The organism is Mycetocola lacteus, from assembly GCF_003667575.1.
In the GTDB taxonomy this organism is placed as follows: Bacteria; Actinomycetota; Actinomycetes; order Actinomycetales; family Microbacteriaceae; genus Mycetocola; species Mycetocola lacteus.
Genome location: NZ_RCUY01000001.1, coordinates 114448 through 172118 on the forward strand (window position 1 = coordinate 114448; position 57671 = coordinate 172118).

The window sequence follows — 57671 nt, forward strand, 5'->3', positions numbered from 1 at the left end:
CCAGCTTCTTGAAGATGTTGTCGAGCTTGGGTCCACCATCACCGGTGAACGTGTAGTAGGCCTGCTGGTCACCCTCGCGGCTGGCCGGGTAGTCCAGCTCGATCGGGTCGGTGCCCTTGGGGGCGCCCACGATCGAGTAGCGCGGCGACTGCTCGCCGAAGTACACCCGCGGCTCGAACTTACCCAGCTCACCGGTGGAGGGAATTCCCGACTGCATGAAAACGGGCTGACCATCGGAGGAGCGCTTGTTACCGTAGGCGGCAACCAGGCCATAGCCGTGGGTGTAGACCAGCGAGGAGTTCACCCAGTTCGCGTCCAGGCCGGCCTGGTTGAGCTCACGCACGGCGACCACGGCGTCCTGGCTGCGTCCGTCGATCTCGTAGCGGTCAACGTCCAGGACCTTGGGGAAGCTGTAGTACTGCTTGAACTGCTCGAGCTGCTGGAACGACTTGGTCACCACGGCCGGGTCGATGATCCGGATGTTTGCGGTGGTCTCGGCGTCCTGACGCAGCGCGCCCGGCTCGGCGTCGGTGGTCGCGGCATAGGGAATCTCCTGGACATCGCTCAGCCCATAGGCCGCCCGCGTCAGGTCGATATTCTTCTGCAGATAGGGGGTTTCCAGGGCCTTCTCATTCGGCTGAACCTGGAAGCGCTGAACCAGCGCCGGGTAGGCCAGGCCCAGAACCAGCGCGGACACCAGCAGCAGCGCGGTACCCACCACGGGCAGGCGCCAGCGGCCCACAAACGCGGTCACAAAGAACAGGATGGCCACCAGTGCGGCGATACCGGCGAGGATCATCTTGCCGGGGATCGTGGCGTTGGCATCGGCGTAGTTCACACCGGTAAACCGGCTGGACACGGTGGTCAGGGTCGCGTACTGGTCAAGCCAGATCGACACCGCCTGCAGCAGCAGGTAGACGCCGGCGAGGACGGCGATCTGCACGCGGGCATGCTTGGAGATGCGCAGCTCGCGACCGCTCAGGTGAATCGAACCGTAGAGGTAGGACACCACGGCGGTGAGGATCAGGCTGAGCAGGATCACGGCGGAGGCGAAGGCCACCACGCCGCGGAAGAAGGGGAGGTCGAACATGTAGAACGACGCGTCCAGACCAAACTGCGGGTCGGTGGTTCCGGTCGGGGTCGAGTTGAACCACAGCAGAACCTCCTTCCAGCGTCCGGCCACCGAAAGACCCGCGAAGAGGCCCAGGACTACCGGAATGCCGTAGGTCGCCAGGCGACGCAGCGGCTCGATCAGTTCCTGGTAGCGATCCAGCTGGCTGGAGAGCTTGGCATAGACCGGTCGCAGGCGGTAGGCCAGCTGAATGCTGAGCCACACCGGCACCGCCATGCCGATAAAACCGATCAGGAACATGGCGCTGGTCCCGATCCACTGGGTGGCAAGCACCTCGGTGAATCCCAGCTGGTCATACCAGAGGAAGTCCGTGTAGAAGCCGGAGAACGCGAAGAATGCGACGACGAGCACGCCGACGATAATCACGGTCAGGGCAAGGGGAGACCTCTTTTTTCTGGGGGCTGAAGTTGATGCAGTATTTGATGCTGACGTCACAGTAGGCCTTCGTTGGTATTCGGGGTCGTCACCCCAGTCTACGCGGGAAACGCCGGGCGGGTCCCGCCCGGCGACGCAATTTCATGTCGCTGTCGACACTCTCCTAGGACGTGGGTGTCCCCACTTCGGGGGTGGCCGGTGTAACCGGTGCGGCACCGGTTGTTCCCAGAATGTTCAGGCTGGTGATCCAGAGGCGATCCAGTTGTGCGGGATCATTGGACTCCGTTGCACACGGCACCAGCTCCTCCAGCCGAGCAGCCAGTGCACGTCATGTATCACACGGGGGCGGTTTGAACTTCAGCGGTCAGCGTAAACGGATTCTGCGGAAGATTGAATAGCGGACATGGTTGCGTGCGCGACGGACAGGCGCCTACCCCGGGGCGATCCCTGAAGGTCAGTCCGCTTCGGTCACCCTCCGGCGACGCCAGCGACCGGGCGAGACTCCATAGATCCGCCGAAACGCGGTGGAGAACGCATACTCGTTGGCGTATCCCACTCCCGCGGCAATCGTGGCGAGTGACGCCTCACCACGGGTGAGCGCATCGGCCGCTCGTCGCATCCGTAGTACCGTCAGGTATCGTCCGGGCGGCTCCCCCACCATCGTCCGGAACCGCGCGGCAAAGGCGGCGCGGGACAGACCGACGATCCCGGCCAGCGCATCCACCGTGTGTGCGGCACCGGGGTCCCGGTGAATCGCCCGCAGGGCCGGGGCGAGCAGTGGATCGGCCAGGCCGCGGTACCACCCGGGGCATTGACTGTCAGGCCGGCCCCACCAGGTGCGTAACGAGTAGACGAGGATCAGATCAAGAATCCGATCCAGGATGGATTGGCGGCCGTCCTCCCCCGAATCGGCCTCGGTGGCCATCACCTCCACCAGCACACGATGGGCCGGCTCCAGCTCGCCCGAGCGCAGCACTACGACCCGGGGCAGCGTGGCCAGGAAGGCCTCGCTCAGCCCACCCTCCATCCGGTATGCCCCGCAGAGTATGCGTGCATCGTGGACCGCGGGCTCATCCGATCCCCGCATCCGCGCCTCGCCGATGGGCTCCACCGGGACCCCGGGCGCGCTCACCAGCGTGTAGGGCGTGCCGGCGGTGACCAGCACCACGTCGCCTGCGGCCAGATCCAGCGCCGGAATTCCCGGGACCTCGATCAGACCCGCGCCGCGCAACAGGACGTGCGCCGTCAGCGCGCGACCGCCCGAAAACCCCAGACCCCAGGGGGCGCGGCGATCCAGTATCGAAAACACCGCACCGCGAGCCCGAGCCTGACTCAGCTCCTCCGAGAGAACATCCACATCCTCATCGTAGACGCACACGAATCTTTTCGAGCCGAATAGGCATTGTTTGGAACCTTCAGCGTTTCTAGTCTGGGCCCATGACAGCATTTTTGATTCTCGGCGGCACCGGTAAGGTGGGCCGCCGACTCGCCACCCACCTCTCATCTGCAGGTGTCAGCGTCCGCGCGGTCGGCCGCCGGACCGCCATCCCGTTCGACTGGGACGATCCCACAACCTGGGGCGCCGCGCTTGAGGACATCACCGGCATCTTCATCGTGGGCCCCGGCTCGGCCCGGGACTGGTCCCCGGCCCTCGCCGCGTTCCTGAACCAGGCCCTCGATGCCGGGGTCACCCACGCCGTGCTGCTCTCGGCCCGAGGAGTGGAGTTTCTGCCCGACGGCAACGTGGCCCGTGCCGAGGCCGCCATCGCCCGGGCACCGATTCCGCAGACCATTCTGCGTCCCACACACTTCGCGCAGAACTTCACCGAGGCCATGTTTGTGCCCCGCGACGGCCGGGTGCGGGCACCGCTGGGCGAGGGGCTGGAGCCGTTTATCGACGTGCGCGACATTGTCGAAGTTGCGGCCACCGTCCTGATTGAGTCCGCATCCGCCGCGGGCACGGTCCATACCGGAGTCATCGAACTCTCCGGTCCACGGGCGCTCTCGATGACCCGGGCGCTGGAGATGATCGCCACGGCCACCGGTGTTCCCGCGCGCTTTGACAACGAGGATGAGGACACCCACCGCGAAACGATGCGCGCCGCGGGGGTCCCGGAGGAGTACATTCGCTGGCGGCTCGCGATGCTGCGCGGCATTCGTGATGGCAAGGATGCCTACCTCAGCACCGGGGTCCGTGCGGTGCTGGGACGCGAGGCTACATCCTTCGCCGAGTGGATCGAGCGGGAGATGCGCACGCGCTGATTTTGGTGTCAAAGCGCCAAAAAGCAGTGCCGACCGGGGTGACCCGGTCGGCACTGCTGCACCACCCTACTTGCAGGTGGGGAGGGCGTCGAGGTCGCCCTTATTCTTGATCGTGTCCAGGACCTTCAGCGAGTCGGTCAGTTTCTCGGTGGAGAACACCCGCAGCCCGTCGGGTACGTGACCCACGACCTCGTCACAGTTCGAGGCGGGGGCCAGGAAGTAGGTGGCACCGGCGTTCTTGGCACCGTAGAGCTTCTGCCGAATACCGCCGATCGGTCCCACGGTTCCGGCCGCATCGATGGTTCCGGTGCCGGCCACATGCGCGCCGCCGGTGAGGTCATCGCCGGAGAGCTTGTCGATGATCCCCAGGGCAAACATCATGCCGGCGCTGGGTCCGCCGATGTCGGCCAGGTTGATCTTGACCTCGAAGGGGAAATCGAACACCTCGCCCGTGCCCACGCCGATCACCGCGCGCTGGGAACCGTCGCTCGCGGTGGCCAGGGTCGGCGTCATATCGATCTTCAGCGGGGCACCATCGCGGGTGACCTCCATCGTCAGCGCCTTCTCGGTCCCGTTCTCCTTGACCAGCTTCTGCACACCCTCCAGGTCGTCCACCGGGGTTCCGTTGACCGAAACGACCTCATCGCCGACCTTGAGCTTGCCATCGGCCGGAGCGCCGCCCTGAATCATGGTGACCCGGAGGTGCGAGGGAACCGCATAGCCCTGGTGTTTCAGCGCCGCGGCGATCGCGTCCTGCTGGGAGCTGACCATGAGCTGCTGGTTCTGCTCATTGCGCTGATCGGTGGTCACACCGGCCGGGTAGATCTCATCAATCGGAACCACGGTGCGCTCCCGATCAAACCACGAAGAAATGACGCTGAGCCAGGTGGCCGGACGCTCACGGTCACCCAGAAGCTGAACCGTCAGCAGGTCAAGGTTGCCGGTGGTTTTATGGGTCTGCTCACCGTTGATCTCGATGATCGGAACCTCTTTGTCCTTGATCATCGTGGTGCCCAGGGTGTTTTCCACCGGGCCCGGCTGCTGCACCAGATAGGTACTCGGGGCGAAGGCCAGAATCAGCAAAAGGCCCATCGCGACCAGCAGAAACACCCAACCGGTGCGGCGACGACGCGCACGCGGGTCACTCTGCTGTGCGGCATGGGGCTGTTCAAATAGCGACACGGGGGCCTTTCCTCAACACAGAGCCGCACCACGGGAGCCGTGATGGGGCATAGACATCCAGACTAGAGCCTGGAAACCTCAAATTCACTGAGATCCACTCACTCCACACCGGCGACGCCGCACAGGGCGAAGCCCGCGCCGTGCTGGATAGTGAGTTCCTCCTCCTCGCCACGCAGCGTGCAGGAGACCTCGCCGTCGGGGTGATCGCTGACGACGCGGATCTCGGCATAGTCGCCGACCGCGATATCCAGCCGAATGGGTTTCAACGCGATCAGGGTGTCGGAGTACTCGGAGCCATCCGGACGCAGCACGGTGTAGCGGGCGGGCACGGGAGAGGAAGCCGCAAGCTCGACGCTGACGGTCCGCGCCCCCTCGGCGGGCGTCACATCCACGATCCGGGTTCCCGCGACGCCGCCGCTGTTCACCGCAACCCCTAATCCCAACAGCAGGCACAGCGGCACCACCATCAGCCAGCCCAGTGCCCCCACACATACGGCGACGATGGACAGGGTGCGACCGCGTCCGGCGCGCTGGATCGCCACCGCGCCGGCGCCGGCGGCCAGGCCGCGCCGGGCCAGGATGCACTGCCAGAGGCCAAAGATTCCGACCGGAAAAAACAGAATTGTCCCGGTGATCGCCAGCGCCAGGTTGGGACGCAGCGGCACCACCTCGGTCTCCTGAAGCAGCGCGGCGTCGGCGTCGGTAGCCTCGGGGGCCGCACGGTCCAGTGGTGCCGGGAAGCTGGGGAGGGCCTGGGCCGGATCCACCTCGTTCACCTCATGCGGGAACGACGCCGACGGGTCGCCAGCGTCATGATCCGGGGTGTGCGGGCTGATACTCGGGTCCATTCCTTCGGGGATGTTATTCCTCCATCCAACCATGAATTTGTCCGGGGCCCGGTTTTCGGCCCGTCACGCACACTGTTCGCGGCGGGCGGACGATAATTGCCCGAAAAACCGATGCCGCTTCGGGACGTACCTGTAGCGTAGAAAGGGCTACTTGGAGCATTCGGAAAGGTGGCACACGTGCCAGACGAAAACGCAGGCAACCCCGAGGACGAGTTCCGCGAAATGCTGAACCGGTTTATCTCCGGGCAGGGCGGTATCGACCCGTCCCAGCTCGCCGGTGCCGCCGGTCTGCCCGCCGATCCCGCCGCGCTCTCGGCCATGCTGAGCCAGCTGCAAAACGCGATGCGCGGATCCACAGATGGCGGCGTCAACTGGGGTGTGGCCGGAGATCAGGCACGCCAGATCGCCAACGCCCAGAGCGTGGACACCCCCGAGGAGCAGCGCCATGCCCTCGAACAGGCTCTCAACGTGGCCTCGCTGTGGCTCGCCGATGCGACCACGTTCTCCGAGCTGAGCGCCTCCCCGACCCTGGTCAGCCGTGCCGAATGGGCACGATTGAGCATGCCGGTCTGGACCGAGGTGGCCGAGCCGGTGGCCAGCAGCATCTCCGATGCGCTCGCCACGGTCCTGCAGGAGCAGGCACCCGAGGAGCTGCGGGGCATGATCGCCGGTGCCAGCCAGATGCTGCGCAGCGTGGGCGGCGCCCTGTTCGCGATGCAGCTGGGACAGGTCGTGGGTCAGCTCTCCAGCGAGGTGGTGTCCGGTGGCGACATCGGCATCCCGCTGATGGAGGATAACCACGCGGTCCTGGTCCCCCAGAACATCGCCGCCTTCGGCGAGGGCCTGGATATCCCCACCGATCAGGTTCAGCTCTACCTGGCCGTACGCGAACTCGCGCACGCGCGTCTGTTCCGCAACGCCCGCTGGCTGCGCCTGCACCTGATTTCCGCGATTACCGCGTTTGCCCGCGGTATCTCGATCGACATCGATGCGATGGAATCCCTGGCCGAGGACTTCGACCCGAGCAACCCCGAGCAGCTGCGCAGCGCGCTGAGCAACGGCTCGCTGATTCCGCCCAAGACCGAGTCCCAGCTCGCCTCGCTGGCATCGCTGGAAACCACCCTCGCGCTAATCGAGGGCTGGGTGGACGTTGTCACTGCCCAGGCCACCGTGCGTTTGCCGCGGGCTCAGGCGATCGCCGAAACCGTGCGTCGTCGTCGCGCAACCGGCGGCCCCGCCGAGTCGGCCTTCGCCGCGCTGGTGGGTCTGGAACTGCGTCCGCGCCGACTGCGCGAAGCCGCGGCGCTGTGGCAGGCAGTGACCGAGGCCGTGGGTACCGAGGCACGCGACGCACTCTGGGCACACCCGGATCTGGTGCCGACCGCCGCGGACATCGACGACCCCGAGGGCTTCATTGCCCGCCTCACCGCGCTGGCCCGCGGCGAGGTGCCCGAGCGCGATGAAATGGATGACGCCCTGGATGCGCTGCTGCGCGGCGAATTCGGAAGCACCGACGGCAGCTCGACCGATTCGACCGAGCCCGGCCCGGACACCCCCACGGCCTAATCACGGCGAACGCACACATGCGCGAGATCCCTCGGGATCTCGCGCATGTGTGCGTTCGGGGCGGCACCGGACAGACCCGTCAGGCGGCGGGAGCTGTGTCCCGAGTCCGCCCCATTCGCACAGCGCATGTCCGGGTGATCCGGAGCGCCGGGGCGCACACTCGATCCATGATGATCAAACTCAACCCCACTCTTCCGCTGCTATGGCGCACCCCAACCGAGTTTCAGATCGGTTTTGACCCACCTGCTGCCATCACCCTCACCGCCGTGACGCCCGCGGTTGAGCACCTGCTGGGGGCGCTCTGCGCCGGTGCCACCGTGTCCCTGCTGGAGGAGCTCGGGGCACGGGGCGGATTGACCACGGCGGAGGTTCATGCGCTGCTCAGGGTGCTCGATCCCGCGCTCGAAGACCATCCCGACACGGGTCCGGCCCGCCGCCGATCGCGCACTCCCCGATGGGCAATTCTGGGACAGTTCCGCGGACATCCACACCCGCTGGTGCGGGCGATCGCGCAGACCGCGGATTCGGTGCGGCTGGATCCTCCACGCACCACGCTCGCGGCCACCCGGTGCCCCGCGCTCGTGGTCCTGGTGGATAACTTTGTGATTCCGCCCCACCGCTACGCCCCCTGGCTCTCGGAGGAAATCCCCCACCTGGCCGTGGTGTGCTGGGATCGTCAGGTGCGAATCGGCCCGCTCGTGGAACCCGGCACCGGTCCGTGCATCGGGTGCGTCCAGCGCTCCGCGGCGGCCCGCGATCCCACCTGGGCATCCCTGGCGATTCAGGCACATCGGAGCCTGGCAGCAAGCGCTCAACCGCCGCTCTCGGCTCTGGCCGTGGGGCCGGTGCTGGCGGCGGTCCATGCGCGGCTGCGGGCGAATAGCCGAGAGCTCCGCACGGGGATCCTGGTGATGGATGGGTCCTCGATCCGCGGTCGGCGAGAACAGATCTTCCCGCACCCCGAGTGTGCCTGCGGTGCCGGCGACCCCGCGGGCTCGGGGCCTGCGGAATCGGGGCCTGCGGAATCGGGGCCTGCAGACTCAGGGCCCACGGGCTCAGGGCCCGCGCCCGGGACTAACGGGTTGAGTGCCCCATTTCCGTGAGGAAACGGGACGGCATTCGGCTCCCACCACCGCGCGGTGCGCCCTCCGCCCAGGAGAGCATCAGGCGCGAGCGGGCCCGGGTGATGCCCACATACATGAGTCGCCGCTCCTCATCCACCATCGTCTCGGTGGTGGCGTAGCTAATCGGCACCAGCCCCTCGCTGAGTCCCACCAGGAACACCGTCTCCCATTCCAGGCCCTTGGCCGAGTGCATCGTGGCCAGGGTGACGGCCTGCTGGGTGGGTTCGGCTCCGGCCGCCTGACGCTCCAGGAGCTCATCGGTAAACATGCGCAGGGTTGTTCCGGGTGCCGCGCGGTCCACCAGGTCCATCAGCGTGTTCAGGGCCTCCCAGCGTTCGCGCAGTGCGCCGGGCTGCTCGGGTGGATCCACCGTCCAGCCGTGGGCACGCAGCACGTCGCTCACCGATTTGAACAGCGGCTCACCCACGATCGATACCGATGCTCCGCGCAGCTCCATCAGGGCCTGACGAATCTCGGGCCGATCAAAGAAGCGGGTCCCGCCGTGCATGCGGAATGCCAGACCGGCCTCGTTCAGGGCCTGTTCAAACACCGAGGACTGCACGTTGACCCGGAACAGGATCGCGATGTCGGCGAGCTCGGTTCCCGACTCATGCAGCTCAAGGATCCGGGACACCACCCCGCGCGCCTCGGCAAGATCGTCGCGGAAGCGGGCGGTGATCGGTGCGGGGCTCGCGGCCGCGCGGCCCGGGCCGTCGGAGCCGGACGGGGACGCGGCATCCGCCGCCCGCAGTTCCAGGGCTCCCGCCCGTCCCCGCATCAGGGCGTTGGCATCCTTGATGATGGGGGCCGTGGAGCGATAGTTTCGCTCCAGACGCACGATGGTCGCGTCATGATAGTTACGTTCAAAGTCCAAGAGATAGGAGCTGCGTGCCCCGGCGAAGGTGTAGATCGTCTGGCTGGCATCACCCACCACACACAGATCGTTGCGCGGGCCGAGCCAGGCGTCCAGCAGCTGCTGCTGCAGCGGAGAAACGTCCTGGTACTCATCCACCACGAAGTGCCGGAACTGTTCTCGCACCTGCATCGCCACCGAGGCCTCGGAGTGGATCATGCCCACGCAGGTGAGCAGGACGTCCTCAAAGTCGAGCTGCTTACGCTCATCCTTGAGATCCTCGTACCCCTGCTGCAGGGTCGCCACCTGCTCGAGGGAGATCGAGCCGATACCGGGCCGGTCCGACTCCGCATACTGTTCGATGCTCAGCCCGCTGACCTTACGCCACTCGATCTCGGCGGCCAGGTCGCGCAGCGCGGCGGTATCCAAACGCAGTCGGCGAGCCTCGGCGAGCTGGCCCAGGAGCTTACCCTTACCGCTGATCAGGGTGGGGAAGGCCCCGCCCACGGTGTGCGGCCAGAAGTAGTTCAGCTGGCTCAGTGCCGCCGAGTGAAAGGTTCGCGCAGATACGCCGTGCGCACCGAGCACACGGAGCCGGGAGCGCAGTTCGGCCGCCGCCCGGGTGGTGAAGGTCAGCGCCAATACCCGGTTCGCCGCGAAGGTACCTGTCGCAACCCCATAGGCGATTCGGTGGGTGATCGCCCGGGTCTTTCCGGTGCCGGCACCCGCCAGCACACACACCGGACCGCCGAGGGACTCGGCAACCACACGCTGGTCGGGATCCAGCCCCGCCAGCAGCGCCTCGGGATCGGTGGAGACCGGTTGAAGGTTCATGCTCATGCCCAGGCGGGTCCCGACCGGTCGGCCTGCGCGGCGGCAATGTCTCCTCCGCCGTCGGCACTCAGCCAGTCATCCAGCAGGGCGCGGGCGATCGAGGTCGTTCCGGGCAGGGTCAGCGTGCCCGCCTCGGCGCGCAGAGACTCGCGGGAGAACCAGCGCAGATCCAGGATCTCCTCGCCGTCGGGGGTCACCGCAAGCGGATCCTGATCCGCCGCCACCCGGGCGGTGTAGCCCAGCATCAGCGAGCGCGGCAGCGGCCAGGGCTGGGATCCGCGATAGCGCGGGTCAACAACCCGGACCCCGGCCTCCTCGAAAATTTCCCGGACCACTGCCTGCTCCAGCGACTCCCCCGCCTCGACAAACCCAGCCAGCAGCGAGTACTGCCCCGCCCGCCACAGCGCATTGGAACCCAGCAGTACCCGGTCCTCGGCGTCGGTGACCAACACGATGATCGCCGGGTCGGTGCGCGGGAAATGCTCGGCCCCACAGTTCGGGCAGTGCCGCGACCATCCGGCCTGGCGCACCTCGGTCAGGTGGCCGCAACGGGAGCAGAAGGTACTCGATCGGTGCCAGTTCACCAGGGCCAAAGCCTCGGTGAGCAGGCCGGCATCGCGCGCCTCAAACACCGCCCCGAAGTCTCGCAGGCTCCCCCACTCGCCATTCGGATGTACCCGGGCGGCGGCCTCATCGGCCTCGCTTCCGGCTGCATCCGCGCCGTTCAGCACGTCCAGATCCAGGCTCACGATGCGGGCCCCGACGGGGGTACCCGCCTCATCTTGGAGCGCACGGCCCAGGTAGGTTGGCGGCAGGGTCGCAATATCGGCGGGGAGCTCACTCGCCCGAAACAGGCGCAACCGGGCGTGTTCCACCGCCGTGGTGCCCGCACGCATCAGCAGATACCGAGCGTCGGCATCGGCGAGCAAGTCGATCGCCAGGTCCGGATTCTCGCGGGTTGTGTAGTCGCGGTCGATCTCACTGCGGGAGAGTGGAAGGTCGGCGAGGATGCCGAAACGGTCCGAATTGTCGGCTGCGGCCTGAAGATGATTGGACATGGGCTCCCTCTGTGAACGGGCGTGGCGGCCCGCATCACGGGTCGTCGCGATCTAACCTAGAGAACATGGTCAGATCGCATTTAACTCTAGCCGCGTTGGCGACCGCTGCGGTGCCCGGACTCGAGGTGCGTGCAAGCGGGACCCTGGCACTTGATGGATCCGGAGATTTCGACTCGGCGCTCCTGCGTACCGGCACCGACGAGGACGTCGTGGTGCGCGTCCCCAGCAACGAGCGTGCGGCCGGCGAACAGGCCATCGAGCTCATCGCCCTCCAGGCCATGACCGCGGGCATTCGCAGTCGTCTGCCGTTCGAGGTACCCACCGTGATCGGCCAGGCACCGGCAAGCCCCGGCCGAATTGTGGTGTCCAAATTCCTGCCCGGATTTCATGTGCCCGCCGCATACATTCCTCCGGGAGACGGTGTCGCCACCTCGATCGGTGGGGCTATTGCCGCGATCCACACCCTGCCCGCCTCCTTCGTGACCGAGATCGGACTGCCAGCCCTGACCGCCGCACAGTGCCGAAACGAGGCCCTAAACGTGATCGAGCGCGCGGCCTCCACCCGGCGTCTGCCCGCGGCGATCCGCCAGCGCTGGAGCGACGCCGCCAACGATGACAGCCTGTGGCAGTTCCAGCCCGTGGTCATCAACGGCACGCTGAGCACCGAATCCTTCCTGATCACCGACCACGAGGTGGGACCGGTGGTCAGCGGACTGGTCGGGTGGAGCGGCCTGCGGGTGAGCGATCCCGCCCGCGATCTGCACTGGCTCAGCGCGGCCCCCGAGGCCGCCGATGACGTGTTTGCCTCCTATCGGATCTCCTGCACCCGCACCCCGGATCGGTTTATCCGACAGCGGGCGCTGCTGCACGCCGAGCTCGAACTGGCACGTTGGCTCCTGCACGGACTGGACACCCGCAATCAGGAGGTCATCGAGGACGCCGTGGGGCTGCTCGACGGACTCGTCGACAGTGTCCTGGGGAACCTCTCCGAGCCGATCAATCCCGAGGCCGACCCGGTGCTTGCCGTGGGGGACGTTGAGACCCTCCTCAAGAGCACCCCAAAAACCACGCCCTCCACCGCGCAGATCGGTATGGAAACCGACACCTACGACTTCGACGAGGAAACCGCGGTCTCCAATGAGACGGGGCCGATTGGTCTACCCGAGGACGTCCTGGGGGATGACACCGCCGAGCCCGCAACGAACGCTGAGGCTACCTCCGAGACGAGCGATCCCGACCAGGAGGAAACCCGAGAAATCCCCTCGGGCGGCTCGGACCGCTAGGTCGGCCACCTTCCCACATAACGCTGAAACGCCGCGATCCGATATCCTCGGATCGCGGCGTTTCTGTGTCGGATTCCTATGCGGCGAGAAGCTCTCCCTGGACGCCACTGGCACCCTGGACGAACCGGGACAGCGCATCCACACAGCTTCCCTCCCCGGCGGGGTTCCCCGCCAGCTCGGCGGAGCTGGGTGAGTTCCCACCCACCAGGCCCTCGATCAGGGCTCCCACAATCGCCCCGGCGATCAGGGCGGTGGGCTGCTCGGGGAGTTCCCCGCTGGCAACACCGTCCTGCAGAATCTCCTCAACCAGGGTTGCCGCGTCCCGACGGCAATACACGCGTTCGCGCACCACCTCGGGGCCCGCGGGCTCATGAATCAGAGCCGTGGCAAACGCCCGCTCGCCCAGCACAACCCGGGCAAATTCGCGCACCACGGTGTCTAGGCGTTCGGCGGCCGATCGCTGGCTGCGGAATGGATCATCGTGACCGATCGCCGCACGAATGCGATTCGCCATGACCGAATACGCATTCACCGTGACCGCGGCGATCAGGTTATTTTTGGCTGGAAATAGTGAGTACACGGTGGCGGGCCCAAATCCCGCGTTCCGTGCAACCGCGGCGATGCTGAGGCCGGCGAGGCCGGACTCAGCGATCATGTTGCCCGCGGCTAAAATAATTACTTCTCGACGCTGTTCGCTCATTGGTCCCCCTGACCAGGTTGCGGCCGGTGCCGGTTGGACCGGTCATCTGTGCCCAGAATAGGGGTCCCGTTCGGCCTGCGATAGGCCCCGTTTGGGGGCCATACGCAGGTTACATCGAATGGGTCGCCACGGCCCTCTCCCAGGCCTGAACCAGTTCGTGTGCGTCGGAGAGTTTTTCCGGGCGCAGGACCCGATCATCGGCCACATAGTAGAACACGGCGTCGATCAGGCGGGGGTCGGTTCCGGTCCAGCGAGCGTAGCCCTCACGATAGAGCGCCAACTGGTATTGACGCTCGCGCAGCTCTTCGTCCGAACGTGGTGCCTTCCCGGTTTTCCAGTCGACGATCTGAATGCGCCCCTCACGCTCATAGACGGCGTCGAGCTTACAGATGATCAGTTTGCCCGCCAGGCGATAGTTGATCTCGATTTCCACCGCGATCGGTGCCAGGTCCGCCCACTCCGAGCGCAGGAAGGTGGCCTGCAGCTCCTCCAGGCGTTCGCGTTCGGCCTCGGCAACGGGTGCCAGGGTGCCCCCGAGTTCCTCATCGTCGATCTCCCACATCTGGGCGTCGATGGTTTCCTGCGATCCCATCAGCCCCGCGCGGTTCTCCACCCAGTCGTGGAACAGGGTTCCCAGGCGGGTCTGACGGTAGGGCCGCTCGGGGACCGGTCGGGCAATGCGCGCGGCCACCTGAATCGGGTCCACCACAAAGTCCTTGAACCTGGATGCGGGGATGCGCGCGGGCAGATCCACCCGGGCCGGTCCACCGGTGAGGATGTGGTGACGTTCGGCCAGCAGCAGGTCCACGTTGCTGGCGTCCTCGCTCGGGTGTTCGGGATCGATCGGGCGCGGATCGGCGCTCCGGATCGCCGCGGCCGCCGCGGTCACGGCCCGACGTCGCTCCCCCAGCGGATCCCGCGGCCACACCAGGCTGCGGATCTGATCGGTGCGTGGGTTTTCCTCCTCAAGCGGCGAGGACGGCAGGCTCGGATCCTCGTATCGTGCGTCCCCATCCCAAGCCACGGGCACGGCCTGCGCAACCTCGTAGAGGTACACCCCGGGCTCGCGCGGCTTGACCGCGTTGGTCCAGAACGATCCCGAGAGCAGCAGCGTGTCCTTGGCCCGGGTGACCGCCACATAGGCCAGGCGACGCTGTTCGTGCGCGTGCTGGGTGTCGATCTGATCGCCAAAGCTCGCATAGGCCAGCTCAAACGCGGGCTGGCTCTCAAGCCCGCGCCAGGCGAGCTCGGGCAGCTCGGCGGCGTCACCGCGGAACGCGTAGGGCAGCTCGCCAAACGCGGTCCACCCGCGGCGGCTGCGCGGGGTTCCGGGGAGCTCCCCGGACACCATGCGCGGGACCGCGACGCTGTCCCACTCCAGGCCCTTGGCTCCGTGGATTGTGAGTACCTGAACGGTCCCTGGCTCGGGTTCCTCGCCGCGCGGGCTGAGGTTTTCGTGCTGCTCGGCCTGTTCGAGCCACTCCAGGAACGCCCCGATGGTGCCGGTCTCATCCACCTGCAAGAACGCGGTGATCTGCTCGGCGAACGCCTCAAGACTCGGCCCGGCCAGCACCTGGTGCTCATTCGCCGCGGCCTCGAGGTCGAGTCCCAGCTCGCGGGCAACCAGGCCCACGTACTCGTGCAGGCCGAGGCCCACCCGGCGACGCAGTCCGGTCAGCAGGGTTGCCGCCTCGCGCATGCGCTCCAGCGCGATTGGGGTGAAATCCGCCAGCGCCTTATGATCGGCGGGGGCGTTTTCCAGGAAGTCGAGGGCGTCCACGAGCGAGGGGTTGTCCTCGGCATCGGCGGATCCGAAGCGCTTATCGCGTACCTCTTTGGGGACCCGGGCGAGCCGGTGATCGCGCTCTCCGAGCCAGCGAGCCAGGTTGCCCAGCGCGCGCAGATCCCGGGGTCCGATGCGGAAGCGACCGCCGGCCAGCAGACGGATCAGCTCGGATCCGGCACTCGGGTCGTGCAGCACTCGCAGCGCACACACCAGGTCCACGATCACCGGCTGATCCAGCAGCCCGGCCAGTCCGAGCACGTGGTAGGGAACCCCGCGGGCTTCGAGGGCGCGCAGGAAGGGATCCACCTTTTTCAGCGAGCGGCACAGCAGCGCGGCCGAGCGCGCCTTCTCGCCGCGCTCCTTGTCTCCACGCGGACGATCCAGCTCGGCGGCGAACCACTCAGCCACCGCCTCCGCCTCATCCTCGACGGTCTGCTCGAAGGCGATTCGCACACCACCGGGACCGGCAAACGTTGCCGGGGCCAGGGTCTTGACCGGGACGCCCTCAGCCACCGGCAGGGCCGCGACCAGGGCGTTGGCCGCATCCAGAACCAGGCCCGGGTTTCGCCAGGAGGTGGACAGGGTAAAGCGCGCGGCGGTGTCGGCGGGACGGTATCCGGGGGTCCGGGCCACCGAGAAGTCACAGGAGAAGCGCGCGAGGTTGGCCGCCGAGGCCCCGCGCCAGCCGTAGATCGACTGGTTGGGATCGCCCACGGCCATGACCCCGTGCCCACCGAAGAGGCGCGACAGCAGCTCGGTCTGCACGACCGAGGTGTCCTGATACTCGTCCAGGATCACCACCCGATAGCGTGCCCGATACTCGACCGATACCCGCTCCAGGGTGCGCACGATCTCCAGGGCCAGCGCGACCTGATCGGAGAATTCGATGAACCCACGGGTGCGCTTGCGGGCCGCATACTCCTCGGCGAGCTCGATCAGCATCGGCAACTCGGCCAGATCGGCGGCCGCGGCCATCAGGTCCTTATTCGGGCTGCGCTTGCGCTTGCCGGTGGTCTCGTCGTTGATCGGCAACTCGGTGAGGGTCTGGAACTCCTCGGCCAGGGCGACGATCTTCTCGGTGTGCTCGCGCGCATCGTTGTCGCTGATCCCGCGGGAGACCCGCAGCACCCCCTGCACGAGCGCGGACAGCGGGCGGGCGGATTCGACCAGCCGCGGATCCTTACTCTCGATCAGCACCCGACGCGCGAGCGCCCACGCCGAGGCCTCACCGATCACCGTGGCGTCGGCCTCCCGACCGATCAGCGCCGCATACTCCCGGAACAGGCCGCTGGCAAACGCGTTATAGGTCGCGATGGTGGGGGCTTCGAGCACGTCGATCTCGACGCCCTGACCGCCCCGATCCGCGAGCGCCTGACGCAGCTGGGTGATGCGCTGATGAACCCGCTCGGCCAGCTCACCGGCGGCCTTGCGGGTGAAGGTGAGCCCGAGGATCTCGGACACCCGGACGTGGCCGTTGGCGAGCAGCCAGACGATCCGATTCGACATCGTCTCGGTTTTCCCACTGCCGGCGCCGGCCACCACCAGGGCGGGTTCCAGTGGAGCCTCGATCACCGCGATCTGCTCGGCGGTGGGGGCGGGCAGCCCCAGCAGCGCGGCGATGTCGAGCGCGCTCAGGGCGGGGGTCTGATTCGACTGGGTCATGATTACTCCGAGACGGCCGCGATGAGGTGGATACGGTAGGTCAGGCGGGTGAGGGGATCGTGCTCGCCCTCGCCGAAGACGCCGACGAAGGTCGCGGCGGCCATGCCGGTGCCCACGGTCTCCACGCGCTCCTCGAAGGCCGCAAGCTCCTCCTCGGTCTGGACCTCCTGCACGCGCTCGGCGTAGGCCTTGACCGTGGGGGTGCGCACGTAGAGCAGCATCGCGCCGCCCGAGCGCCCGGTGATCGGGTGGCGGCGAACCGCGGGCTCGGCGGGGGCCGCGACCGGGGCAACGGGTGCCTCGGTGCTCGCGTCGACTGGCGAGTCGGCCAGTGGAGCAACGTGAGCCGCGACCGGCGCGTCCGCAGCCGCACCGGTGGATGCCTCGGCAGCGGCCGCCTCATCCGGCACCTCGGTATACACGGCCCCGCGGGTCAGCGCGAGCTGATAGGCGGAGAGCTGGGCGTGGGTCAGCATCGACTTCTGGGTGGGAATGCTGCGTCCGGTCTTGAGGTCGATGATCACGATCACCGGTTCGGTGTCCTCGCCGGTGGCCGGACGCCGCTCGATCCGGTCGATCGAGCCACCGATGATGATCTGCCCCACCTCGAGCCGGAACCCGCCCTCGGTGCTCAGCACCACGTTGCCCGCGCGTAGGGCGTCGGAGAGATAGGCGGCCACACCCACCAGAGCCTCGTCCACGCCGGCGCGCTCCCGCTGAGCCAGCCAGGGCGCCTCAAATCTCAGCTCGCCCCAGCGCTCGGAGACGTGCTCCCACAGCCGTTCGGGGGCGATATCGGCGGCGGTGATCTGATCGGCGGGGATCATCCCCGCGCGCTCAAATGCCTCGTGGATGATCGTGCCGATGCCCGCCGCCACGGTGCTTGGCGGGCGCGCCACGTCCTCGATGAACCAGTTCAGCGGCGACTTCTCAAACGCCTCCATCCGCGAGGGCGAGACCCGTACGCGTGCGTCGGGATCCTTGAGGTCCACCAGCGGGTCGGTGGTGGAGGGCTCTGCCAGACCGTACCAGGAGTCCGGGGAGGCCCCGGCGATCCCCTCGTCCGACAGTCGGGCCAGCAGGCTTGCCGCCTCGGCCGCCTCCTCGGGACGCCCGGCCTCGTGAGCGCGCACCAGGCGGCGGCGCAGCGCACCCACCATGCCCCGCAGGGTCAGCGGATACTCGCCGGTCCCGGTGCGCACGGGGGCACCATCGAGGGTCGGGAATCGGAGGAAGGGCGAGGGCTGTTCGTCATCACCATCGGTGGTGGACACCACCAGCTGGGTGCGCGCCCGCGAACATGCGAGGACAAAGAGGCGCAGCTCGTCGGAGAGGAGTTCGGCCCGCGCATCCAGCAGGGTCGTGGGCAGGCCCGCGACCACCTGACTGAAGAGCTGCGGATACAGCAGAGCCCCGCGCAACTGGAGGTTAGGCCAGGCACCGGCCTGCACCCGGGCGGCGACCACAACGTCGAATTCGCGGCCCACCACCGCACTCGGGGTGCCGATCCAGACGGCCTCACCCCGCGCCCGCGGCGCCAGCGAGTCCTCCCCCAGGTCGGCCTCCAGGAGCGAGTCGATAAAGATACCGGCGTCGGCATCGGGGTCGCGTTCGGCCGCACGCTTGGCCGCGGTGAACAGGGCGACCGCCGCATCCAGGTTGGTGTTGGCCTCCTCGGCGAGCAGGCCGCCCTGGCCGAGCTGTGTGGTCCAGGTTTTTTCCAGGCCGCTGCGATCCCAGACGATCCAGGCCAGTTCCTCGGCGCTGTTGCCCGCGGCATAGCCCGCCCGCACCTGCGCCAGGGTTTCGGCAAAGCGCATCGCACGTCGGGCACCGGGGGTGTCGAGGGTCGCGAATCTTCCGGGGGCGGCGAGGGCTTCGATCAGCAGCTCATCCGATCCCCGGTGTCCCCCACCCAGGAGCTCCTCGTGGCGCAGCGCACGACGCAGACGGCGCAGGCCGATCCCGTCAAAGCCCCCCAGCGGACCCAGCAGTAGCTCGGTGTAGCGGGCGGCGGTCACCGGGATGCGTTCGAGCGCGACGGCGAGCGCCAGGATCAGCGCCCGTGCCGCATACCGGTCGCGCAGGGCCTCGCCAGCTGTCTCCGCCGAGGTGGGGACGTCGGCCATCGCCAGCGCCCGAGCCAGCACGGGAATGGACGCCGAGGAGCGCACCACGATTGCCATCTGCGACCAGGGCACCCCGTGATACACGTGGCGCTCGCGCAGCATCCGGGCGATCGCCTGCTGCTCGGCTGCCGGGGAGGTCGCGCGAATGCGCACCACCGGCAGCGTGGGCGGAACCTTCCAGGGTCCCCGTTGGGGCTCGTCGGCCGGGTGGACGGGGGCCTGTGCGGCGACCCCGGAGGCCTGGCCCACGGGGTTGTCGGCAGCCGAATCGGCGGGCGGCGTGGCGGACTGCTCGGTGGACGGCGTGGCGTCGTCGCCGCTGGTGTCCGCTGCGGGCGCGGGCTGAGCGGGCAGCACCGAGGCCGCGCGGCGATGCTCGACCCGTCCGGCGGCACCCACCCGATCGCTCAACTCGGTGATCACGGCGCGCAGCTCGGGGCCGTGCCGATGCACCTGCGTGAGGGTGAACGTCTCCACCGGGGCACCCAGAATCAGGTTGAGTCCGCTGAGCGCCGCCGGATCGGAGCCGCGGAAGGTTGCGCTGGCCACGTCGGGATCCCCAAACGCCAGGATCGTGGATCCCGCGGCGGCGGCCGCCGCCAGGAATCCCAGCGTGCCCGGTCCCTGCTCCTGGAAGTCGTCCACGATGATCAGGCGCGGGGCCGAAACGCGGCCCTCACGCAGCAGCGTGGTTGCCTCGGCGATCACCTCGGCGGCGTCCAATCGGGGCTGCGAATACTGGTCCATCACGTGCTCATAGCGGGCGATGAATGCGGCCGCGGCCACCCATTCGGGACGCTCGTGCTGGTGCCCCAGGCGGGCCAGCTCGGCGGGGCGGGTGCGGGTTTCCACGAGCCGCATCATCAGCTCTCGCAGCTCGGTGCGGAAGCCGCCGAGCGCACGCACATCGGGTCCCAGGCTCTCGGGCCAGGCGGCACCCTCATCCTCCACCTCTCCGGCCAGCAGGTCGGCGAGGATCGTATCCTGATCGGCACCGGTCAGCAGCCGCGGAACGGTCACCCCATCGGCCACCGCGGCGGCCGTCACAAAGCTAAAGGCCATCGAACCCAGGGTGCGCGCCAGCGGGCCCCGGGTGGGACGGTCGATCCGCAGCGCCAACGTGTCTCGCAGCGCGGTGGCCGAACGGCGGTCGGCGGCCAGCACCACCACGTCGTCGGTGGGATAGCCGCGGGTGATGATCCGGTCGGCCACCACCTCGGTCAGCGTGTGCGTCTTCCCCGAACCGGGCGCACCGTGCACCGCCGCGTGGGCACCGTCGCGGAGGTCCCGCACGGCACGCTGGCTGTTATCCAGGCTCGCGGACAACCGGTCTTGATCGAGGGGTTCGGATTCGCTCACGATCCCACGCTAGCGTGAGCCACCGATATCCCCCGGAAGACACCGCCGATGCGGGGATCACGGACCCTGCGCGACGCGTGTTCGCTCTGGGCACGCGCGGATAACGGGTTTCGGTGGGCGGCGGTGTCGTACGCTGGAATCAACCCAGGATCCGTTCCCCGGCAACCGAAAGGCACCAACGTGGATATCCGTATCGGCATCATCAACAGCCCCCGCGAACTCGGCTTCGAATCCAGCCAGAGCGCGGCCGACGTCGAGAAGATTGTCGGCGACGCAATCAGCTCCGGCACCCCGCACTTCACCCTCACCGACGACAAGGGCAAGCGCTACATCGTGGCCACCGGTTCGGTAGCCTACGTCGAGATCGGCAGCGAAGAGACCCGTCGCATCGGTTTTGTGGGCTAGGTAGCCTGCTTCCGCCGTACCGCGCAGCGCCCCACCATTTCGGTGGGGCGCTGCGCCGTTAACGCAGCTGTCGCCGCGGGCAGCTAGGCGGTCAGGCCCAGCGCATCCATGCGCTGGGTGTGCCGACCGATCAGCTCGGTGAACACCGGTTCGACCCGCTCGGGAGTGTTTCCCGGCGCGCGATCGGTGGTGTCGGTACCCACCGGTTCGAGGCGCAGCGCCGCGTGGCACACCAGCATGATGTCGCCCACCAGACGGCGTCCGCTGAGGGCGAGGCGGTGGGCGCGGCGGGGATCCTCGATGATCGCATCGCGCAGGATTCCGACCACCACGGAGGAGCCGTTATCGGCCCCGAGGACACGTTCCATCCGGGGAGCCAGATCGGCGGGCAGGCGCGCGGCCAGGCCGCGGAAGAAGTCGTCCAGGAAGCCCTGGGTGATGTAGAGGCCCAGCAGCCCCTCGTTGATCGAGTCGCCGCGGGCGATGCCCAGCAGACGATCAATCGCCGGAACGTAGGGGGCCATCAGCAGCTGCGGATCCTCGCCGCGACGGCGAATCTCCCCCACCAGTTCGTGGTGCTTACGCAGCGCCAGCCCGGCGGGCCCTGCGATCAACTCGGTGGTCAGCAGGCGACCGCTGTCGCGGCTGATCGCCGAGTACTGCTGGAACACCGCGAGCTGTAAGTAGGCCGACTGCCCGAGGAAGTCGGAGGTGTCGGAGGCAAGCTCGGCAAAGTCCACCCGGGTGGTGGGAACCGTGCTCTCGCGCAGTACCACTTGGGATTCGTTTGAGGAGGGGCCACGCCGCCGAAACCAGGAAATCACACGCTCAGTCTACGCGTCCCGGTAAGCTGGGAGTGTCTCATCGTTGGAATGGGACCCTACGCCCGCACGCAGAATCCGTTGGCGTAGACCACATCACTGCATGACAGGCATTAAATATCGTGACTTTTCTTGAACTCGGCGTCGCCCAGGACATGGTGGACGCCCTCGCCGGTAAGGGAATTACCGCGCCGTTCCCGATCCAGGAACAGACCATCCCGCTGGCCATTGCCGGCCAGGACATCATCGGCCAGGCTAAGACCGGTACCGGTAAGACCTTCGGTTTTGGTCTCCCGGTGCTGCAGCGCCTCGGCGACAACCCCGAGCCCGGCGTCAAGGCGCTGATCGTGGTTCCCACCCGTGAGCTGGCCGTTCAGGTGTATGAGGACCTGGTACTGGCCGCCAGCAACCGTCCCACCAAGATCGCCGCCATCTACGGCGGTAAGGCCTATGAGGGGCAGATCGAGGAGATCAAGGCCGGCGCCCAGGTGATCGTGGGCACCCCGGGCCGACTGATCGACCTCAACAACCAGCGCCTGCTCGACTTCTCCAAGATCCAGGAAATGGTGCTGGATGAGGCCGACAAGATGCTCGACCTGGGCTTCCTCGCCGACATCGAGCGCCTCTTCTCCAAGACCCCCGCCGAGCGCCACACCATGCTGTTCTCGGCCACCATGCCCGGTCCGATCGTCGCCCTGTCGCGCCGGTTCATGACCAAGCCCATCCACATTCGCGCGAGCGACCCGGATGAGGGCCTGACCCAGGCCAACATCAAGCACGTCATCTACCGCGCGCACTCGCTGGACAAGGACGAGGTTATCGCCCGCATCCTGCAGGCCGAGGGCCGCGGCAAGACCGTGATCTTCACCCGCACCAAGCGTGCCGCCGCCCGCCTGATGGACGAGCTCAACGACCGCGGCTTCAACGCGACCGCCGTGCACGGAGACCTCGGCCAGGAGCAGCGCGAGCGCGGCATGGCCGCATTCAAGGCGGGCAAGAAGGACGTGCTGATCGCGACCGACGTCGCCGCCCGCGGAATCGACGTGGACGATGTGACCCACGTGATCAACCACACCATCCCCGACGACGAGAAGACCTACCTGCACCGTGTGGGCCGCACCGGCCGCGCCGGGAAGACCGGTATCGCCGTGACCTTCGTCGACTGGGAAGACCTGCACAAGTGGGCCCTGATCAACAAGGCGCTGGAGTTCGGTCAGCCCGAGCCCACCGAGACCTACTCGTCCTCCCCGCACCTGTTCGAGGACATGAACATCCCCGCCGGCACCAAGGGCCGGCTGAAGCCCGCCGCCCCGGCTGCGCCGCGCGAGGGTGCCGCCCGCAATGGTGGTGCCCGCGGTGGCAACGGATCGCGTCCGGCCCGTGGCGAGGGCCAGGGTCGCGGCGAAGGTCAGGCTCGCACCGAGCGTCCCGCACGCTCGGGTGAGGGCGGCGCAGACTCCGCTCGTCCCTCGCGTAACCGTCGTCGCACCCGCGGTGGCGGCGCGGCCGCCGGTCCCGCCGCCGGCGTCACCCCGGTTGAGGGTGCCCCGGTTACCGCCTCGGCTCCGCAGGATGGAGAGGGTGCTCCGCGCCGCCGTCGTCGCTCGCGTGGTGGCCGCGGTCGCGGTGAGGGTGCAGCCCCCGCCGAGGCCGCTCCCGCCGCCGAATAGCCGCACAGACTAAAACGCCCGCCCCTTCCAACTCGGAAGGGGCGGGCGTTGTGTATATGGGCTAGTCGGCGATGATCGGGGCGAACCCGGTAGCCTCGGCCACAATCGCGTCCACCACCGCGCTCGGTGTGGTGTTCTCCCCGAGCCGATTGGGCTTTCCGGCACCGTGATAGTCGCTGGATCCGGTGAGCACCAGGTTGTAGCGGGCGGCCAGCGCCCGCAGCCACGACTTCCCCTCGGGGGTGTTCTCGCGGTGGTCGATCTCCATCCCGAAAAGTCCCGCCTCAACCATCTCGGCCACCACATCCTCGGGGATCAGGCGACCCCGGGTTCCGGTGGCCGGGTGGGCGATGACCGGCACGCCGCCGGCCTCGCGGATCATCTGAATGGCCACGATGGGATCCGGTGCATAGAGCGGAATGATGTAGCCGCTGCGCGGGTGCAGGATGGTTTCGAACGCGGCACTGCGGTCGGTGGAGTGGCCGCGAGCCACCAGCGCGTCGGCAATGTGCGGGCGCCCGATCGAGGCCCCCGGGGTGGTCTGGGCGAGCACGTCCTCCCAGGTGAGGTCATAGTCCGCCCGAATGTTTTCCACGATCTCGGCCGCGCGTGTCTTCCGGGCCACTCGGATCCGCTCGGTTTCGGCGAGCAGCGCGGGATTGGAGGGATCAAACAGGTAGGCGAGCATGTGCACGCTCATGCCGTTGTGTCGGGTGCTCAGTTCCATGCCGGGAATCAGGTTCACCCCCACTTCAGGGGCCGCGACCATCGCCTCGGGCCAGCCCGCGGTGGTGTCATGATCGGTCAGTGCAACCGTGCCCAATCCGGCCACGGCCGCCGCCCGCACCAGTTCTCCGGGGGTCTCGGTACCGTCGGAGATGCTGGAATGAGTGTGCAGATCGGCGGGACCACGGAGGGAGGATTGCAGGGGCATACTGACCAGTGTAGGCCGCATGCTCAGCATCCTCCCGGGAACTCCCAGATTTCGCCCGATATCCTGACCGGGTCATGTTCAAGTTCCTCGGCGCTCTCCTCACCCTTGCGGTTGCACTGGGCCTGCTCATCGTGACCTGGCCCCCGCTGTTTGGACTCCAGACCACCGTGATCGTCGCCCAGATCACCGCGATGCGTGGACTCCTCGTGGCCTGCTGTGTCGCCGCCCTGGTGCTGTTTTTGATCATCGGGATCATTCGCCCGCTGCGCGGCTTTGCCGGCAGCATGGCCGTGGTGATGTTCCTCGGTGCCGTGGCAAACACCGGCATCCTGGTATACCGCGGCTTTGATGACTCGGCACTTCCCGCCAAAACCGAAAGCGCCATCAGCGTGCTGAGCTGGAATACCAAGGGGAACGCGATGGGGTCGGCAGCGATTGCCAAGCTCGCCCTGGATTCCGGAGCGGACATCGTGGCTCTGCCCGAGACTCGAAATCAGACCGGTCTCGAGGTGGCCGCGGCGATGAAGGCCGCCGGCAAACCTATGAACGTGTTTACCGAATCCTTTGGCAAGATTGCGGCCGCAAGCTCAACCACGGTCCTGATCTCCCCCGCGCTGGGCTCGTATACGCAGGCGACCAGCAACGGGGTGGGGGCGTCGAACACCCTCGTGGTTCCCAGCGTGGTGCTCCGGCCCACCGACGGACGCGGCCCCACCATCATCGCCAGCCACGCGGTGTCCCCCTCGACTCCGCAGATGCACAACTGGCGCGAGGATCTGGCCTGGCTCGCCGCACAGTGCGATGCGGAGAACGTCATTATCGCCGGCGATTTCAACGCAACGTTGGATAGTATGGCGGGCCTCGGCCGCGACGGCGCCGCACTGGGCCGTTGCAACGATGCGGGCCAGGCAACCCACACCGCCGCCCTCGGCACCTGGCCGACCAACATTCCTGCGCTGCTGGGCTCCCCGATCGACCACGTCTTTGCGACCCCAATCTGGGACATCGCGGCAATGAAGGTGCACACCGAATTTGACCAGGCGGGCAGCGACCACCGCCCAATCACCGTGCGCCTGGAACCGGCCGCCGCGGACTAGTCCCGAACTTCGTTCCGGATATGCCTCGGATTCTCAGCTAAGTCTCGCTGGTTTTCCATATCCTCAACCGCGTCTGCGACGTAACCTTCAACAAGGTATCGCCTCGTGCCCCCGACGTTGACATACCGTCAAATTCGGACGAAAACGAGGTCTTCACAATGAACTATGGAACGACGCACAAACCCTGGACAGAACGGCTCGAATCACTCGATGCCTCCGCTCTGATTCCCACGTCAGCACTCGCCACACTCGCCACGCTGCTCATCGATTCGGGAGAGCGCGGCTGGCCCGCACCCGGCATATATCCCGGCGAGACGAGCGGGATCCGCGTTGAGTGGCAGTCCGCCCTCTGGGTGGTTGTTTTCGAGGTTGACTCTTCGGGCAGGTATTTTCTTGGATACATCCCGGTGGAGCCACCCGCCGCGCCCGCGAGTATATCCACTCGGGATGCCACTCGACTAAAAACCTTTATCAGCACACACGTTCATGACTAGCGTGCACTGCGAGTATCTTCTGCCCGGTGAAAACATCCCTAACGTCCCGGATGAGCTCTGGTTACGGGCATGTTTTGATACACCAAACTTGATTGATCCAGTGACCGGAGTAGTGAGTAGTCTGATGTTCGCATGGGGAACCCTAGACGGCGGAAAGCTCTCCGGTGCTCGACTCCTTCACCACTCACGGGTTGTGCATGTGCCCGAGGCAGGTTCTCGCTAGGATCAACCCCCGGCACCGCGGTGAGCGAGCGGAGGCGGACGGACACGCCCGGTGCTTTAAACCGGGGCACGAACAGTGCGAGAATGTAAAGCATGACTACCAGTAGCGAAGAGACCAAGGACGCCCGATCCACCACCCCCGGATCCGATCGCTTCCAGGACTACATCGGCTCCCAGTGGGCCGACCGCACGGATGAGCTCCCTGCCGCGCGCGTCCAGGCGGCGTTTGCAGAGAAGCGCCGCGCCGAGGTGAGCGCCGCGTTTACCGGTGCCCGCGTGGTGATCGAGGCCGGCGACCCCAAGCAGCGCTCCAACGACACCGACTACCCGTTCCGCGCCCACTCGGCCTTTGCCCACCTGACCGGCTGGGGTGCCGACTCCGAGCCCAGTGCCGTGCTGGTATTTGAGCCCGCGGGCGAGGGTCACGAGATCACCCTGTACTTCCGCGAGCGCGCCGGCCGCGACTCCGATGAGTTCTACGCCAACCACGCGATCGGCGAGTTCTGGATCGGCCCGCGCCCCTCCCTCGCCCAGGTCGCCGCCGACCTGAACCTGGCTACCGCACACCTGGATGAGTTTGTGGCCACCGACTCGGACCTGCGCATCGACCACGACGAGGACCTGACCCGGTTCGTCTCCGAGCTGCGCCTGGTTAAGGACTCCTTCGAGATCGCCGAGATGCGCGCGGCCGTGAACGCCACCGCCGGTGGATTCGACGCCTTCATCGCCGAGCTGCCCCGCATCATCGCCTCCCCGCGGGGCGAGCGCGTGGTCGAGGGTGTCTTCAACGCCCACGCCCGCGAGCACGGCAACACCGTCGGGTATGACACGATCGCCGCCTCGGGATCCCACGCGTGCATCCTGCACTGGACCCGCAATGACGGCGCGGTCACCCCGGGCGAGCTGATCCTGGTGGATGCCGGCGTCGAGGTCGAGAGCCTGTACACCGCGGACATCACCCGGACCCTGCCGATCAACGGCACCTTCACCGACGTGCAGCGCAAGGTCTACGAGGCCGTGCGCGAGGCCGCCGATGCCGCCCTGGCGATCGTGCGTCCGGGCATCGTGTTCAAGGAGATCCACGCCGAGGCCATGCGCGTGATCGCCGAGAAGACCGCAGAGTGGGGCATGCTGCCGGTTTCGGCCGAGGAGTCGCTGCTGGTCGAGAACCAGTACCACCGCCGGTACATGGTGCACGGCACCAGCCACCACCTGGGCATCGACGTGCACGACTGCGCGCAGGCTCGTCGGGACTTCTATCACGATGGCATCGTCGAGGAGGGCATGATCTTCACGATCGAGCCCGGTCTGTACTTCCAGAACGACGACCTGACCGTGCCCGAGGAGTTCCGCGGCATCGGCGTGCGGATCGAGGATGACATCCTGGTCACCGCCGACGGCGCCGAGAACCTCTCGGCTCACATCCCGCGCACCGCGGATGACGTCGAGGCGTGGATCGCGCGTCTGAACGCCTAACCCCTCGGGCCTCATCTCGGCCTCATCCCGCGAAACGCTGATGCGTTTCCCGGGTGGCCGTCCCCTCCGTAATCGCCGTCGGTTCCACACCGGCGGCGATTACGTTTTGGGCACTCCGGCCGATCGTTTTCCTCGAGGCCCTGGCATCTCCGGACGCAAGCGCGCACAATAGAGGCATGACCGCCACCGTGGATCTGATCGATGCCTTCCGAAGCGCCGACCCCGATCGTCGCGCCAGACTCCTGCGCGGCTGCGAAGCCGGTGCCGACTCCGACCGGGTCGACTTTCTGATCACCCTGGTTGAGGACACCGCCGAGGATCCGGCCGTGCGCACCGAGGCCGCACGCGCCCTGGCGCTGATCGCGGCAATCGACGGGGAGGAACCCGGCCGCCTCTTCGATGAGGAGCTGGATGCCGCCCGCAACCTGATCGGCGAGATCCTGGCCGGCGTGGCCAATCGCGACCCCGACGAGGATCTGCGCGTGTGGGCTCTGCGCGGACTCGCGCGCTGCGACCTGCCCGACTCCGCTATCCGTGTGCTCGTGGGCCTGGCGCTGGCCGAGCGGGAGGATCCGCTGCTGCGCACCCTCGCCGCGGCGGCCGTCTACGCCCAAGCCCCGGAATCGGTGGTCCGCACCGAGGCTCTCCCGGTTCTTGATCACGACCCGATCCTCGCCGGCGGCCCACACACTGCCGGTTAGCGGTTGACACCCGAGTTTGCGCCCCAATACACTCTTGATCACTAACTTTGGGGGAAGCGAATGTATAGCTCTGGGATTCTCAGCACACACGACACCGCGCGGGCTGAAGGTGTCGAGCTCGATGCCGCATCCTCGGGGACCGGAGCGCGAATTTGAGCCGGATCGGGCTACTGGCTACCGGTCTCAGCGCCCTCCTTCTGCTCACTGGATGCGCCGCCCACTCACCGATTGGATCGGAGGGTGCACAACAGGCATCGTCGGGAACAGGCATTGAGGGTTCCACCCAGCGCCTAGTGGACGCAGACATACAAGCGAATCTCGCGAATCTGAAAGCAAAGTTCCCCGATGCCGAGATTCCCGATGAGGTCCGGGTGAGTCGAATCATCGCCCCTGACGAATACGCAGAGGTGTTTTCTCGATGCCTCACGGATGCAGGATTCACTGCTCGCGCGCATCCGGACGGTGGAATTCGGTTCGACGAGATACCGGATGAGCAGGCCCAGGCTCAGGCGGTGGCCCTGTACACATGCCAGGCCACGTATCCGCTGGATCCGCGCTACACTCAGCCGCTGACGGGTTCTCAGATCGCCTATCTGTATGACTATTACCGGGATCGTCTCCTTCCCTGCCTTGAAGGTGAGGGGCACACGGTGAGCGATCTGCCCTCGCTCACGCGGTTTAAGGAATCGTTTGACGGGACCGCGCCGGGGTATAGCCCATTCGAGAGCATCGCCAGGGGCTCGTCTGCGGAAGAGTTTCAACGTGTTTCCGGACTGTGCCCGGATTTCCCACAGGATCTCTGGGAGCACTAGATCCCTGGCTGTGTAGCGGGATTACACATTCGAGCGTCCATACTGGCGCTAATTAGCGGAAACACAGGCGAAGATCCAGCATGAAGATTCGATCTCTAATCCTCCCCGTGGTAGCCGCGCTGATCATCGGCGCGGCTACCACCTGGGGCGCGGTCACCGTATTGCGCCCGACCGAGGCCGCGCCAACGTCCACGGAGTTCACAACGGTCAAGGTTTTGCGGGGTGAGGTGGGCTCCGAGTTGAGTCTCAACACGGTAGCGGAATGGCCGCCGATCCCGGTAGGGACCAACCGCGCCGAGGGCGTTGTGACGGGGATCACCGTCTCTTCGGGCGATGAGGTGGGGCAGGGTGCCGCACTGTATACGGTCAATCTCCGACCTGTCATCATTGCTCGCGGGGAGGTTCCCGCCTTTCGCGCTATCGAGGCTGGGGTCACCGGACCCGATGTGGCCCAGTTGCAGCAGATGCTTACAGATCTGAAGTTTTACCGCGGGGCAATCGACGGTTCGGCGGCTTCCGGTACCATCGCCGCCATCCGGGCCTGGCAAAAGTCCAACTCACTGGAACAAACCGGCAGCATTTCGGCAGCCGACCTGATCTTTGTTCCGGCTCTGCCTGCGCGAGTGTCGCTGGACACCGCGCTCGTCTACCGCGGCGCAACCCTGACCGGTGGTGAAGCAGTGCTGAGTGGGCTACCCGCCGCACCGACGTTTTCGATCCCCGTAACCGAAGCACAGTCGACTCAAATACCGGGTGGGATCGCGGTGAATATCACCAGCCCCGATGGTGGCATGTGGACGGGAATCACCGGAGCTCAGGAACGAGACTCCGAATCCGCGACGGTAACCGTCGCGATACTCGGGGACAACGGGGAATCGGTCTGTGGGGATGGGTGCGGCCAGATCCCCGCGAACGGGCAGTCACGCTTTCCCTCGCGTATTGTGACGGTTGAAAAGGTGTCGGGTCTTGTGATTCCCTCCGCGGCGCTGATCACCGGGGCCGATGGTTCCCCGGCGGTGGTGCTTGAGACGGGCAAACGTGTCGCCGTCACCGTGCTCGCCTCCGCGCGGGGGATGAGCGTGGTCGAGGGAGTCGATGAGGGATTTCTTGTGCGCATCCCTGGGAAACGGTCGGGTCAGTGAGCACATTGACGCCCGGTGTGTTACCGCTTGACGTCCGAGACGTGGTGTTTGAATACGTGCCCGGTACCCGAGTATTGGACTCTTGGTCGGCGCAGTTCGAGGCCGGGAGTGTGACCGCGCTGACCGGACCGTCGGGGCGTGGGAAATCCACGCTGCTGTATCTCCTGGGACTGATGCTGCGTCCCCGGTCCGGATCCATCTTGGTGGACGGTAACGATGTAACGCGCCTCGCGGACGCCCAGCTAGCGCACCTGCGTGCCGAGCGGTTTGGATTTGTGTTTCAGGATGCGGCGCTTGACCCCTCACGATCGATTTTGGACAACGTCACCGAGACCGCACTGTATCGGGGACAGTCTCGGCGCTCCGTCACGCCCCGCGCTCTTGACCTGCTGACACGGTTTGGGGTGGACATTCCGCCAAAACGCAAACCGGGACAGGTTTCGGGTGGGCAGGCCCAACGCATCGCGCTGTGCCGCGCGCTGCTGGCGCACCCCAAGATTCTGCTGGCCGACGAACCCACCGGCAATCTCGACCCCGCAACCACCACGCTCGTAGTTGATGCCCTCCGTGATCACGCCCGGAACGGGGCCGCCGTCATCATCGTCACGCACTCGCCCGAGGTGGCCGCCGCCTGCGATCGTGAGCTACGTCTATGATCGGGCTGGTCGCACGCGAGGCGTATGTGTCGGCAAAATCGCAACCCGTTGCTACCGCGATTACCCTCCTCATGGTGATCGGGATGATTCTGTCGGTGATGCTCACCACCGGCCGCACAATCGGCGCGGAACAGCAGGTGCTGAGCTCAATTGATGCCGAGGGCACACGCTCAATCATCATCCGAGCCGAGGATGGTTCGGGTCTCACCAGCGATGTCCTGGAGCGGGTTCGCGGGATCTCAGGCATCGAATGGGCCGGGGCCTTTTCGTCCGCGGTTGACGCAACCAATGCCGAAATTCCGGACGGCGAACGGGTCCCCGTCCGGTATTTTTACGGTGATAATCCCACACATCTGGGTTTCCCCACGGATGCTCTGTTGACCGAGAACCTCGCATATGCGTCATCACTCGCACTGGATCAACTCGGTCTGAGCGACGTGGCCGGTGCCGTAAAACTCACCACCGGAGAAAGCCTCGGCATGGCGGGGGTAATCTCCCCTCCCGACTATCTGGCGGGATTTGAGCCTCTCGTCGTGGTTCCGCGGCCCCTCTCCTCGGACGGGGAGCGGGTGAACATCGTCGTAGTGTTCGCCTCACAACCTGAGCTGGTAGCGCCGGTCAGTTCGGCGATAGTCTCGGTGCTCGGAGTCGAGGATCCCTCGAAGATCACGGTGCAAACCAGCGAAGCACTCGCCCAACTTCGATCCCTTGTACAGGGCCAGCTCGGTTCGTTCTCCCGCGGGCTCGTACTAGCGATGCTCGCCCTGATGGGTGCCCTCGTGGCGATCCTCCTGTTCGGATTGGTAGTCATGCGCCGCAAAGATTTTGGTCGACGCCGCGCGCTGGGGGCCACCCGCGGACTGATCATCGCGCTCCTTCTCCTGCAAACAGGCATCGTGGCGTGTCTCGGAATCGTGGTGGGCATACTCGCCTCGGTACTGATCCTGATCGCATCGGGGGCGCCGCTCCCGGGGATATCCTTCATCGCAGCGCTGGGGATTCTGACGCTGACAACCACACTCGTCGCGGCGCTGATCCCCGCGCTCCTGGCCAGCAGGCGCGAACCGATCAGGGAACTTCGGGTGCCGTAGATCACGACTCGCCTTTCATACGCGGGATTTTCGGAATTTTTTCACACCAATTTGATGCGAAAATCGGCCCATTTTGTGCCCTTTCGGCGAATCTACGCAAAAGGCTTACTTTTTGTTGCAAGAACTTGCTAGTGTGGCGACATGTCACGAAGACTCGCTGAGGTAGCCCGCAAGGTAGGCGTGAGTGAGGCGACCGTCAGTCGCGTCCTCAACGAAAAGCCGGGGGTGTCCGAGACCACCCGCAACGCGGTGCTCACCGCCCTTGATGTGCTGGGATATGAGCGGCCATCCAGTCTGCGCGGGGAACGCGCCCGCCTGGTGGGCCTGGTCCTGCCCGAACTCCAGAACCCGATCTTCCCCGCGTTTGCCGAGGTGGTCTCCGGGGCGCTCGCCCAAAACGGCTACACCCCGGTGCTGTGCACGCAGACCACCGGCGGGATCTCCGAAGCCGACTATGTGGATCTGCTGCTCTCCCAGCGCGTTTCCGGGGTTGTGTTCTCCGGCGGCGCCTACGCGGAGACCGACGCCAGCCACGAACACTACGACCGTCTGACCGAGCTCGGCCTGCCGTTTGTCTTTGTCAACGCCCTGGCCGAGGGCCTGGATGTCGCCACGGTTTCCTGCGATGATGCGGTCGCGATGGAGCAGGCGCTGGTCCACCTGCACCAGCTCGGACACACCCAGATCGGCCTGATTCTGGGCCCCAAGGACCACGTCCCCTCACAGCGCAAGTATCAGGCCGCACTGCGCTGGGGTGCCGCGAACGATGTGGACTTCACCGGCAGCCGGGTCATCCACTCGCTCTACTCACTCGAGGCCGGACAGGTTGCGGCGACGCGTCTGCTGCAGAAAACCGACGCCACCGCTTTTGTCTGTGCGAGCGACCTCCTGGCCCTCGGCGCTATCCGTGCGGTGCGCCGAGCAGGACTCCGCGTGCCCGCCGATGTCTCGGTAGTGGGCTATGACGACTCCGCCCTGATGAACGCGGTTGAACCCCCGCTGACCACGATCCGCCAGCCGATCGAGACGATGGGACGCATGGTGGTGGAGCTCCTGCTGCGGCAGATCGGCGAGGATTCGGCGACCCGGGACGAGTTCCTGTTTGAGCCCGAACTGGTGGTACGAGGCTCCACCGCGCCGATGCGCACCCGCTCCGCGCGCAAAAGAGAGTAAATCTTTGTAAATTTCTTACGTTCTGTGTCCTTCTTGCGTGATTCTGTCGCTTCCCTTACATTTAGGTTTCAACAACGGCGTTGGTCGGGTTCCTGCCCCAACCGGTACACGAGTGACGCCACGGAATACGCACAGGAAACAGAGGCGCTGGTTTGTCCAGGACCGTTGAACACCACACGACCGCCGCGGTCGACTCCCCCGAGGCGTCCATCGACGCGCTCGGCACCCTTCTTACCCCCTCCACCAACTCGTGGTGGCGCGGGGACACGATCTATCAGATCTACCCCCGCTCGTTTGCCGACGGTAACGGCGACGGCACCGGCGACCTCCGCGGAGTCCGCCAGCGCCTGCCCTATCTCAAGGAACTCGGCATCAACGCGATCTGGTACACCCCGTGGTACGAGTCCCCGCTGGCCGATGGCGGCTATGACGTGGCCGACTACCGCCGGATCGACCCCGCATTCGGAGACCTGGCCGAGGCCGAGGCACTGATTCAGGACGCACTGGCCCTGGGCATCCGCACGATCGTGGACGTGGTCCCCAACCACGTCTCGGCCGCGCACCGCTGGTTCCAGCAGGCCCTGGCGGCGGAGCCCGGCTCCCCCGAGCGCGCCCGCTTCTGGTTCCACCCGGGACTCGGCGAGAACGGCGATCAGCCGCCCACCCACTGGCCCAACAACTTCGCCGGCCCCACCTGGACCCGCCTCACCAATGAGGACGGCACCCCGGGCGAGTGGTACCTGCACCTGTTTGATCCCGAGCAGCCCGACCTCAACTGGTCCCACCCCGAGGTGGTCCAGGAGCACGAGGACATCCTGCGCTTCTGGTTCGACCGCGGCGTAGCGGGAATCCGGATCGACTCGGCGGCCCTGCTGGTGAAGGACCCCGCCCTGCCCGAGATCCCCGAAAACCCGGGTCCCGGCGAGCACCCCAACACCGACCGCGACGAGCTGCACACCATCTACCGCGGCTGGCGCCGGGTGGCCGAGGAGTACCGCGACCGGGCACCGCTGGGAGGCCGCGCGCTGATCGGTGAGATCTGGCTGCCCGACGCCGAACGCTTTGCCGCGTATCTGCGCCCCGATGAGATGCACACCGCATTCAACTTCGACTTCATGACCCGGCAGTGGAAGGCCGAGGAGCTGCGTGCCTCGATCGACCTGATGCGCGATGCTCACGCCCCGATCGGTGCCCCCTGCACCTGGGTGCTCTCCAACCACGACGTGACCCGCGTGGTCACTCGCTACGGCCGTGAGGACTCCTCGTTCGAGTTCCTCAAGAAGCGTCGCGGGATCCCCACCGATCTGGCCCTGGGTACCCGTCGTGCCCGCGCCGCCGCGCTGCTGACCGCCGCGCTGCCCGGTTCCCTCTACATCTGGCAGGGCGACGAGCTCGGCCTGCCCGAGGTTGAGGACCTGCCCGATGAGGAGCGTCAGGATCCGATGTTCCACCGTTCGAACGGTGTGGACCCGGGTCGCGATGGCTGCCGTGTGCCGCTGCCCTGGTCCGGTCAGGAGCCCCCGTTCGGCTTCGAACCCGAGGGTTCCACCGCGCCGACCTGGCTGTCCCAGCCGGCCGATTGGAACACCTACACGGTTGAGGCTCAGCGCAAGGATCCCGGATCGATGCTGAACCTGTACCGCCGGATGCTGGAGTTCCGTGAGCGCGATGCGGCGCTCGGAGACGGCCCCTTCCGCTGGCTCACCGCGGCCGACCACGCGGGCTTCGGCCCCGAGGTGCTGGCCTTCGCCCGAGCCGACGGATTCATCAGCGTCACCAATTTCTCCGGTGAACCCTTCGCGCTGCCCGAGCGTGCACAGCTCCTCCTTTCCAGTTCCCCCCTCGAAGGCGGTCTCCTGCCCGCCGACACCACCGCGTGGCTTCGGCTCACGCAGCACCCCTCCCGCACCAACTAATCACAACGAAAGGCAATGACAATGAAGTCACCCATTAAAGCGTTGACCCTCACGGTCTCCGCACTGGCAGCAATCGGCCTCCTGGCATCCTGCTCGAACGGCGCCAACCCGGGCGACGGCGAATCCGCCGACGGCAAGGTTGAGCTCTCGGTGGTCAGCCTGATCCCCGGAACCGAGCAGGCGGCGTTTGACGCGTTCAACGAGCAGGTCAAGCAGTTTGAAAAGGCCAACCCGGACATCAAGATCAAGCCGGTCGAGTACGAGTGGAAGGCCGACACCTTCCCCGCGCTGCTCGCCGGTGGCACCCTGCCGATCGTCTACACCATCCCCTTCACCGACGGTCAGACCCTGATCGAAAACGGTCAGATCGCCGACATCACCGAAGAGGTCAAGGCGCTGCCGTTCTACGACAAGTTCAACCAGAACGTGCTCTCCGCCGGCACCGACGACAAGGGTCACATCTTCGCCGTCCCGCGCGAGGCCTACGGTAACGGTCTGCAGTACAACCGCGACCTGTTCAAGCAGGCGGGCCTGGACCCCGACAAGCCGCCGACAACCTGGGAAGAGGTCCGCGCGGCCGCCAAGACCATCTCCGAGAAGACCGGTGCCGCCGGTTACATGCAGATGACCCAGGGCGCCACCGGTGGATGGCAGACCACCGTGGCTACCTACGCCCACGGCGGACGCATGGAGGAGATCAAGGGTGACAAGGTCACCGCGACCCTCGACACCGACGCCACCAAGAAGTCCCTGCAGTTCCTCAAGGACCTGCGCTGGGAGGACAACTCGATGGGCTCCAACTTCCTCTATGACTGGGGAACCATCAACAAGGCATTCGCCTCGGGCCAGATCGGCATGTTTACCGGTGGAAGCGACCTCTACACCGCGCTGATCCGCGAAAACCAGATGGACCCGGCCCACTACGGCATCACCACCCTGCCGCTTGAGGGCAAGGACGGCGCCGTGCTCGGCGGCGGTACCCTCTCGGTGGTCAACGGTAAGGCCAGCGAGGCTCAGAAGAAGGCCGCCGTCAAGTGGATCAACTTCTACTACCTGCAGAAGTACCTGGACAAGGACGCGGCCATCACCGATGCCAAGACCCTTGCCGCCGCCAACCAGGCCGTCGGCACCCCGGCCCTGCCGATCTTCGACAAGGCCACCCTGGATGAGTCCCGCGAGTGGATCAAGGACTACATCAACGTCCCCCAGGACCAGGTCGCACCGTTCACCTCGAAGATCTTCGACCAGCCGCTGGTGATCGAGCCGACCAAGAGCACCCAGGACATCTACGGCATCCTCTCGCCGGTGGTCCAGGCCGTGCTCACCGATAAGAACGCCGACATCGACGCCCTGCTCAAGCAGGCCAACGCCGACGCGCAGGCAGTTCTGGACCGCGGCTAACCCCCGGTCCTCCCCCGCAGCACCCGTCACATCCGCGACATAACCCTCGCGCCGGCCGCGGGGATGGCCCGTCCATCCCCGCGGTCACACATCGTTATTCCCTCGTGCAGGAAGGCACCGCCGCCACCATGACCACCCTCACCAAACCCGCTCCGACCAAGCGTCGGCGCGCCCGGAATCCACGCACCTGGTTGCGTGGCGGTGGGCTCTCCAACCTCCTCTTTGCGGCCCCGATGATCATCATCTTTGGGCTGTTCTCGTTCTACCCAATCATCCGTGCATTCGTGATGAGCTTCCAAAAGACCAACCTGATCGCCGACCCGCAGTGGGTGGGACTGCTGAACTTCCAGCGTGTGCTGGAGGATCCGGTGTTCTGGGTGGCCCTGCAAAACACCGGCTGGTTTGCGCTGCTGGCCCTGATCTTCGGATACCCGATTCCGCTGATCGCCGCCGTGCTGATGAGCGAGGTGCGCCGGGCGCGCGGTCTGTACTCGGTGCTCGCGTATCTGCCCGTGGTGATCCCGCCGGTGGTTGCCGTGCTGCTGTGGAAGTTCTTCTACGATGCGGGCCCCAACGGTGTGTTCAACACCATGCTGGGCTGGGTGGGCCTCGGCCCGTTCCCCTGGATCCAGGACGCCACCATGGCGATGCCCTCGATCGTGCTGGAGGCCACCTGGGCCGCCGCCGGTGGAACCATCATCATCTACCTCGCCGCGCTGACAGGCGTGGCCCCCGAACTCTACGATGCCGCCGAGATTGACGGCGCGGGCATCTGGCGCAAGATCTGGCACGTGACCCTGCCGCAGCTGCGCGGCGTCCTGCTGATCACCCTGATCCTGCAGATCATCGGCACCGCGCAGGTGTTCCTGGAACCCTTCCTGTTTACCGATGGTGGACCAGCCAACTCCACGGTCACCCTGCTCCAACTCATCTACCGGTACGGCTTCCAAAACAGCCTCGGTGGTAACTACGGTTCGGCAACCGCGCTGAGTGTGATGCTCGCGCTGTTCCTCGCCCTGCTGTCCTTCGTGTACTTCCGTCTCACCTCTGGTTGGAGCAAGAATTGACCACCACATCGACCCGTAGCGACGCCGGTGTCGCGGTAACCGCCGACGCGGTGCTCGACACCGCTCCCGCCCCCACCCGTCGCCGTCGCCTCGGAAAGAAGAAGCCCGCGGCTGCCGGGCCCTCGGATGAGCGCGGGATCATCTCGACCAATGAGTGGAGCCGGCGCGGAATTCGCCGCTCCGCCAACGGTATCCAGATCACCCTCCTGGTGCTGCTGGCCATCGGCGGTCTGGGACCGATCCTCTGGCTGGCCAAGGCCGCGATCACCCCCACCCAGGACACCCTGCGCACCCCGATGGCGCTGTTCCCCAACGGCTTCGCCTGGGACAACGTCAGCAAGGCGTGGACCACGATCGGTCTGGACGTCCAGTTCATGAACACCGTGTGGGTGGCCCTGGGTGTGCTGGTCATGCAGTTGGTGGTCACGATGACCGCCGGTTACGTGCTGGCGATCCTCAAGCCCGCCTACGCCAAGGTCCTCAACGCCCTGGTGCTGGCCACCCTGTTTGTGCCCTCGGTGGTGCTGCTGGTGCCGCTGTATCTGACCATCCTCGATGTTCCGTTCCTGGGCATCTCGCTGCAGAACACGTTCTGGGCGGTGTGGCTGCCCGCCGGCGCCAACGCCTTCAACATCCTGCTGGTCAAGCGCTTCTTCGAAAACCTCCCGCCGGAGATCTTCGAGGCCGCCCGCACCGAGGGTGCCGGATCGTTCCGTATCTTCTGGCAGATCGTGTTGCCGCTGTCCAAGCCGATCATCGGTGTGGTCTCGGTCTTCGCGGTGATTGCCGCCTGGAAGGACTTCCTCTGGCCCAAACTGGTGCTCGCCCTCCCCGAGGTGCAGCCGCTCTCGGTGCGTCTGCCGCAGCTGCAACAGACCATCGACCTGGGCACCTACCTGGCAGCCCTGGCTATCTCGACCCTGGTGCCGATCGTGCTGTTCATCATCTTCCAGGGCCTGTTCCTGAAGTCCGCCGGCATGGGTGGAGCGGTCAAGGGCTAGGTTTCGCACGGCAAGTTTGGGCCCGCGTCCCCGGGGGGACGCGGGCCCATTCTCATGCCGCGCGGCGACGCATCCGAATCCGGTGAAGCCCGGCAAGGATCAGCCCGATTCCGGCGATCCCCCCGGCAAACAGCGCCAGACCCTGCCAGGTCGCGCCCGTGTCCGGCAGCGTCCCGGATCCGGTGACATCCGGTGATCCGGTTCCACCCTGACCCGGCTCGGTCACCGGCGGAATGGAGGGTTCCGGGGAGGGCTCCGCCGGGCCGGTTGGCTCCTTCCCGGGAATCGGGATATCAATGTGTTTGATCTCGCGCGGCGTGGCCGCCGCATCAAACGCATAGGCGGTGACCCGAATCCGATCCGGATACAGCGCAACCCGCGTACCCACCGGATCCACACCGCTCACAGCGGCTTCACCCCAGTCTCCGCTCGGTCCGTACTGGGTGGTCACGGCGGCCGTGTTGACCACGCTCGGGGCCTGTCCAAGGGCCGGATCAAATCGCTTCTCGGCGCTCCAATCGTTCAGCGTGGCCTCCCAGTGCGAGTGGCTGGTGATGACCGTCACCTGGGGGTTATCGCGAAGGAGGGCACCGATTCGTGCCAGGTCTCGCCCATAGTCATTGCGATAGGCGTTGATATAGGTCCCCGAGACCGAGTTTGGCAGCACGTGATGGGTCATCAGCAGCACGGGCTTTCCCTGAGCCTTCCAATAGGCCAGGCGATCCCGTAGCCACTCATACTGGGTGTCGGAGATCTCCACAAACGGATTAGCACCGCCAAGTTCCGCGTAGTTATAGTATTCGCTGCCGATCCAGAGCAGCGGAAGGGTGCCGTCCACCAGGTGCTCACCCCAGAGCCCGCCCTGATCCCCCATCGTCCGCATTCCGGTGGTGTCGAGGAATCGCTCGCGGTATTCCTCCGGGGTGCTCGCGGTGCCAAAATACTCATGATTGCCGATCGCCGAAATCTGGGTGGGATAGCGCTCACCCCCGCCGGCTCGATAGGCCTCAAAGAAGTCACGGTAGAGATCGGGGCTTCCATTTGAGACCAGATCGCCGTTGGTGACCAGGGTGTCGGCCCCCTCCGCCAGGGACCGAAGTCCGGGCAGAACCTGGTTTTGCAGGCGTCCGGTAGCCCCCTGAATGTCGCTGATGATATCCACCCGTGCCAACGAGTCCGCGTCCGCGGGCAGCTCACCTAGCCCGCGGATCAGCTGCACATTGTCGATCATCCAGGATCCGGTTCCCCGCGCCCCGGCAAACTCGAATTCGAATCGGACGCCGTGGGCCCCATCCGGGATCTGTACCGGCAGGCGCAGCTGGCTCGACTCCTCATCCTCGGTCCCGAGACGGGAGAGGTCGCGGCGCTCGCCGGTATCAAAGACCGCGCTGACTCGGGCATGCTGGTCGAGGGATCCCCGCGCCCGGTAGTGACTGTCTAGGCGCAGCTCCAGAGCGTCCCCCGGCGTCACTGGAATCTCCTCGGAGGCAAGGACTCCGGCCGCAAGGTGGTTGGCGGCATCGATCGCGGCCAGGGTCCCGTCGGCACGGGTGAAAGCCTGACGACGATCGGTTCCCGATCCGGCCACGACCTCGTCGAGCGTGCAGCGCTGCCAGTCGCCCGCGTCGGCTTCCGCCCAGGCGCTCGCCGCTTCCAGCCCGTCAAACCAGAGCTGCTTCTCGGTCACCTCGACGGGTGTCGGCTCGGGCGAGTAGACGGTGATCGGGATGTCGGTATCGGTGATGCCACTCCCGCTCAGGTGCAGCATCAGAACCGAATTGGCGGTGTCGGCGGGCACGGTAAGGGGCACCGGGGTCCGTCCCGCGGCATCGGCCACCGGAATACCGGCAATCGGTGGGCCCGAATCCAGACTCGCCGTCAGTTGCTGGCCCGGAGTAAGCCCGGTGAAGGCCAGCGTGGTGGGAGTACCGGGAGTCACCAGGGTTTTTTGGGTTCCCTCCAGAATCGGGCGTATATCCGCACCGGCCATTTCCTCGGTGGCCGTATCCTCGGCGGCCGCGTCCTCACCTGGAATCGGGTCGACAACCGGCGAAGGTTCCGGGTCCTGTGAAGGTTCCGGTGAAGGATCTGTGCTGGGCACGGGATCGGAACTCGGGCGGGGCTCCGCACCGGTCCCGCCCGGTGCGACGGGGACCGCCCCGGCCGGCATCGTGCCCAGAAGCCCGAGGATGAGAAACAGAGCGGTCAGTCCGGAGGCGACACGAACGTGCTTTTTCATGGGGATGCTACTCCTTTATATTGTCAACACGGGGATTTCGAAAGCAGGGTGCGAAGCCCGCTTAGGCGAGCCGACGGCGGATCCAGGCCGAGGCCAGGTCCACCAGGATGATCAGCACCAGCACGATGATCAGATAGGTGAGCATCGTGTCGAACTGGAAGGTTTTGATCGACTTGTTGATCAACAGCCCGATGCCGCCGGCCCCGACGAGCCCCAGCACCAGGGAGGAGCGCACGTTGACGTCGAAGCGGTACAGCAGCAGGCCGGTGAGCTGCGGCATCACCCCGGGCACGGTGGCGTTGGCAACAATCTGAAAGCGGCCGGCCCCGGCGGTCCGCAGGGCCTGTTCGGGGCCGGGATCCACATCCTCCATCGCCTCGGACCAGAGCTTGCCCATGACGCCGGTGTTATGACAGATCAGCGCGAGCACCCCGGCGAAGGGGCCCAGCCCCACCGCGGTCACAAAGATCAGTGCAAATACGATGTCGGGGACGGCCCGGAAAAACGAGAGGATCGCCCGGGATACCTGATACACCACGGGATGCGGCGAGGTGGTGCGTGCACCCAGCACCGCGAGCAACAGGGCGAACGGGATCGAAAGTGTGGTGCCCAGCAGGCCGATCCACAGCGTGGTGAGGGCCCCGGAAATCCCGGCACCGATCACCGCTGGGCTGAGGTTCGGCGGAAACGCCTCGCCCAGGAACTTGGCCATTCCCTGCGCCCCACTCGCCAGGGCCTCGGGGCGAAAGTCGGTGGCCTGAAACGCCAGGAGGTGCAGGATCACCAGCACGATCACAATGACGCTCCAGGATCCGGCCCGCCAGGGTGCACGCGGATTCGGGGGCACCGGGCGGCGCTCGATCCCACCGGGCGTGGATGGTGCCGGCGTGCGAGGTGAACGGTTCATGGCTGTCTGCTCCTTGGGCGGCGTAAAGGTAGGGCTCATCGGTACAGTTCCTCAATCTGGGTGTCGCTCACCCGGTCTGTGGGCAGATCAAAGCACAACCTCCCGTCGCGGAGGCCAATAATCCGGTGGGCAAATCTGCGGGCCAGATCGGGCTGATGCAGCACCGCAGCGACCCCGAGGCCCTCCTCAACCGCGAGGTTCTGCAGCAGGGCGAGAACATCCTCGGCGGCGTGGGGATCCAGGGCCGAAACCGGCTCGTCGGCGAGGATCAGTCGTGGCCGCTGGCACAGAGCTCGGGCGATCGCGACCCGCTGTTGCTGTCCGCCCGAGAGTTTTCCGGCGCGATCATGTGCGCGATCGGCGAGTCCCACCCGCTCCAGGCAGGCCATCGCCTCCTCGCGCAGCGCCCGCCCAAACAGCGGCGGAATCGAGCGCCACCAGGCAATCCGGGAAAATCCGCCGGCGCAAACGTTGTCGAGGACCGAGCGCCGGCCCACCAGGTGGATTTTCTGAAACACCGTCGCGGCGGTTCGCCGGGCTTCGGCCCGGCGCCGAGCGCTGGCCTGGTTGAGTGTGATCCCGGCGATGGTGATATCGCCGGCATCGGCCTCGATCAGGCCGTTGACGGCGCTCAGGGTGGTGGACTTGCCCGAGCCATTGGCACCGAGAAACGCCACCAGTTCCCCGGCGGAGATGTTCAGGCTCAGCTCGCGCAGTACCTCGCGGTCGCCAAACCGTTTGGACAGTGCCCGCACGTCCAACAGCACGGCGGGGCCGGTTGCCGACATCGTCATCGGGCTAGAGGTCCTTCTCGGTCAGGCCCATGATCCGGGCCAGGTCAAACATCGGCTGATAGGTGTCCACGCTCACCGGGATCAGCGGCCCCGGCGGGTGGATGTCCAAAAACGCGCTCACCCGTTTCACGTCTTCCGGGGCGAGATTCAGCAGCGCTTCTCGCACGGCCTCGCGGAATTCCGCCGGCAGGTTTTCGCGCACGGTAATCGGGTCGTTGGGGATGTCCTTGGACGTCCATACCTGGCGGAATTTTGAGCGATCGAACGTGCCGGCGGCGGTTGCGGTTTCCAGGGTTTGCGAGTTGATCTGGGCCGCATCCACCGATCCATTGATCAGTGCCAGCATCGCCTCGGGGTGTCCGCCGGCATAGTCAGCGGTCACCTTGTCGGCGATGCCCGCCTCGGTCAACGCGGACATTGGCAGGGCGTCCCCCGAGGTCGAGCCGGGGCTGCCCAGGGCGAGCGTGTGCCCGGCCAGGTCTTCAAGTGTCCGAATCGGTGAGTCGTTGGGCACCCAGATCCCGCCGGTGTAGGTGGTCGGGTTACCCTCGGCATCTCCAAACGAGACCAGCGGGATCGCGCCCGCGCGCTGGTTGGCAAACACAAATCCCAGGGAACCAAACTGGGCGATTTCCAGCTTGTCACTCTCCATCGCCAGGACTTCGGCGGCATAGTCCTCGGTGATATTGACCTCAACCGGGCAGTCCAGCTGAGCCGAAAGTGCCTGAGCCAGGTGCTGATAAGCGGGTTCGAGTTTGTCCGGATCCTCATAGGGCAGGATGCCCATCCGGATTTTGCCGCCCGGACAGGTCGCCGATTCGGGGGCGGACTCGGATGCGCCGGCGCATCCGGACAGGCTCAGCGCCAGGGCGGTGGTGAGCAGAAGGACTGCGGGTCGGTTCATGATTCTCCTCGGTGGGTGGTCGGGGGAAGGGACTCGGTCAGCGCGTGGATGGTGCGGCTGCCCAGGGCTGGGCCCAGGGTCATGCCGATTCCGGTGCCCAGGGTGAGCACACTCACACCGGGCAGCGGCCGGGCATCCACGATGTCGTGGGTGGGGCTGTGGGCGTAGATGCCCTGCCAGCGTTCGACAACCTCGGGTGGACCGGCACCGAGGATCGCGGTGATCTCCTCGAGGATGATGCGGGACCAGCGCTCATCCAAAAACGGTGGCGTGGCGGAATCCACCCGGTGGGTATCTCCGATCAGGAGGGAGCCGTCGGTGTGGCGGGTCAGCATCACATTGGCGTCGATTTCGCGGAGGTCGGGACGCGACTGGTCAAGGTGAACCCGCAGTCGAGCGGCCGCGGGCCCGGCAAAGGCCGAGTAGCGCAGCATCGAGGTTCCGGTCAACACCGCCGGACCGGGACCGCAGATGTGCGGGGTACGGATCCGCAGCATCTGGAGCGCACACTCGCCGAGCCCGTGCAGCGCCGCGATCTCGGGGAAGAGCTCGCCCAGGCGGTGTCCGGTGGTCACGATGATGTGGTCTGCACTCAGCGGGCCCTGCGAGGTGGCCACGGTGCCGGTGCTCACGTCGTGGACGCTCACGCCCCAGCGCACCTCGCCGTTCGGGTGCGCGTGCACCCATCCGGCGAGCGCACCCACGGCCTCGCGGGGATTAACCGTCAGATCCCCCGGGACCAGTAGCCCGGCGCTCTCGGGGTCGATGGCCGGCCGGCCGAGCAGGTGTGCGGCCGCGGCGGCATCCACCGATCGCGCGTTCACAAACCGCTCGGTGGCGCACACTTCGGACAGTACCGCGCGCTCGACCTCGTCTCGGGCCAGCACCAGCGTGCCCGTGTGATGCAGGGGGATCCCCGCCCGCCTGGCCAGCTCGATCCAGCGTGGACGAGCCTGGTCGGCCAGCTCCGCCAGCGCTCCCCCGTGTGCGCCGAATCCGAGGTGACCGAAGTTGCGAATGCTGGCGCCGACCGCGCGGGAATCCCGATCCAGCACCGTGACCAGATAGCCGGCATCCAGCGCGGCTACCGCGTGAGAAAGCCCGATAATGCCGGCACCCACGATGATGATGTGCGGTGGGGTTGGATGTGTTGTCATGCTCCGAGCCTGCGGGCGACGCAGAAGTCATCACAACTTTTTTTGGGTCAATTCCGCCGGAGTTCACCCAAAAAACGGGGGCGTCTCCGCCCGTCTATCCAAAGTTCATCAACATAAAGTCGCGTGGATATCAATCCTGTCATGACAACTTCTAGACTGGTTTTATGACCCAAACACTACCGATCCACACCCGGCTCTATGACTCGATGATCCGGGATATTCGCTCGGGTGTCTGGAAGCAAGGTGAGCAGGTGCCCAGCGAAAAAACCCTGGCCGAGTCGTTCGGTACCTCGCGCGGTCCGGTGCGGCAGGCGCTCGCCGCGCTGCGGGCGGAGGGGATGATCGTGGGTGGACGCGGTACCCCGCCGCGGGTCAACCGCGTGGTCCCGCTGCAGTCTTTTGACACGTTTTTATCGTTCACCGAGTGGGCCCATGAACTCGGTTATGTTCCGGGTCACCGCATCATCGAGGCGATTCGACGACAGGCTTCGGCGGAGGTTGCCCGAGACCTGGAGATCGAACCGGATGAGCCCGTGATCGAGATCATCCGGCTGCGGCTGCTCGACGGTGCGCCGGCAATGATCGAACGCACCCTGCTCCCCTTCCACATCGGACGCCACCTGATCGGTGCCGAGCTGGATGGGGGCAGCATCTACCAGCAGCTTCGAACCCAGGGCATCATTCCCGTGCGCGCCCGACACGTGATCGATGCGGTGGCCGCCCACGCCCTCGATGCCGAGTGGCTGCGCATCCCCGAGGGGGCACCGCTGCTGCGGGTGCGGCGGGTCTCGCGGGATCAGCGTGGAGCCGTGGTTGAGTGCGCCGATGACCGCTACCTGCCCAGCATGTCCACCTTTGTGATCGAAAACTCGGCCACCCATCGCATCCCGCTCTCACGTGAGCGGGTGCAGCAGCCCCATCCCCTCAACACCCCGGAGACTCATGATTCAGCTCGCAGTATTTGATATGGCCGGTACCACGATCGACGATGGCGGCGCGGTGTATCGCGCGCTCGCCGAGGCGGTGCGCGAGACCGGTGCCACGGTGGCCCCGAGTGACCTCCAGGCGTGGATGGGCACCGAGAAGCATGCGGCGCTGTCGGCGCTGATCATCCTCGGCGGCGGCACCGCGACCCCGGAACTGATCGACGCCGCCTACAGCCGGTTCGCCACAATCCTGGCCGAGAACTACGCGGCTCGGCCCCCGAAACCGCTGCCGGGGATTCCCGAGACCCTGACCGCGCTGCGGGCGGCGGGGATTCAAGTCGCGTTGACCACCGGGTTTACCCGCGCGGTGGCGACCGGGATCCTGGACGGGTTGGGCTGGCGAATCGGCGCACCAACCGCGGACAACACGGTCAGCATCGACGCGCTGGTGTGTGGCGATGAGGTGGCTGCGGGCCGCCCGGCACCCTATCTGATCCACCGGGCAATGGAGCGCACCGGCGTCGTGGATGTGGCCCGGGTCCTCACCGCCGGGGACACGGTGGTGGATGTTCAGTCGGGGATCAACGCCGGAGTCGCCCGTACGGTGGGGGTTCTCACCGGGGAGCTCACCGCGCAAGACTTCGCCGACGCCGGTTTTTCCCGGGACTCTCACCAGCGGGTGAGTATCCTCGCGTCGGTAACCGAGATTCCCGCCCATATGAACGACAAATGAATCCCGGCGGGTTGCGCAAAAAGACGAGATGAGCGAGCCTAGAGTCACGGTAAGTGCCACAACCTGATCGGGTATCGGCCGCGGCGGATATCCCCCAGTGCTGGGAGACCTCATGATTCAGCTCGCGGTTTTTGACTTCTCGGGTACCACCATTGACGACGGCCAGGCCGTCTATCGCGCGCTGGAAGACGCCGTGCGCGAGTGCGGGGTGGGCGTGGATCCCCACGATTTGCTGGCCTGGATGAGCGCCGATAAACATACGGCCCTGGCCGCGCTGATCGAACTCGGCGGCGGGAGCGTCACCGCCTCGGTGGTTGCCCACGCATACGCTCGTTATCTGACGCTGAGAGACAGTTATTCCCTCAGCCTCACACCGCGACCGCTCCCCGGGGCCGCGGCCACGCTCCGTACCCTGCGTGCGGCGGGGATCCGGATCGTACTCACCACGGCCCTTGCCCGTCCGGTAGCCACGGCAATTCTCGCCCGATTGGGCTGGCGAGTGGGCGCTCCCGGGGAGGATAACGCGGTCACCATCGACGCGCTGGTGTGTGGCGAGGAGGTGTCCCAGCTCTCCCCCGCCCCCTACCTGATTCACCGGGCGATGGAGCGGACCGGAGTTCTTGACGCCGCCCGAGTCCTGAGCGCGGGTGATTCGGTGGCCGATGTGCAGGCGGGTCTCTATGCCGGGGCCGCCCACGCGGTGGGAATCCTCGGTGGCGAGCATACCGCGGCCGATTTTCGAGAAGCCGGGTTGTGCACGTCCGCGGATTCCCGGGTGCGGGTTCTCGACGCGATCACCGCGATTCCCGAGCTGTTGGGGCTAAGCGCCGACGCTAGCTGGCCAGCCGCTGCGAACCGGCCGCGTCGACCAGTGGATACACGTAGGTAAACAGGTCGAGGACCTTCCGCCCGCCAATCCACAGTCCGTCTCGCTCGGGGACGCGGATAAAGCCCAGGTGTTCGTAGAGGCCGTGGGCCCCGGTCATGCCCGGCCCGGTCTTGAGGAACACCCCGTGCCAGCCCAGGCCACGGGCGTTGTTGATGACGTGTTGCATCAGGGCGGCAGCGATCCCGCGCCGGCGCGCCTCGGGGGCGACGCCCAACAGGCGCAGATCCAGCTCGTCCGCACGAACATCCTCGTGCAGCGGAGGGACCCCGATCCGACGCGTGGTGACACTGCCCACCAGGGCACCCGTGGCGTCCTCGGCCACCCACACGTCGTAGTTTTGTGCACGGGTCGAGGCGAACTGCATCGCATCGGTGGCGTGGCCCTTCTCCCCATAGTCGTGGGTGTAGGCGGCACGGATCAGGGTGTCGATCGCCTCAAACTCGTCCGGGCGAGCCAGCCGGATCAGCACGTCCCCGCTCATGCGGCACCGCCCGGAGTCCAGCCGAGGGCCGGGCCGATTTCCGTGGCAACCTGCTCCAGAATGTGCTTCCACTCATCCAGGCCAAACTCGAACGGCAGCTCGACCAGGTAGTCATCCGCCGCGGCGAATCCCGGATCCTGGGCAATGCTGTCTACAATTTCCGCGGTGGAACCCAGGATGTCCGGGGCGATGATCGTGCGCGGTCCGTGGACCTCACGAGTGCGCGGGGTACGCCGCTCCACATAGTCGCGGTAGAGCTCCCGCTGCGCCGGCGTTGCCCCCTCGGTGGGAACCACAACCCGGGCCAGCACGGCGTTGGAGGTCTCGGGGGTGGGGTGGGCGGCGCGGTACGCGGCCACCTGCGCCTGCTGCACCAGGCCGAAGTCGCGCACGCCGTTTTCGGTGCTGCTGATGTTGCTCATCAGCCAGCCCAGGCCCGCTCGCCCTGCCCACTCGGCCGAGCGCAGCGAACCGCCGCCGTACCAGATACGGTTCGCGAGTCCCGGGCTGTGTGGTTCCACCCGTTCGGTGTCGAGGTCGCCGCCGATACCGTTGTACTCCTCGATTTCGCGCACCCGTGCGCCGCCGATCAGGTCGTGCAGACGCTGAACTCGACCGTAGCCAAAGTCCTCGGTGCGCCACCCCGAATCGAACACGATGTCGTTGACCTCATCGGAGAACTTCGGTGCCCCCACACTGACCCCGGCGAGCACCCGTCCCCCCGAAAGCAGGTCGGCGGTGCCCAGGTCCTCGGCCAGACGGAATGGGTTTTCGTGGCCCACCGGGATCACCGCGGTGCCGAGTCCAATCCGGGAGGTGTGCTGGGCGAGCGCGCCAAACAGCACCGCGGGGGAACCCAGCCCGCGCTGCAGGTGCCGTGATCGCAGCCAGCCGCTATCCAGGCCCAGGGACTCGGCAAAGCGGAACAGCTCGATGGTGTCGGCCAAACCCCGAGCGGGATCGGCCGGATCGATCGGCACGAGGTGCACAAACCCCAGCTTTTTGGGGGTGAGGGTCGAGGTCACGGGGTCTCCTTTTGGTGCGAGTAGTCACACCCTAATCCCCCGGGCTGATCAAACCGAACAGGCTTGTTATGTACGGTCATCCGAGGTCATCGGACGCCCCGAACGAGTAGCTAGCCCGCGGTGCCGGTGCCGCCGTTTTCCAGCGCGGCACTCAGCAGCTTGCGGGCACGGCCCACCATCTCGGCGGGCACCACCAGGGAGTACGAAGCCGCCACGATCTGCATGACCGAGGTGAAGTCCTTGCGCCGGCGGCGGGCGGAGAAGGTGAAGAGGGAGAACAGCATGCCAAAGCCGGCGCCGAGGAACACGGCGGCCGCGACGATCCCGAGGTTCAGGGTGGGGTTCATGATGACCAGGATCAGGCCCAGGAAGATACCCATCCAACCACCGCTCAGCGCGCCGGAGCCGGCGGCGCGACCATAGGTCATCTTGCCGGTGACCCGCTCGACGCTGCGCAGATCCGAACCCACGATGGCCACGGCACGCACCGGGAAGTCGCTCTGACCCAGCACCGCGACGGCCTTCTGGGCGTCCTGATAGCTCTCAAAGATCGCCACCGTCTCCCCATCGGGAAGCTGGGCGTCAAACGGGTTGCGGCCACGGCCGGTCTGCGGAATACTCACGCTCTCATTCTCGCATTCCCATGCCGGGAAGAGCCGATAATCCCCTCATTTTCGCCCACAGCGCATCGGGCCGCGGAACGAATGTGCGCAGGGAGCTGCGCCGGGTAGGTTCCATCCAAAACCCCGACTACATTAGAGAGGTGAGTACAACACGAGTCTTTGTCGCCCGACTTGCTGGGTGCACCGTATTTGACCCCGCGGGTGACCGCGTGGGCAAGGTGCGTGACGTTCTTGTGGTGTACCGAAAAAACGACCCGCCCCGCGTGGTGGGACTGGTGGTGGAGATTCCCGGAAAGCGTCGGGTCTTTGTCTCGATCGGCCGAGTCACCTCGATCTCCGCCGGCCAGGTCATCACGACCGGCCTGATCAACGTGCGCCGCTTCCAGCAGCGCGGCGGCGAGGTGCGCGTGATCGCCGAGATGCTGGGCCGCAAGGTCATCTTCCACGACGGTTCCGGCGAGGCCACCATCGAGGACGTGGCCATCGAATCCCAGGGGCCCGGCGACTGGTCGGTGAACCAGTACTTTGTGCGCCGCCCCAAGACCTCCTCGTCCCCCTTCGCCCGCGGCGTCACCACGTTTGCCAGCTGGCGGGAAATCCGCGAGAAGGATGATGACGGCGAGGCCCAGTCGGCCGAGCGCCTGATCGCCACCTACACCGATCTCAAGCCCGCCGACCTGGCCAACACGATGCTCGACCTCCCCGGCGAGCGCCTGCTCGAGGTGGCCGGGGAACTCTCCGACGACCGCCTGGCGGATGCCCTCGAGGAGATGCCCGAGACCAGCCAGATCCAGATTCTGGCGAGCCTGAGCGATAAGCGTGCCGCCGATGTGCTGGACCACATGCAGCCCGATGACGCGGCCGACCTGATCGGTCAGATGTCCGAGGAGCGCGGTGAGCAGCTGCTGGACCTGATGGAACCCGAGGAGGCCGAGGACGTTCGTCTGCTGCTGACCTTCGCCCCGGATACCGCGGGTGGTTTGATGACCACCGAGCCGATCATCCTCTCCGCCGACTCCACCGTGGCCGAGGCGCTGGCCCTGGTGCGCAAGGCAGAGTTGGCCCCGGCGCTGGGTGCCGCCGTGTGCATCACCCTGCCCCCGTATGAGCCGCCGACCGGACGCTACCTGGGCCTGGTGCACTTCCAGAAGATGCTGCGCTATCCCCCGCATGAGCGCCTGGGCACGATCATGGATCAGAGCCTGGAACCGTTGACCACCGATACCTCGGCGGCTCGGGTCGCGCGCACCCTGGCCAGCTACGACCTGGTGTCCGTTCCCGTGGTGGACGATAATCACCGCCTGGTGGGCATGGTCACGATCGACGACGTGCTCGACTTCCTGCTGCCGGATGACTGGCGTACCCAGGAATCCGATATCCCCCTGCGCCGAAGTACCTCGCGCTTTCATCACACCGCACGCAACCCCAATGGCACACCTCGGGAGGGACGATAATGGCGAAGCAGCGACGTACCGATGCGGGCCTGGACGCCCCCAAGGGCCTGCGCGGCGCGGTCCTGGCATCCCGCGATAAAAACAGCAGCGACCGCTTTGGCCGCTTCACCGAGTGGGTGGCCCGGGCGATGGGAACCCCCGGGTTCCTGGTGGGCCTGACCCTGTTCTGTGTGGCGTGGATCGCCTACAACTCCTGGGGCCCGGAAAACATTCGTTTCGACTCGGCGGCGTTCGGTTTCACCGCGCTGACCCTGATCCTCTCCCTCCAGGCCTCCTATGCGGCACCGCTGATTCTGCTCGCGCAGAACCGTCAGGATGACCGCGACCGCGTGCAGATCGAGCAGGACCGTCAGCGTGCCGAGCGTAACCTCGCCGACACCGAATACCTGGCCCGCGAGGTGGTCGCGCTGCGCCTGGCGATGAAGGATCTGGCCTCCAAGGACTTCATCCGTCACGAACTGCGTGCGCTGCTGGAGGAGCTGGAGCGCGACCGTGAACCCGCGGCCTCCCCCGCGGAGGAGGAGCCGCGACAGTGAGCGACATGCCCGCAGACACCGGTTCCCAGAACGGCGGCTCGGCGGCAGAACCGAGTCGGCATGAGCGGCTCTGGGGCGCGCTCGGCACGGTCCAGGATCCCGAGATTCGTCGTCCGATCACCGAACTCGACATGGTGGAATCCGCCGATGTGGATGCCGAGGGTATCGCCCACATCCACATTCTGCTGACCATCGTGGGTTGCCCGGCGGCCAACGCGATCGAGGCGGCCGTGCGTGCGGCCGCGACCTCGCTGGCCGAGGTCACCGCGGTGGACCTGCACGTCGGTGTGATGACCCCGGTCCAGCGTGAGGCGCTGACCACCCGACTGCGCGGCGATCGTGGCGAACGCGAGATGCCGTTTGGCCCGGGCACGCTGACCCGCGTGTTTGCGGTCACCAGCGGGAAGGGCGGCGTGGGCAAGTCCACGATCACCGCAAACCTCGCGGCGGCCTTTGCCGCGCGCGGGCTGCGGGTGGGCATCGTGGATGCCGACGTGCACGGGTTCTCGATCCCGGGTCTGCTGGGCATTGGCGAGAACGCCGAGGCACCGGTCAAGCCGACCCGACTGGACAACATGATTCTGCCGCCGGTGGCGCACGGCATCAAGCTGATCTCGATCGGCATGTTCCTGGATGATCCCCGGGCAGCCGTCGCCTGGCGCGGACCAATGCTGCACCGCACCATCACCCAGTTCCTCACCGATGTCTACTTTGGCGACCTCGACGTGCTGCTGCTGGATCTGCCCCCGGGCACCGGCGATATCGCGATCTCGATCGGGCAGTTGCTGCCCAATGCCGAGGTGGTCGTGGTCACGACCCCGCAGCTGGCCGCCGCCGAGGTGGCCGAGCGCTCGGGCACCCTGGCCGTGCAGACCGGGCAGCGCATCGCCGGCGTGATCGAGAACATGGCCGGGCTCGTGCAGCCCGATGGGACGGTGCTGGATCTGTTTGGCAGCGGTGGCGGCGATCTGGTGGCCGAGCGGCTCTCGACCGTGGCCCAGCGCCCGGTTCCGGTGCTCGCCTCCGTCCCGCTGAGCGTCGAACTGCGCACCGGCGGCGATGCCGGCACTCCGGTGGTGCTGTCGGATCCCGAGAACGCGGCAAGCGTCGCGATCCTGAAGGCCGCCGACACCCTACTGACCGGCGGACGCAGCCTGGCCGGCGTGAAGCTGGGCCTCAGCCCGCGCTAGGCGCGGCACGTCGCGCCCGTCAATCTGCGCCGGGATCTTCCCTCGCCCGGCCTCGTGCCCGTATCGTGGTCTCGTTACGGCTCGGTGTCGTGACGCTCTGGGAGGATCCAATGGTGGAATCGGCGCGGTTTGAGGCCCTGATCGAGGAGATCGATCGCACGCAGGTTGGTGTGGAGGAGCGCAACCTGATCGAGCAGGCGGTGCGCCTGGCCGAGGAGCTGGGTGCCGATGAGCTTGCCTACCGGGCGCGGGTTCGGCTCACGGCCTCGGCGTATATGACGCACGATATGGATGCGATGCTCGCCTCGTTCGCGTGGTGTGCGGGTCAGCATGCGGCCGATCCCCAGCGCTTCCCGGCGCTCCTCGGCGATAATCCCCATGCGCCCGGACTCAACCTGCTGCTCCAGTACAACTGGGCGGCCAAGGTGCTCACCTGGATTCCGGCCATCGCGCTGACCGAGGTGTACCGCTGCCTGGATGAGATGGCCGAACGGTATGCCCGCGCGGGCATGAGCCCCCGCACCGCGGTGTTTGCGCGTTTCCGGGTGGCCTATCACGTGGGAGACTTTGCCGCAGCCGAGACCCTGCGTCACGAACGCCACCGGTATCCGGTTGAGGCCGAAACCGGGTGCGCCAAGTGTCAGACCGCCGAGGAGGGCTACTTCCTGCACCTCGCCGGCGACCAGGCCGGGGCGGTTGCACTGCTTGAGGATTCGCTCACGGATCACACCTGCTCACTCGAGTATGAAAAGGCCCGAATCCTGCTCCCGCTGCTCCTCACCGGAGACGCCGAGCGGGCCCGCGCCATCCATCTGGAATCGATCCGCTCGCTCATGCGCTCCCCCGATCTGCTCGAGCTGCTGCCGTTTGAACTGGTGTTCTGCGCGGTCACCGGCAATGCCGAGCGTGGTCTCACGCTGCTGGAGCGTGCGCTGGAGACGATCGTCCCGGATCCGCTCAACCAGGATCAGCACTTCTCGCTGGCCGTCGCGATCGCCCTCCTGCTGGACACCCTGAGCGCAGAGGGACACGGTGCCGTCCGGGTCCGCGGTGCCCAGAATCCGGCCCTGGCAGTGCTCTGGGGTGCCGAACTGAGCGGCGAGGATACCCGGGCCGACGCGCTGGCCGCACGCCTCTGGGCGCGCGCGAAAGACATCGCCACGGTGTTTGATGCCCGCAATGGCAATGCGTTTTTTGCCCACCGGCTGGATCAGACCCGGGCGCTGCTCGGAGCAGACTTCCCGGCGCCGATCCGCACCACCGGACGTTATGAGCCCGTGCCATCGGCTCTACCCGCCGAGACCCAGACCCCCGAGCAGGCGCGGGCGGCGGCCGAATTCCTGGCGCTCACCGGTGGTCCCGACACCGCGGTGCCGGCGATCGAGCACGCCCTGGACATCACGCGGGACGAGCTGCCCGCGCGACTTTTCCTCACCTCGCTGCTGATCTCGATGCGGCGCGATCTGGGCCAGACCGACACCGCCGCCACCATCCTCGAGGCACGAATCGACGAGCTGCGCATCGCGGGCTTTATCGACCATGCCAAGAACGAGGAGCGGATGGGGATGCTCCAGTTCGGTGCGGCGAGCATCGAGGACATCGCGCTGCTGAGGTCGGAGGCCGAGGATCTGCGGGCCGTGGGAGCTCCGGCATCCGTCCTCGCGCACGTGCTCACCTCGCTCGCGCACGTGCTCGACCGTGAGGATCGTCTGGAGGAGGCCCGCACCCTCGCCGCCGAGGCCTATGCCCTGGCGACTCAGGATCCCATTCCCTATGCCTTCCATCCCTCGCTCGGCCTGCACCTGGCAATTTTGGAGCGCAGGCTGGGCCGGGATGATGAGGCTCTACAGCTCCTGGATGTGCTGCTCGCCGAGCCGGGCACGGGATTTGTCCGCGCCCATACACTCTTCCAGCGCGCAACCCTGCATGCCGAACGCGGCGAGACCGAGGCCGCGCTGCGCGATGGTGAGGCGTTCCTTACCCAGGTCAGCGGGGGCGCGGATCGCGGTATCGAGATCACCGCGCTGGACTTCACCGCCCAGATGCTCAGCACCCTCGACCGTGACGCCGAGGCCGCCGCTCGCACCGCCTACGCCATCGACCTGGCACGCCGGGCGGAGGATGACCGGTTGGTCTCGCTCCACCTGAGTCTCGGCCGCTATCAGAACTGGGCAGGGGCCGCGGAAACCGCGGTGGAAACCCTGGACACCGCCTACCGGATGACCGGTGAGGACGAGCCGCTGCTGGATGCCGAGATCCTGGTCACCTTGGGCGATGCGGCCGCGAATGCCGAGCAGTTCTCGCTCGCCTACGGGGCGTGGTCCCAGGTGATGGACATCGCCGATCATGTGGAAACCCCCGAGGCCGCCGCGGTGGGGACGCGGGCTGGATTATCCCTGGGTGCCCTGCTGATGCGGATGGAGGATGAGGAGGCGGTGGAGCGTCTTGAGCGTGCCGCCGGTTGGGCCCGCGCGCAGGATGACCTGGGCCCGATCCTGGAAACTCGGCACCGGCTGGGCCTTGCCCGTGCCCGGTTCGGCGATCCCGCCGGGGTTGCCGAGCTGGAGGACCTGCGGGCCGAAATCCCCGATGGCACCTGGCTCGCCGCCGACGTGACCGACTCGATTTCGCGCGCATTGACGGCGCTGGATCGTGCGGATGAGGCGCTCCCGTATGCCCGAGCAGCGGGGACCGCCTATGCGCTGGCCGAGGATCCCGGTGCCGCGGTGGCGAGCGGGGTGCACGAGGCACGCATTCTGGTGCGCCTGGATCGCGCGGAGGAGGCGCTGGAACGATACCGGACCCTCGGCGATTCGGTCCCGGCAGAGGCCCCCATGCATGCACAGGTCATTGAGGAGTGGGCCCAGCTTCTGGAATCGCTCAATCGGCATGCCGAGGCCCACGCGCTGCGCACCCGGGAGGCGGGCCGCTAGGTCCTCGCCACATTAAATACCGGCTTTCACCCCCGTTTAGGGTACGAATGTGCCATTTTAGTGTTACGTTCGTACCATGTTTGGGGGAACAGAATTTGATGATCCGCAGATCGCTGCGGACGTGCGCGGCGCGCAGGAGCGCGCCCAGAAGCATCAGCGCTATGCCCGGCTGATGGCTGAAATCCAGGGGGTCGGCCGCTCGACAGACGGCGAGATTACCGCGAGTGTGGACGGCTCGGGTGCTGTGCTCTCGCTGCGGCTGAGCGACCGGGGCACCGCGCGTGGCGGCCGCCGGGCCGCCGCGGACATCCTCGACACCATCGCCCGAGCGCGGGCAAACTTCCAGGATCAGGCGCTCGCGCAGGCTCGGGATCTGCTGGGCGAGGATGACCCGGCCTTTGGCATGCTGAGCTCGGAGATCGACGCGCAGCGCGCCGCCACCCATCCGGATTCCACATCAGCTGCGGGCGCTGGTCCGGGCTTCGGTCTCGGCCACCGTGAGACCGCGGGCCACCGGGACTCTGCTGTTTCGAATTCGGGTGGCGGTTCCCGGCGCGGACTCGGCGGGGTCACGGATTCCGACCCGCGTTCGCCGGGGTCCGGCTCCGGCTGGCAGGCTGGGGGCCGACGTGAGCGATAAGATCGCGCTGGATATGTCCATGCTGCGCGCTCACGCGTCCCGCATCGATCAGGTCGCCTCGGACGTGGGTGAAGCGGCAGCAGCCGCCCGCTCGATGAATGTCGCCGGCGGAGCGTTTGGGCTGATGTGCTCATTCCTGGTGCCGCCCGCACTGGTCGCGGTGACCTCGATGGAGCGGATGCTCTCCGCCTCCCAGCGTGCGATTGAGCATACGGCCACCCAGCTGCGTGAAATCGCGGATGAGGCCGAGCAGCGTGAGGAAGACAACATCGCCCTGATTCGCGAGTTGGAACGGGGTCTCCCCCGATGAGCAACGCGCTGATCGCCCAGGCACAGGACCAGACCACCCCGTTCTCGGGGCTGTGGCTGATCGAAGACGGGCAGGGGCTCTCGGAGGCCATCAAGAACGGGGATTGGATTTCCGGCGGCCTGAGCGCATTCGGCGCGATTGCCGATACCGCGGCGGCCATCCTCGACCCGATCGGCCAGCTCATCGGCATGGGCCTGGCCTGGGTGATCGACCACATCTCCCCGATCAAGGACTGGTTCAACGACCTCACCGGGAACGCCGCCGAGGTCTCCGCCTTCGCCGACACCTGGACGAATATCGCCGGGCGGATGCGTGACTCGGGCGATCTGATGCGCAAGCGTCTCTCCGATATGGACGGCATGTCCGGCATGACCGTGGACGCGTACCTGGCCTACGCCGAGGGCCTGTCCACGCACCTCGGTGCCTCGGGCGACTGGGCCGAGGCGATCGCGACGGGCATGCGCATTGCCTCGACCATCGTACAAACCGTGCACGATCTGGCGCGGGACGCGATCTCTCAGATCGTCGGCACCGCGGCGAGCGCCGCGATCACAACCGCCGCGACCCTGGGGCTGGGATCCCCGGTCGCGATTGCACAGGTCACCACCCGGGTTAGTTCGCTCTCGGGCAAGGTGGGCCACGCGGTGGACAAGCTCAAGACCGCGATCCGTGCCCTGCAGGATCTGGTACGCAAACTCCAGGAGCTGATGGAGAAGGCCGCCGGGGTCTTTGTAGGTGCGGTCACACGCTCCCCGCGTACCGCTCGGCAGACGGCCAACGTGGCCGACGAGGTGACCGATACCGCCAGAACCGCGAGCCGAAGCACCACGCCCGGCCACGGCAGTTTCGATCCCCCACCCACGTCAAACCGCGTGAAAATCGATACCGCCGACGGCCCCGGGCCCCGCACCACCTTCGGTGATCGCACCGATCTGGAACCCAACACGCACTACAGCGTCGAGGGCCGCGGCGAGTTCTATACGAACGAATCCGGCCGGGTTGTCCACGTCGAGGCCGAATACGGCACCCGCGGCAACATCAACTGGGACCTGCGCAACCCCCAGCCCGACGCAACCTACGTGGTGCACCCGGTAGTGACCAACCCACAACCCGGTGTCAACTACGCACACGTCTTCGAAACCGACGAACTCGCACGCACCAAAACGGCCTACACGGAAAATTTGGTTATGGGAAACGCCTATCGCTCTCCCTCTATTCAAGACAGAATTGGAGACCTCGGCGGCGATGGTTTCGAAGGCGGACACATCTTCGGAAAAGCATTCGGAGGAGGCCCCGAAGATGTCAATATGACCTCAATGATCGAGCATCTAAACCGTGGCCCCGGAAACACGTATGGGAATTTAGAGGGGCAATGGCGCAGGATGCTGGACACGGATCCGCCGCCAAAAATCGAAGTCAGGATTCGCAATCACTATTCCGCAGACTCGCTAGTCCCAGACCGATACACCGTCGAATACAAGATAGACAATAACGACATAACAACAAAGGAATTTGAAAATGTCAGCACAAAATGAATTCGGCCCGATGGCAGAGCAGATGGCTTTCGAAGAGGTAGCACGCGGACTCTTTGAGCTGCTCGAAGACGGGGACTCTCGAATCGAATACCGAACCTCTATGTTGCGAGACACCAGCGTGACGTGGGTTCGTCGTTTCAATCCGGCGGGTCCGTCAGAGGTA

At 66.4% G+C, this 57671-nt stretch carries 48 protein-coding genes (2 of these 48 only partly in view); 29 read left to right on the forward strand and 19 right to left on the reverse strand.

The window, feature by feature from the left end:
- Both D9V34_RS00525 and D9V34_RS18225 read right to left on the reverse strand, forming a co-directional pair.
- Positions 1-1567: the 5' portion of a UPF0182 family membrane protein gene (locus D9V34_RS00525; RefSeq protein WP_281272265.1), read on the reverse strand. 1355 nt of this gene lie to the left of the window's left edge; the window shows 1567 of its 2922 coding nt (coding positions 1-1567); its start codon is at positions 1565-1567; the stop codon falls past the left edge of the window.
- 394 nt (positions 1568-1961) lie between these two features.
- Positions 1962-2864, reverse strand: coding sequence for an AraC family transcriptional regulator (locus D9V34_RS18225; RefSeq protein WP_121687300.1), 903 nt, complete (start codon positions 2862-2864; stop codon positions 1962-1964).
- A gap of 80 nt (positions 2865-2944) precedes the next feature.
- Between D9V34_RS18225 and D9V34_RS00535 the strand changes: the two genes are divergently transcribed.
- Complete coding sequence (locus tag D9V34_RS00535) at positions 2945-3769, forward strand: Rossmann-fold NAD(P)-binding domain-containing protein (protein ID WP_121687009.1); 825 nt, start codon at positions 2945-2947, stop codon at positions 3767-3769.
- A gap of 66 nt (positions 3770-3835) precedes the next feature.
- On the opposite strand, the gene D9V34_RS00540 is transcribed toward D9V34_RS00535, so the two are convergent.
- Together D9V34_RS00540 and D9V34_RS00545 are read right to left on the reverse strand one after the other, a co-directional pair.
- On the reverse strand, positions 3836-4951 hold the full coding sequence (locus D9V34_RS00540) for a YlbL family protein (protein ID WP_121687010.1): 1116 nt from the start codon (positions 4949-4951) through the stop codon (positions 3836-3838).
- 98 nt (positions 4952-5049) lie between these two features.
- On the reverse strand, positions 5050-5799 hold the full coding sequence (locus D9V34_RS00545) for a hypothetical protein (RefSeq protein WP_121687011.1): 750 nt from the start codon (positions 5797-5799) through the stop codon (positions 5050-5052).
- Positions 5800-5976: 177 nt separating this feature from the next.
- Here D9V34_RS00545 and D9V34_RS00550 point away from each other — a divergent pair, with 177 nt between their 5' ends.
- Together D9V34_RS00550 and D9V34_RS00555 are read left to right on the forward strand one after the other, a co-directional pair.
- Positions 5977-7365 carry a zinc-dependent metalloprotease gene (locus D9V34_RS00550; protein ID WP_425454441.1) on the forward strand — a complete coding sequence of 463 codons (1389 nt, stop codon included), beginning with the start codon at positions 5977-5979 and terminating at the stop codon, positions 7363-7365.
- Between the two features lie 167 nt (positions 7366-7532).
- On the forward strand, positions 7533-8468 hold the full coding sequence (locus D9V34_RS00555) for a TOMM precursor leader peptide-binding protein (RefSeq protein WP_183091784.1): 936 nt from the start codon (positions 7533-7535) through the stop codon (positions 8466-8468).
- Here the strand turns inward: D9V34_RS00555 and D9V34_RS00560 are convergent.
- Together D9V34_RS00560 and nudC are read right to left on the reverse strand one after the other, a co-directional pair.
- Positions 8440-10176, reverse strand: a complete 1737-nt coding sequence (locus D9V34_RS00560) for an ATP-dependent helicase (protein ID WP_121687013.1) — start codon at positions 10174-10176, stop codon at positions 8440-8442. The two genes, D9V34_RS00555 and D9V34_RS00560, sit on opposite strands and share 29 nt — an antisense overlap.
- 2 nt (positions 10177-10178) lie before the next feature.
- Positions 10179-11234 (reverse strand): NAD(+) diphosphatase, encoded by a 1056-nt coding sequence (nudC, locus tag D9V34_RS00565; RefSeq protein ID WP_121687014.1) that lies wholly within the window; start codon positions 11232-11234, stop codon positions 10179-10181.
- Positions 11235-11299: 65 nt separating this feature from the next.
- Here nudC and D9V34_RS00570 point away from each other — a divergent pair, with 65 nt between their 5' ends.
- On the forward strand, positions 11300-12517 hold the full coding sequence (locus D9V34_RS00570; RefSeq protein ID WP_147441568.1) for a phosphotransferase: 1218 nt from the start codon (positions 11300-11302) through the stop codon (positions 12515-12517).
- Positions 12518-12593: 76 nt separating this feature from the next.
- Here D9V34_RS00570 and D9V34_RS00575 read toward each other — a convergent pair whose 3' ends face one another.
- The 3 genes from D9V34_RS00575 to D9V34_RS00585 form a co-directional block, all read right to left on the reverse strand.
- Positions 12594-13217, reverse strand: coding sequence for a TetR/AcrR family transcriptional regulator (locus D9V34_RS00575; RefSeq protein WP_121687016.1), 624 nt, complete (start codon positions 13215-13217; stop codon positions 12594-12596).
- A 109-nt stretch (positions 13218-13326) separates the two neighbouring features.
- Complete coding sequence (locus tag D9V34_RS00580) at positions 13327-16665, reverse strand: ATP-dependent helicase (protein WP_121687017.1); 3339 nt, start codon at positions 16663-16665, stop codon at positions 13327-13329.
- A 2-nt stretch (positions 16666-16667) separates the two neighbouring features.
- Complete coding sequence (locus D9V34_RS00585; protein WP_121687018.1) at positions 16668-20153, reverse strand: PD-(D/E)XK nuclease family protein; 3486 nt, start codon at positions 20151-20153, stop codon at positions 16668-16670.
- A 180-nt stretch (positions 20154-20333) separates the two neighbouring features.
- On the opposite strand from D9V34_RS00585, the gene D9V34_RS00590 reads away from it, so the two are divergent.
- The gene (locus tag D9V34_RS00590) at positions 20334-20558 is read left to right on the forward strand and encodes a DUF3107 domain-containing protein (RefSeq protein WP_030148536.1); all 225 of its coding nucleotides are present in this window, start codon (positions 20334-20336) and stop codon (positions 20556-20558) included.
- Between the two features lie 83 nt (positions 20559-20641).
- On the opposite strand, the gene D9V34_RS00595 is transcribed toward D9V34_RS00590, so the two are convergent.
- Positions 20642-21382 (reverse strand): ferritin-like fold-containing protein, encoded by a 741-nt coding sequence (locus D9V34_RS00595; RefSeq protein ID WP_121687019.1) that lies wholly within the window; start codon positions 21380-21382, stop codon positions 20642-20644.
- 116 nt (positions 21383-21498) lie between these two features.
- Between D9V34_RS00595 and D9V34_RS00600 the strand changes: the two genes are divergently transcribed.
- On the forward strand, positions 21499-23049 hold the full coding sequence (locus D9V34_RS00600) for a DEAD/DEAH box helicase (RefSeq protein ID WP_183091802.1): 1551 nt from the start codon (positions 21499-21501) through the stop codon (positions 23047-23049).
- 61 nt (positions 23050-23110) lie between these two features.
- Here the strand turns inward: D9V34_RS00600 and D9V34_RS00605 are convergent, their stop codons facing one another.
- Positions 23111-23983: a PHP domain-containing protein gene (locus tag D9V34_RS00605; RefSeq protein WP_121687021.1), complete on the reverse strand. Its 873-nt coding sequence runs from the start codon at positions 23981-23983 to the stop codon at positions 23111-23113.
- Between the two features lie 74 nt (positions 23984-24057).
- Between D9V34_RS00605 and D9V34_RS00610 the strand changes: the two genes are divergently transcribed.
- The 12 genes from D9V34_RS00610 to D9V34_RS00665 all read left to right on the forward strand — a co-directional run bounded on the left by D9V34_RS00610 (position 24058) and on the right by D9V34_RS00665 (position 38232).
- Positions 24058-25080: an endonuclease/exonuclease/phosphatase family protein gene (locus D9V34_RS00610; protein ID WP_121687022.1), complete on the forward strand. Its 1023-nt coding sequence runs from the start codon at positions 24058-24060 to the stop codon at positions 25078-25080.
- 809 nt (positions 25081-25889) lie between these two features.
- Positions 25890-27272: an aminopeptidase P family protein gene (locus D9V34_RS00615; protein WP_121687023.1), complete on the forward strand. Its 1383-nt coding sequence runs from the start codon at positions 25890-25892 to the stop codon at positions 27270-27272.
- A 176-nt stretch (positions 27273-27448) separates the two neighbouring features.
- Positions 27449-27973 carry a HEAT repeat domain-containing protein gene (locus D9V34_RS00620; RefSeq protein ID WP_121687024.1) on the forward strand — a complete coding sequence of 175 codons (525 nt, stop codon included), beginning with the start codon at positions 27449-27451 and terminating at the stop codon, positions 27971-27973.
- Positions 27974-28266: 293 nt separating this feature from the next.
- A complete protein-coding gene (locus D9V34_RS00625; protein ID WP_121687025.1) occupies positions 28267-28785 on the forward strand; it encodes a hypothetical protein in 519 nt (172 codons plus the stop codon).
- A gap of 80 nt (positions 28786-28865) precedes the next feature.
- Positions 28866-29927: a peptidoglycan-binding domain-containing protein gene (locus D9V34_RS00630; RefSeq protein WP_121687026.1), complete on the forward strand. Its 1062-nt coding sequence runs from the start codon at positions 28866-28868 to the stop codon at positions 29925-29927.
- Entirely contained in the window at positions 29924-30583 is a 660-nt protein-coding gene (locus D9V34_RS00635) for an ABC transporter ATP-binding protein (protein WP_245991789.1), read from the forward strand. Before D9V34_RS00630 ends, D9V34_RS00635 begins: the two co-directional genes overlap by 4 nt.
- The gene (locus D9V34_RS00640; protein ID WP_121687028.1) at positions 30580-31674 is read left to right on the forward strand and encodes an ABC transporter permease; all 1095 of its coding nucleotides are present in this window, start codon (positions 30580-30582) and stop codon (positions 31672-31674) included. The genes D9V34_RS00635 and D9V34_RS00640 overlap by 4 nt, the downstream gene beginning before the upstream one ends.
- Before the next feature lie 141 nt (positions 31675-31815).
- Positions 31816-32847, forward strand: coding sequence for a LacI family DNA-binding transcriptional regulator (locus D9V34_RS00645; protein ID WP_121687029.1), 1032 nt, complete (start codon positions 31816-31818; stop codon positions 32845-32847).
- A 209-nt stretch (positions 32848-33056) separates the two neighbouring features.
- The gene (locus D9V34_RS00650) at positions 33057-34763 is read left to right on the forward strand and encodes a glycoside hydrolase family 13 protein (RefSeq protein WP_183091803.1); all 1707 of its coding nucleotides are present in this window, start codon (positions 33057-33059) and stop codon (positions 34761-34763) included.
- A gap of 21 nt (positions 34764-34784) precedes the next feature.
- Positions 34785-36164: an ABC transporter substrate-binding protein gene (locus tag D9V34_RS00655; RefSeq protein ID WP_121687031.1), complete on the forward strand. Its 1380-nt coding sequence runs from the start codon at positions 34785-34787 to the stop codon at positions 36162-36164.
- Positions 36165-36292: 128 nt separating this feature from the next.
- Positions 36293-37231, forward strand: a complete 939-nt coding sequence (locus tag D9V34_RS00660) for a carbohydrate ABC transporter permease (RefSeq protein WP_030148524.1) — start codon at positions 36293-36295, stop codon at positions 37229-37231.
- A complete protein-coding gene (locus D9V34_RS00665) occupies positions 37228-38232 on the forward strand; it encodes a carbohydrate ABC transporter permease (protein ID WP_030148523.1) in 1005 nt (334 codons plus the stop codon). The genes D9V34_RS00660 and D9V34_RS00665 overlap by 4 nt, the downstream gene beginning before the upstream one ends.
- A gap of 52 nt (positions 38233-38284) precedes the next feature.
- Here D9V34_RS00665 and D9V34_RS00670 read toward each other — a convergent pair whose 3' ends face one another.
- From D9V34_RS00670 to D9V34_RS00690, 5 genes are all read right to left on the reverse strand, one after another.
- On the reverse strand, positions 38285-40471 hold the full coding sequence (locus D9V34_RS00670; protein WP_121687032.1) for a metallophosphoesterase: 2187 nt from the start codon (positions 40469-40471) through the stop codon (positions 38285-38287).
- Between the two features lie 61 nt (positions 40472-40532).
- On the reverse strand, positions 40533-41417 hold the full coding sequence (gene phnE / locus D9V34_RS00675) for a phosphonate ABC transporter, permease protein PhnE (protein ID WP_245991791.1): 885 nt from the start codon (positions 41415-41417) through the stop codon (positions 40533-40535).
- The gene (locus tag D9V34_RS00680; RefSeq protein WP_245991793.1) at positions 41414-42172 is read right to left on the reverse strand and encodes a phosphonate ABC transporter ATP-binding protein; all 759 of its coding nucleotides are present in this window, start codon (positions 42170-42172) and stop codon (positions 41414-41416) included. Before D9V34_RS00680 ends, phnE begins: the two co-directional genes overlap by 4 nt.
- A gap of 4 nt (positions 42173-42176) precedes the next feature.
- The gene (locus D9V34_RS00685; protein WP_121687035.1) at positions 42177-43076 is read right to left on the reverse strand and encodes a phosphate/phosphite/phosphonate ABC transporter substrate-binding protein; all 900 of its coding nucleotides are present in this window, start codon (positions 43074-43076) and stop codon (positions 42177-42179) included.
- A complete protein-coding gene (locus D9V34_RS00690) occupies positions 43073-44233 on the reverse strand; it encodes a TIGR03364 family FAD-dependent oxidoreductase (RefSeq protein ID WP_121687036.1) in 1161 nt (386 codons plus the stop codon). Before D9V34_RS00690 ends, D9V34_RS00685 begins: the two co-directional genes overlap by 4 nt.
- A 164-nt stretch (positions 44234-44397) precedes the next feature.
- Here D9V34_RS00690 and D9V34_RS00695 point away from each other — a divergent pair, with 164 nt between their 5' ends.
- The 3 genes from D9V34_RS00695 to D9V34_RS00705 all read left to right on the forward strand — a co-directional run bounded on the left by D9V34_RS00695 (position 44398) and on the right by D9V34_RS00705 (position 46781).
- Entirely contained in the window at positions 44398-45198 is an 801-nt protein-coding gene (locus D9V34_RS00695; protein ID WP_121687037.1) for a GntR family transcriptional regulator, read from the forward strand.
- Entirely contained in the window at positions 45176-45892 is a 717-nt protein-coding gene (locus D9V34_RS00700; RefSeq protein WP_121687038.1) for a phosphonatase-like hydrolase, read from the forward strand. The genes D9V34_RS00695 and D9V34_RS00700 overlap by 23 nt, the downstream gene beginning before the upstream one ends.
- Positions 45893-46004: 112 nt before the next feature.
- Positions 46005-46781 carry an HAD family hydrolase gene (locus D9V34_RS00705; RefSeq protein WP_147441569.1) on the forward strand — a complete coding sequence of 259 codons (777 nt, stop codon included), beginning with the start codon at positions 46005-46007 and terminating at the stop codon, positions 46779-46781.
- Here D9V34_RS00705 and D9V34_RS00710 read toward each other — a convergent pair.
- The 3 genes from D9V34_RS00710 to D9V34_RS00720 form a co-directional block, all read right to left on the reverse strand.
- Positions 46726-47262 (reverse strand): GNAT family N-acetyltransferase, encoded by a 537-nt coding sequence (locus D9V34_RS00710; RefSeq protein WP_121687040.1) that lies wholly within the window; start codon positions 47260-47262, stop codon positions 46726-46728. The two genes, D9V34_RS00705 and D9V34_RS00710, sit on opposite strands and share 56 nt — an antisense overlap.
- Positions 47259-48287 carry an LLM class flavin-dependent oxidoreductase gene (locus tag D9V34_RS00715; RefSeq protein WP_121687041.1) on the reverse strand — a complete coding sequence of 343 codons (1029 nt, stop codon included), beginning with the start codon at positions 48285-48287 and terminating at the stop codon, positions 47259-47261. The genes D9V34_RS00710 and D9V34_RS00715 overlap by 4 nt, the downstream gene beginning before the upstream one ends.
- A 110-nt stretch (positions 48288-48397) precedes the next feature.
- Complete coding sequence (locus D9V34_RS00720; RefSeq protein ID WP_245991795.1) at positions 48398-48910, reverse strand: YflT domain-containing protein; 513 nt, start codon at positions 48908-48910, stop codon at positions 48398-48400.
- Between the two features lie 140 nt (positions 48911-49050).
- On the opposite strand from D9V34_RS00720, the gene D9V34_RS00725 reads away from it, so the two are divergent.
- The 8 genes from D9V34_RS00725 to D9V34_RS00760 all read left to right on the forward strand — a co-directional run.
- The gene (locus tag D9V34_RS00725) at positions 49051-50364 is read left to right on the forward strand and encodes a magnesium transporter MgtE N-terminal domain-containing protein (protein WP_121687042.1); all 1314 of its coding nucleotides are present in this window, start codon (positions 49051-49053) and stop codon (positions 50362-50364) included.
- Positions 50364-50900, forward strand: coding sequence for a DUF1003 domain-containing protein (locus D9V34_RS00730; RefSeq protein WP_121687043.1), 537 nt, complete (start codon positions 50364-50366; stop codon positions 50898-50900). The genes D9V34_RS00725 and D9V34_RS00730 overlap by 1 nt, the downstream gene beginning before the upstream one ends.
- A 5-nt stretch (positions 50901-50905) precedes the next feature.
- Entirely contained in the window at positions 50906-52090 is a 1185-nt protein-coding gene (locus tag D9V34_RS00735; protein WP_121687303.1) for a P-loop NTPase, read from the forward strand.
- Positions 52091-52200: 110 nt separating this feature from the next.
- The gene (locus D9V34_RS00740; protein WP_121687044.1) at positions 52201-55023 is read left to right on the forward strand and encodes a hypothetical protein; all 2823 of its coding nucleotides are present in this window, start codon (positions 52201-52203) and stop codon (positions 55021-55023) included.
- 76 nt (positions 55024-55099) lie between these two features.
- Entirely contained in the window at positions 55100-55663 is a 564-nt protein-coding gene (locus tag D9V34_RS00745; protein WP_121687045.1) for a hypothetical protein, read from the forward strand.
- Positions 55653-55973 (forward strand): hypothetical protein, encoded by a 321-nt coding sequence (locus D9V34_RS00750; protein WP_121687046.1) that lies wholly within the window; start codon positions 55653-55655, stop codon positions 55971-55973. The genes D9V34_RS00745 and D9V34_RS00750 overlap by 11 nt, the downstream gene beginning before the upstream one ends.
- Positions 55970-57508, forward strand: coding sequence for a DNA/RNA non-specific endonuclease (locus D9V34_RS00755; RefSeq protein WP_121687047.1), 1539 nt, complete (start codon positions 55970-55972; stop codon positions 57506-57508). Before D9V34_RS00750 ends, D9V34_RS00755 begins: the two co-directional genes overlap by 4 nt.
- Positions 57492-57671, forward strand: partial view of a hypothetical protein gene (locus tag D9V34_RS00760; protein ID WP_147441570.1) — the 5' end (the start) only. The gene runs 321 nt beyond the window's last position; 180 of the gene's 501 nt are visible here — the first part of the coding sequence; the start codon lies at positions 57492-57494; its stop codon lies off the right edge, out of view. The genes D9V34_RS00755 and D9V34_RS00760 overlap by 17 nt, the downstream gene beginning before the upstream one ends.

What these genes read in the sequence shown, in the direction of transcription:
- D9V34_RS00670 (WP_121687032.1), bottom strand. Translation starts at nt 40,471, where the DNA reads ATGAAAAAGCACGTTCGTGTCGCCTCCGGACTGACCGCTCTGTTTCTC.
- D9V34_RS00575 (WP_121687016.1), bottom strand. Translation starts at nt 13,217, where the DNA reads ATGAGCGAACAGCGTCGAGAAGTAATTATTTTAGCCGCGGGCAACATG.
- D9V34_RS00605 (WP_121687021.1), bottom strand. Translation starts at nt 23,983, where the DNA reads ATGCCCCTGCAATCCTCCCTCCGTGGTCCCGCCGATCTGCACACTCAT.
- D9V34_RS00740 (WP_121687044.1), top strand. Translation starts at nt 52,201, where the DNA reads ATGGTGGAATCGGCGCGGTTTGAGGCCCTGATCGAGGAGATCGATCGC.
- D9V34_RS00630 (WP_121687026.1), top strand. Translation starts at nt 28,866, where the DNA reads ATGAAGATTCGATCTCTAATCCTCCCCGTGGTAGCCGCGCTGATCATC.
- D9V34_RS00645 (WP_121687029.1), top strand. Translation starts at nt 31,816, where the DNA reads ATGTCACGAAGACTCGCTGAGGTAGCCCGCAAGGTAGGCGTGAGTGAG.
- D9V34_RS00610 (WP_121687022.1), top strand. Translation starts at nt 24,058, where the DNA reads ATGTTCAAGTTCCTCGGCGCTCTCCTCACCCTTGCGGTTGCACTGGGC.
- D9V34_RS00745 (WP_121687045.1), top strand. Translation starts at nt 55,100, where the DNA reads ATGTTTGGGGGAACAGAATTTGATGATCCGCAGATCGCTGCGGACGTG.
- D9V34_RS00555 (WP_183091784.1), top strand. Translation starts at nt 7,533, where the DNA reads ATGATGATCAAACTCAACCCCACTCTTCCGCTGCTATGGCGCACCCCA.
- D9V34_RS00680 (WP_245991793.1), bottom strand. Translation starts at nt 42,172, where the DNA reads ATGACGATGTCGGCAACCGGCCCCGCCGTGCTGTTGGACGTGCGGGCA.
- D9V34_RS00705 (WP_147441569.1), top strand. Translation starts at nt 46,005, where the DNA reads ATGATTCAGCTCGCGGTTTTTGACTTCTCGGGTACCACCATTGACGAC.
- D9V34_RS00755 (WP_121687047.1), top strand. Translation starts at nt 55,970, where the DNA reads ATGAGCAACGCGCTGATCGCCCAGGCACAGGACCAGACCACCCCGTTC.
- D9V34_RS00615 (WP_121687023.1), top strand. Translation starts at nt 25,890, where the DNA reads ATGACTACCAGTAGCGAAGAGACCAAGGACGCCCGATCCACCACCCCC.
- D9V34_RS00710 (WP_121687040.1), bottom strand. Translation starts at nt 47,262, where the DNA reads ATGAGCGGGGACGTGCTGATCCGGCTGGCTCGCCCGGACGAGTTTGAG.
- D9V34_RS00545 (WP_121687011.1), bottom strand. Translation starts at nt 5,799, where the DNA reads ATGGACCCGAGTATCAGCCCGCACACCCCGGATCATGACGCTGGCGAC.
- D9V34_RS00660 (WP_030148524.1), top strand. Translation starts at nt 36,293, where the DNA reads ATGACCACCCTCACCAAACCCGCTCCGACCAAGCGTCGGCGCGCCCGG.
- D9V34_RS00695 (WP_121687037.1), top strand. Translation starts at nt 44,398, where the DNA reads ATGACCCAAACACTACCGATCCACACCCGGCTCTATGACTCGATGATC.
- D9V34_RS00685 (WP_121687035.1), bottom strand. Translation starts at nt 43,076, where the DNA reads ATGAACCGACCCGCAGTCCTTCTGCTCACCACCGCCCTGGCGCTGAGC.
- D9V34_RS00690 (WP_121687036.1), bottom strand. Translation starts at nt 44,233, where the DNA reads ATGACAACACATCCAACCCCACCGCACATCATCATCGTGGGTGCCGGC.
- D9V34_RS00570 (WP_147441568.1), top strand. Translation starts at nt 11,300, where the DNA reads ATGGTCAGATCGCATTTAACTCTAGCCGCGTTGGCGACCGCTGCGGTG.
- phnE (WP_245991791.1), bottom strand. Translation starts at nt 41,417, where the DNA reads ATGAGCCCTACCTTTACGCCGCCCAAGGAGCAGACAGCCATGAACCGT.
- D9V34_RS00655 (WP_121687031.1), top strand. Translation starts at nt 34,785, where the DNA reads ATGAAGTCACCCATTAAAGCGTTGACCCTCACGGTCTCCGCACTGGCA.
- D9V34_RS00535 (WP_121687009.1), top strand. Translation starts at nt 2,945, where the DNA reads ATGACAGCATTTTTGATTCTCGGCGGCACCGGTAAGGTGGGCCGCCGA.
- D9V34_RS00700 (WP_121687038.1), top strand. Translation starts at nt 45,176, where the DNA reads ATGATTCAGCTCGCAGTATTTGATATGGCCGGTACCACGATCGACGAT.
- D9V34_RS00560 (WP_121687013.1), bottom strand. Translation starts at nt 10,176, where the DNA reads ATGAACCTTCAACCGGTCTCCACCGATCCCGAGGCGCTGCTGGCGGGG.
- D9V34_RS00730 (WP_121687043.1), top strand. Translation starts at nt 50,364, where the DNA reads ATGGCGAAGCAGCGACGTACCGATGCGGGCCTGGACGCCCCCAAGGGC.
- D9V34_RS00640 (WP_121687028.1), top strand. Translation starts at nt 30,580, where the DNA reads ATGATCGGGCTGGTCGCACGCGAGGCGTATGTGTCGGCAAAATCGCAA.
- D9V34_RS00735 (WP_121687303.1), top strand. Translation starts at nt 50,906, where the DNA reads ATGCCCGCAGACACCGGTTCCCAGAACGGCGGCTCGGCGGCAGAACCG.
- nudC (WP_121687014.1), bottom strand. Translation starts at nt 11,234, where the DNA reads ATGTCCAATCATCTTCAGGCCGCAGCCGACAATTCGGACCGTTTCGGC.
- D9V34_RS00620 (WP_121687024.1), top strand. Translation starts at nt 27,449, where the DNA reads ATGACCGCCACCGTGGATCTGATCGATGCCTTCCGAAGCGCCGACCCC.
- D9V34_RS00580 (WP_121687017.1), bottom strand. Translation starts at nt 16,665, where the DNA reads ATGACCCAGTCGAATCAGACCCCCGCCCTGAGCGCGCTCGACATCGCC.